Source organism: Streptomyces lycii, assembly GCF_009735685.1.
Classification (GTDB): Bacteria; Actinomycetota; Actinomycetes; order Streptomycetales; family Streptomycetaceae; genus Streptomyces; species Streptomyces lycii.
In genome coordinates, this window is sequence record NZ_WHPN01000036.1 from 1 (window position 1) to 47813 (window position 47813).

Below are 47813 nucleotides of genomic sequence, written 5' to 3' on the forward strand. Positions count from 1 at the left end.
GCAGGGGCGCGGCACCCGGCAGAGGCAGGGGCGCGGCTCCGGGCCGCGGCGGGGCGGGGGCGGATCCGTCAGCGGCCGGTTGCGAAGACCTGGGTCCACCAGGGGCCGCCGCTGTGCCGGACGCCGACACCCAGCTCCTCGAAGGAGCAGTTGAGGATGTTCGCCCGGTGGCCCTCACTGTTCATCCAGCTGTCCATGACGGCCCGCGCGTCCTGCTGGCCGACCGCTATGTTCTCGCCGACCGCGGACCAGGCGTAGCCCTCGCGCCCGACGCGGTCCGCGACGGTCGACCCGTCGGGGCCGGTGTGCGAGAGCTCGCCGTCGGAGGCCATGGTCTCGCTGTACTTCTGGGCGGCGCGGTCCAGTGCCGCGCTGGCTTTGAGCGCCGGGCAACCGGCCTGTGCGCGCTCCTCGTTGACCAGGCTCAGGATCTGCCCGGCCGTGGTCCGGTCCGCCGTGCCGCCGCCGGACCCGGACGACCGAAGCGTCGTCTTGCGGGGGGCCGACGGGGCGGGAGCCTCGCGTTCCGGCGTCGCGGGCGCCTTCGACCGTGTCACCGGGGTTTCCGGGGCGCGGCTCTTCTTCTCGCGCGGTGTCGCGGACGGGCTGCCGCCGGTCCGCGAGGGGGAGGGTGTGGGCGCCGTTTCCTCGGCCATGGGGGACGCCGAGGAAACGGCACCTTCCGCGGCGGTCCGGTGATCGGGATCCGCCGGTGACGTGCCCGTGTCGTCGAGGGCGAAGCCCGCTCCGACACCCGCCACAACAGTGAGCGCTCCGGCCGCCAACGCGATTTCGCGAAGCGGCACGGAGCGCCGTCTGCCGTGGCGTGGACTCATGGTGGGGGCCTCCGGGCAGGTCGGCCGGCGGCACACCGGGTGCCGGCCATTGCGGAACTGGGACGTGCCGGTCCGACCGCGGAGTTGGACCGACCTCGCCGACGATAGGCCGCCCGGTCGAGTTCGATCACCGAAGAGGCGGGTTCTTCATGAACCCATAAGGATCCGCTCAGACAGCGCTCGGAATCGGGCGCTGAGCAGAGTCGGAGAGTCACAGCGCGCTACCTGATCCCATCCGAATCCCCCTGCGGCGCCCCCTGGCCATGCCCCTGCCCCCGCCCCCGTGCGCGCCGCGCCGCGCGTTGGTGTCCGCCTGCGCCTCCACCGCCACCGGCACGCCCGCGCCCACGACCGCTCCCGCGTTCGCGTCTCCGCCCGTGTCCGCCCCCGCCGCCCTCTCTCCTCCAGCGCCGGGGCCGTTCGCCCGTCGCCCGTCGCCCGTCGCCCGTTCAGAGTTTGCGGTGCATGATGTGCAGCCCGACGTAGCCCTTCTCCGGGTGCAGAAAGCCCTCCGGCAGGGTGCCCAGCACCTCGAAGCCGAGGGACCTCCAGAGCGCCACCGCCCTGGTGTTGGTCTCCACCACCGCGTTGAACTGCATTGCCCGGTAGCCCTCCGCCCGGGCCCACCGCAGTACGTACTCGCCGAGCGCCCGGCCCACGCCCCGTCCGCCGTGCTCGGGGGCGACCATGAAGCTGGCGCTCGCGATGTGCGAGGCGCCGCCCATGTGATTCGGGTTCATCTTGGCCGTGCCGAGCACCGCACCGGTCTCGTCCACGGCCACGACCGTGTGACCGGGCGCCCGGAGCATCCACATCTCGCGGGCGCGGTCCTCGTCCAGGTCGCGCGGATACGTGTATGTCTCTCCCGCCGCGACGATCTTCTGCTGGAACGGCCAGATCGCGGCCCAGTCGGCCGCCGTGACTTCCCTGATCTCCATGCCGGCCAGCATCGCCGATGCCGGTCCCTGCTGACCAGTGGCTTTCGGTGCCGCGGGCGCCGCGGACGGCAGGGACGGACGCGGCCGGCCCGCTCGCCGGTACGGGCCACCGGTACGGGCCACCGGTACGGGCCACCGGTACGGGCCACCGGTACGGGCCGCGGCGTGCCCGGCGGGCACGCCGGACAGCCGCGGGCACCCCGGGCCGTGCCCGGCGGGCCGGTCAGCCGCCGCTGCGGGCCGGGAGCTCGGGCGCCGTGTTCTCCAGCGGCACCGCGTCGGAGCGGACCAGGCCGAGCTGGACGGCCTGCTTGGGCAGCATCGCGTCCAGCAGCCAGTCGGCCCCGGTGCGCACCCGGTTCCCCGGCATCGACATCAGGTGGTACCCGCGGCTGACGGCCTTGGCGGCGAGCCCCGACAGCGGCAGTTGCAGCGGGTTGGCCGCCGCGCTGGCGCCGCCGAGATCCACGACGAAGCCCAGGTCGCGGTGGCGGTACGGAGCCCGCTCGCCACGGCCGTAGGAGGCCGCGATGTTGCGGGCGGCGGTCTTGCCCTGGCGCCAGGCGTGCTGGGCGGTCATCGGCGTGACCTCGCCCGGGTGGTTGAGGTCCGGGACGGCGGCGGCGTCCCCGCAGGCGAAGACCTCCGGGTGCCCCGGCACGTTCAGATACTCGTCGACACAGAGGCGCCCCTTGTCCACCGGCAGCCCCAGGTCCCCGACGAGCGGGTCCGGCCGCACCCCGACGCACCAGATCAGCGAGCGGGTCGCGACGAAGTCTCCGCTGGTGAGGTGCACGCCCTCCTTGGTCGCCTCGTCCACGGACGTGCCCATGCGGACATCGACGCCCCGGTCGGTGAGCACCCGTTCCGTGGTCCGGGCCATGTGCTCGGGCAGTCCGGGCAGCACCCGCGGGGCCACGTCGAGCAGCAGCCAGCGCGGCGGCTCCCGGTCCCGCAGCGAACCGTGCTTGCGGGCGAGCGCGTCGGTGAACAGCTTGCCGTGCGCGGCGACCTCACTGCCGGTGTAACCGGCGCCGACGACCACGAAGGTGCAGCGGGCCTCGCGTTCGGCCGGGTCGTCGCTCGCGTCGGCCAGTTCGATCTGACGGGTCATGTGGTCGCGCAGGTAGAGCGCCTCGGGCATGCCGCGGAAGCCGTGGGCGTGCTCGGTGACGCCGGGGATCGGCAGCAGCTTGTTGACGCTGCCCGCGGCGAGGACCAGACGGTCGTAGGACAGCTCGCGGTGGTTGCCCTCGGGGTCGGTCAGGCCGATCCTGCGGCCGTCCAGGTCGACGTGCTCCGCCTGGCCGAGCACCAGCCGCACGCCGGGCAGGGTGCCGGTGAGCGACACCGAGATCCGGCGGGGCTCGAGGGTCCCGGTCGCGACCTCCGGGAGCAGCGGCACGTACAGGAAGTAGTCGTGCGGGTTCACGAGCACGATCTCCGCGGCGCCCTTGGCGATCCGGGACAGCGTGCGGGCGGTCTGGTAACCGGCGAACCCGGCTCCGACGATCACGATGCGCGGTCGGCTCATGGTTCCCGTTCGCTCCTTGGTCGGTGGCTCGGTCGCAGTCAGCCGGGTGCCCCGGACCGCCGGGCCGAATCATGTTCCGGCCCGGCGCCCGCCCCGGCCGCGCCGGTGTGTTCCCCGGCGGTCAGCGGTTCCGGGGGCCGCGTTCCCGTCTCCTCCGCCGCAGGACCACCGCGAGGTCGAGAGCCGACAGCAGCGCCAGTGCCGCGCAGAGCGCCGCGACCACGGCAAGCGAACCCGCACTGGGCGCGCCGGCGGGATCCGCCGAGGCGGACCAGACGGCGAACAGCACCGCGCCGGCCACGAACACCGGCGTGTAGACGACGGCCAGCAGCAGCCGCAGCCCGAGCGCGCTGCGCGCGGTGACGGGTTCGTCCCCGGTCCGCTCCCAGCGGCGCCCCACGACACCGGAACGGGACCTCGGGACCGGGCCGCCGGGCTCCTCACCGTCCGCGGGGCGGTCGTGCCGGGAGCCGTCCGCGGGGCGGTCGCTCCCGAAGCGGTCGTCCGCGGGCCGGTCCCGGGGATCCCGGGGGTCCCGCGGCTCCTTCGGGTCCATCGGGTCCATCTGTCTCCTCCTCGTCCCCGCCGGCCCCCGCTTCCCCTGGTCTCCCGCCTTGCCCGGTGCGCCCGCCGGCTCTCCGGGGGCCTCACCTGTCGCCGGGCACGGTCGCCGGGCACGGTCGCCGGGCACGCCCGCCGGTCAGGCCCCGGGGCCGCCCGCGGCCCGTGACTCCGGGAGCAGCCCGCCGATGTCCCGCGGCAGGACGGTGCTGAGCTTGTGCATGAGTTCCGGGCTGACGGCGGCATCCAGCACCTCCAGTACGGCCGCCGCCTCCCGCAGCGCGGTCTCCTCCGTGGTGCCGGTGCGCCAGGCGATCCGGCCCGCGAAGGTCGTCAGGTCGAACCGCTCACCGTGGTCCCGGCTGTGCGCCCGCAGCTCGGGGGAGGCCTCGTGGGCGGCGGTCACCCGTTCCACGGATTCCGCCGCGCCCTCCGGCAGCTGCGCCGCCAGGTGGTCGGCGAGTCCGTCCGGCAGGCGTTCGGCGAGCGTCTCCAGCGTGCCGCGCAGAGCCCGTTCGGCCGACTGCCGGTCCGGCAACTGGGCCTGGGCCTGCACCTGGCCGGTGAGATGTTCGTAGCGCATGGTGAGCACCGCCTCCGTGGTCGTTTGCGTCGGCTCGCTTCCCGGGTGACCCCGCCGGGCCGTTCCGTAACGTGGTGGGGCGGTTCAGCCCACGTAGCGCCGCGCCGTCGAACGCCGCTGGGCCCGCTCCAGCAGCCGGAGCCGGGCCTCGACCTCCCGCGGTACGACGCTGCGCTCCCGCAGCACCCACGGCAGCCCGGCCAGCGCCAGCCGGAAGGCGCGCAGCGACGCCCGGTCCCGGGGCACCGTGCGGGCCAGGTACGCGGTGCGGCGGAGCGCGGCCGGCCAGGGGCGGCGCAGCCAGCCGAACCAGAGGGTGTTGCGGAGCCCGTTGGTGCGCCGCCCGGTCGCGTCGCGCGCGACGGACGGGGCGTGGTGGACGGCCGCGCCCTCGGCGTACACCAGCCACCAGCCGCGGACGGCGAGGTCCGTGGCGAGCAGTTCCTCCTCACCGCCCAGCCAGAGCCTCGGCGAGAAGCCGCCGACGGCCCGGAAGGCGTCGGTCCGCAGGGTGGTCGCGGCGGCCAGGAACGAGCCCAGCGCCGGGCCCGGCAGCCAGTCCGGGCCGCGGACGGGCGAGTCGCGCAGCTCCCCGACGATCGGGTCCTCGGTGCCGGCGGGCTCGACGACGATCCGGGCCGTCACACCGGCGAGCCCGGGGTGGCGGTCGAGCAGATCCGCGCAGGCCGCCAGGGAGCCCGGCGCCCACCAGGAGTCGTCGTCACAGAAGGCCACGTACGGGGTGCGGACCTGCCGTACGGCCAGGTTGCGTCCCACGGCACCGAGGTTGCGGCCCGGCCGCAGCAGCCGGGTGCGGGGGTGGCGGGCGGCGACGGCCCCGGCCGTACCGTCGGAGGAACCGTTGTCGACGACGACGACCTCGGGGTCCTCGGGCAGTTCGGCGAGCCGGTCGAGGGTGTGCAGCAGTTCCTCCCGCCGGTTCCGGGTGATCACGACAACGGTCGTCCGGCCGTCGTGCCCGGCCCGGTGCGCCGCGGCCTCCGCGGCGGGGCCGGTGCTCGCCCCGGCTCCCGTCCTCCCGGCCGGTCCGCCCGCCGCCGCGGGCCCGGGCGACCGCCGAGGCTGTCCCCGCCGCCCTCCCCGTTCCTGCTTCTTCTCCTGCTGTTCCTGCTGACGCCCGTGCTCCTGCTGCTCCTGCTGCCGCTCGTGCTCGTGCGGCTGCCGTTCCTGCTCGTGCGGCTGCCGTTCCTGCCCGTGCTCCTGCTGTCGCGTCCGCTCCCGCTCCCGTGCGGCGTCCGTCGGGCGCCCGTTCACGCCGTCCCCCGCGCTTCCAGCCGCCGGACGGCTCCCTCGACATGCGCCGGCAGCGGTTCGCGGCAGCGCAGCGCGGCGGGCAGCCGGGCGACGGCGCCGCCCAGCGCCTGCCGAGCGGTGGCGTCGGTGCGGGCGGCGGCGGCCAGTGCGGCCGTCCGCCGCAGGGCGGTCGGCAGCGGGCGGCGCAGCCATGCCGTCAGCAGTTCGTTGCGCAGCACGCGGGCCGCGCGCCGGGTGCGCGGCCCGGGGGCGGGGTGGTGGTGCGCGACGACTTCCGGGCAGTAGGCCACGCCCCAGCCGCGCGCGGCCAGATCGTAGGCGAGCAGGGTCTCCTCGCCGCCGAAGAAGAGCACCGGGTGGTAGCCGCCGGCGTCGAGATACGCCCGCCGCCGGGCCACGGCCGCGCAGCCGAGATAACCGAGGACGTCCGGACCGGGCAGGTCGCGGGCGCGTCCCACGGGGGAGTCCGCGAGGGCGGCGTTGAGGGGATCAGACCGGTTCCGCGGGCCGACGAGGGTGCGGGCGGCGAGCAGCCCGAGCCGCGGGTGGTCCTCCAGGATCCGCACCGCGTGCGCGAGGGCGCCCGGCTGCCACCAGGAGTCGTCGTCGCTGAAGGCGATGTACGGGGTGTCCATGGCGCGGACCCCCTCGTTGCGGGCGAGGGCGCCGCGGTTGGCCGGCAGCGCGAGGAGCCGGACCTCCGGGAAGCGTTCGGCGACCATGCTCCGGGTGTGATCGCTGGAGGCGTTGTCCACGACCAGGACGGGCGGCCGTTCCGGCAGCTCCAGCAGGTGGCGCAGGGTCACCGCCAGCGACTCGGCGCGGTCGCGGGTCGCGATGACCACGCCCACGGAGCCGGGCACGGGTGCCTCGCGCGGCGGCCCGGCCGTCTTCGCCTCGTCTCCCGTCGCGGACGTCATGGGTGACGGCCTCCCCTCTGCCGGGCCGGTCGCGTGTGCGCGGCCGGCGGTTTCGCGTCTGCCTGCTCCTGCTGGCTGCTCCTGCCGACTGCTGTCAGGTGTCAGGTGTCAGCTGGCCCTCTGCTGTCTGCCCCACTCCGGTAGCCCGTGGTCGTTGCGTCAAACCGGCCGAGCCTCACCCCGCGAGGTGTGAGACGCCGATCCCTGCGCACTCGGTCACCATGAACACCTCCCACCACAGCCCACCGGACCCCGATCCGGCCCCCCGCCGCGCCTCCGGCCCGGGGCCGGGTGGCGGCGTACCGCCCGGGGAGACTCCACCCGGAGAGAGCAGCATGTCCGAGGCCGGGCCGCGGGAGACCCACAACCCCACGAAGGGCTGGGCGAAGGGTCCGCTGATCGCGATCTGGCTGGTCGTGGCGCTGTTCGCGGTGTTCCTGCTGGCCATGGCCGTGTCGCTGTGGACCTCCTGAGGGCCGTGTCGGACTTCCTGAGGGCCGTGCCGCCGCGGACCTGAGCGCGCCGCGACGCACCGGTACGCCATGCCGGAGTGCTCTCACGGCTCCGGTATGCGGGCGTGCGCTCGCTCGGGTACGCCGTGCCGCATGCCGGCGCGCCCGTGCGCTTGGCCTCTCCACGTGCGCTTGGCCTCTCGCGCGCCCGGCTCCCGGTCGGACGCCGCGCCACGCGCCCGCCCGGTTCCCGGGCCGCGCGCTCCGTCCAGCCCCTCGCCCGGAGCCCTCGCGCCCCGAGCCGGACCTGTCACGCAACGCCCCGAGCCGGACCGTCACGCCCCGAGCCGGCCGACGTGTGCGCCCCGCACCTACGCGCCCGCACCCGTGCCGGTGCCCGCCCCCGCACCTGTGCCCGTGCCCGTGCCCGCTCTAGCCGCGGCTTCCCACCCCCGTTCTCAGTTCCTCCACCCGGCCCCCGGGCAGCCGGGCGGCCAGCGGGGCAGTGGACATCCCCGCGCCCTCCCGGAGCCCGCTGACGAAGGCGCCCAGCGCCTCCTCCGCGGAGTACCGGGGCCGCCAGCCCAGCTCCCGTTCCGCCCGCCCGGTGTCCATCAGCGGCAGCCGCAGCACCGCGTCGAACAGCTGGGGCGCGGCGGGCACCAGGCGCAGGTGCCAGGCGGCGGCGACCGCCGCGCGCACCGGCCGCAGCGGCAGCCGCACCACCCGCGCGTCCCACATCCGGGCGAGCAGCCGGGGATCGACGGGCGGGCCCGCCGCGAGGTTGTACGCGCCCCGGGCGCCCGGGGTCGTCACGGCCAGCCGGTAGGCCTCCGCCGCGTCGTCCGTGTGCAGCACCTGGAACCGGAGTCCGGGCAGGTCGGGGACGACGGGCAGCCGCTCGGGGCGGGGCAGGCGCTGCGGGAGCAGCGGACCGGCGAAGAGCCGGCGCTGTTCGGTGGCGGCCTCGCGCTTGAACAGGAAGCCCGGGCGCATCCGGACCACCCGGATCCCGGGACGGGCCCGCTCGAAGCCGTCGAGGGCCCGTTCGAGGTACGACTTCTCGCGGCAGTAGGCGGCCTCCGCCCAGCCGTGGGTCGGCCAGGACTCGTCGACGGGGCGGTCCTTGGGCCCGGGCGAGTAGGCGCCGACGGAGGACGCGTACACGAGCACCGGCACCTCCGCCGCGGCCACCGCGTCGAACACCCGCAGGCCGCCGAGGACATTCGTGCGCCAGGTGGTCCCGGGGTCGTGCGTGGGCTGGAACAGCCAGGCGAGGTGGATCACGGCGTCCGCGCCCCGGAAGTGCCGGGTCAGGTCCCCGAGCGAGGCCTCCGTGCCGATGTCCGTGGCGGCCCAGGTGGTCCGCTCCGGCTGCCAGCGGGGAATCCTGCGGGCCAGGCCGAGGACGGAGCCGACTGCCGGGTCCTCGCTGAGGGCCTGTACGACGCTGGTGCCGACGTTGCCCGTCGCCCCGACGACCACGACCCTCAGCCCGCCCTCGCCGCTCCTGGTTGCGCTGCTCATCCGCGTTGCTCCTTCCGGCCGTCTCGTCGCGCCGTTCACAGGCACGGGCACGGCCCCGGCCGCGCGCGGCCGTGCTGCCGTCCCGGTGCCGTCTCAGTCGCCCGCGGCGAGGAGCCGGCGGGCCGCCCCGACGATGGCTTCCGCGTCGATCCCGGCGATGGCGAGCTGCCGCTCCGCGCCGGCGGAGGCCGGCAGGTTCCGCACCGCGAGCCGTGCGACGCGGGGTGCCCGGCGGCCGTCGGTGAAGGCCTCGAGGACGGCGTCGCCGAGCCCGCCCTCGGGCCGGTGGTCCTCCACGGTGACGAAGCGGCCCGTGGCGTCGGCGGCCGTGTGCAGCGTCTCGGCGTCGACGGGCTTGACCGAGTACAGGTCGATCACCCGGGCCGCGATGTCCTCCTCGGCGAGCCGGTCGGCCGCGGCCAGCGCCTCGTGCAGGGTGACGCCGGCACCGATCAGCGTGACCTGGTCCGCGTCGGAGGAGCGCAGCACGGTGCTGCCGCCGACCTGGAAGCGCTCCTCGGGCCCGTAGATCACCGGTGTGGCGCCGCGGGACGTGCGCAGGTAGTTGACGCCCGGCCGGTCGGTCATCGCGGACATCAGGCGCGCCGTCTGGTTGGCGTCGCAGGGGTAGAGCACCGTGCTGTCGTGTACGGCGCGGAACATCGCCAGGTCCTCCAGGCCCATCTGGGAGGGCCCGTCCTCGCCGATCGCGACGCCCGCGTGCGAGCCCGCGAAGTTGAGCGAGGCGCGGCTGACGGCGGCCATCCTGACGAAGTCGTGGGCGCGGGTGAGGAAGGCCGCGAAGGTGGAGACGAACGGGGTCCAGCCCCGGGCCTGCATGCCGACGCCCGCCGCGACGAGCTGCTGTTCGGCGATGTAGCACTCGAAGAACCGGTCCGGGTGGTCCTTGGCGAAGGCGCGGGACCGGGTGGAGTCGCTCACCTCGCCGTCGAGCGCCACGACGTCGCCGCGCGCGGCGCCCAGGGCGGTCAGCGCCGCCCCGTAGGCGTCTCGGGTGGCCACGCTGTCGCCGGTCTCGTAGTGCGGCAGCACCAGGTCCTCGTGCGCGCGGTGCGGTGCCCGCACGTCGGGCGGCGGCGCCACGTCGACCGCGAGGTCTCGCCGGCCGCCGAGTTCGGCGATGGCCTCGGCCGCGTCGGGCAGCGGCTTGCCGTGCGCGCCTTCCCGGTCCTCGACGGCCTGGACGCCCCGGCCCTTCCTGGTCCTGGCGATGATCGCCGTGGGCCGCAGGGCGGTGGAGCGTGCCTCGGCGTACGCCTCGTCGACGGCCGCGACGTCGTGCCCGTCGACCTCCACCGTGTGCCAGCCGAAGGACCGGATGCGGTGGGCGTAGGCGTCCAGGTCCCACTCGTGGCGGGTCGGGCCGCGCTGGCCGAGACGGTTGACGTCGATCACCGCGGTGAGGTTGTCCAGCCGCTCGTGCCCGGCGTGCTCGAACGCCTCCCACATGGAGCCCTCGGCCATCTCGCTGTCGCCGCAGAGCACCCACACCCGGTACGGCAGCCGGTCCAGGTGCTTGCCGGCCAGCGCGATCCCCACGCCTACGGGCAGCCCCTGCCCCAGCGAGCCGGTGGCGACGTCCACCCACGGCAGCTGGGGTGTCGGGTGCCCCTCCAGCCTGCTGCCCTCGGCGCGGAAGGTCAGGAGTTCCTCGTCGGTGACCGCTCCCCCGGCCTTGTAGAGGGCGTAGAGCAGCGGTGACGCGTGCCCCTTGGAGAACACGAGGTGGTCGTTGCCGGGGCGCGCGGGCTCGCCGAAGTCGTAGTGCAGGTGCCGGGCCAGCAGGACGGCCATCAGGTCGGCCGCCGACATCGACGACGTGGGGTGCCCGGAGCCGGCCGCGTCGGCGGCCCGTACGGCGTCGACCCGCAGCTGCTGCCCGAGCTCGCGCAGATTGTCGTAGTCCATGTCGCTTCCTCGTGAACGGTCGGGGCACGGTCTCCCGCCGGAGTACCCCGCATCCGCCGGGGCATCCTCGGCAATCCGGCATGCGTGGATCGCGTCTCACGTGGCACCGGAGAGAGCATGGACTACTCGAGGTCACTGTCGTCCTTCGTCCGTACGGAGAGCAGCGCCGTGGCGCGTGCCGCGCGCAACGCCTGGTCCGGCCCGGGGCGGGAGCGGGACCTCGTCATCCAGGCCCTGAAGGCGGCGGCGGCCGCGATCCTCGCCTGGATCGTGTCGTCCTGGCTGCTGGCCGACTCCCTGGCGCTGATGGCGCCGTGGGTGGCCGTGGTGCTGGTGCAGGCCACCGTCTACCGCTCGGTCGCGCAGGGCGTGCAGCAGCTGCTGGCGATCGCGTTCGGCACCGTGCTGGCGACCGGCGCCCTGGCGCTCCTCGGTCATCCGGTGGCGGCGATGGCCGTCGTGCTGCCGCTCACGGTGCTGGTGGGGAACTGGCCCCGGCTGGGCCACCAGGGCATCTACAGTGCCACTTCGGCCCTGTTCACCGTGTCCGCGGGGGAAGCGTCGGCGGGGGACGCGGGGGAAAGGCTGCTGGCCGCGCTGCTCGGCGCGGCGATCGGCATCGGGATCAACGCCCTGGTGCGCCCGCCCTCCTATCTGCGCGACTCCCGCAAGGCGGTGGGCGGGGTCGTCGACGAGGTGGGCGACATCCTGGACGAGATCGCGGACGGGATGGAGGAGCCCTGGGAGTACGAGCGGGCGGTCCGCTGGTACGACCGGGCGCACCGGCTGCCGGGGATGATCCGCGACGTCCGGACCTCGCTGGCGTGGAGCCGGGAGAGCACCCGGCTCAACCCGGAGCGGCGGTGGAAGTCCGAGATCTCCCGGCTGACCCCGGCCTACGAGGAGGCGCTGGAGACCCTCGCCCACGTCGCCGACCACGTGGGCGCGCTCACCCGCAACCTGCTGGACGCGGCCGACCGGCGCACCTCCGATCCGCAGCCCGGCTCCGAGGTCACCGGCCCGTACGCGGGTTTCCTCCGCCGCGTCGCCACCGCGGTACGCGCCTACGGCCGGTCCGTCGACGGCCCCGAGTCGGCCCGGGAGGAACTGAGGGACACCCTGAGGTCCGCCGGTTCGCTGCACGACACGCTCCGCCGGGAACTCCCCCGCTGGGCCACCGGGAGTCCGGAGGCCGTGGCGGTGTTCGGCTCGCTGCTGATGGAGGCCCGCCGGCTGTCGGAGCGGCTGGTGCGGGACGGGGCCGGGGACGACGGCGGCTCCGGGGACGGCGGGGAGTCCGGCGACTGGGGCGGCTCGGACGGCTCCGGGGGCTCGGGAAGCTCGGGAGAGCCGGGCGGCCCCGGCGACCCGGGTGGCGCCGGGGAGTCCGGTGACTCCGGGGAGGCAGACGGTCCGGGTGGCTCCGGCGGTGCGCGTGACGCCGGCGCTCCGGCCGGTTCCGGTGGTTCCGGTGTTTCGGGCGGCTCTGTCAACTCTCTTGACACGGTGCAAAGTTCAGGCCAAGGATCTTGAGGCTACGCTGTCTGCCGAGCAGGAACCCCGCTGTTCGCCGGGTTTGCCGCCCGCCGCATGATTACTGACGCCCCAAGAGGGTGGCGTAGGGTGGCGAAGACCACAACTGCCCCTTGTCTCATGTGCGTTGACGACTAGCCTGCGGTGTCCGCGCACGGCTGGTCGAGAGGATTCCCATGCCTGCACCCCCTGCTTACGCCGCACGTCAGGAAACCGGCCCTCCCCCGGTGCGCAACGGGAAGAGACACGGCAGCCCGCCCGCCCACGAGGCGGCCGCCGACTCGGCCCTGCGCTCCCGCACCGTACGGCTCGCGGCGCTCCCCGCCCTGCTGGTCACCGTGCTGTCCGTGGGCGCCCTGGTGTTCGTGCTCCGTTCGCAGGACGACGGCGGCGACGGCGTCTCCTGGGGCGTCACCATCGGCATGGCCGTGCTCGGCTGCGGCATCGTCACCGCGGCCGCCGCGATGGGCGACGCGCAGGCCCGCGCCACGCTCCGGCGGTACGCGGCGCTGCGCCGTGCCGGTGTCCGCGGCCGGTCCGACCTGCAGGAGCTGCTGCGCAGGCTCGGCGACGGCGAGCGCATCCAGCTGCACCCGCACGCGCCGGTCCCGGATCCCGAGGGCGACGCGCTGGACCTGCTGTCGCACGAGTTCACCCGCGCCCAGCGGGCGGCCGAGGACGCGGTGGTGCAGGCCGCGCAGGTGATCCGGGGCGAGACCGACAGCGACGACAAGGTCGAGGTCTTCGTCAACCTCGCCCGGCGTCTGCAGTCCCTGGTGCACCGCGAGATCGAGCTGCTGGACGAACTGGAGAACGAGGTCGAGGACCCGGACCTGCTCAAGGGCCTGTTCCAGGTCGACCACCTCGCGACCCGCATCCGGCGGCACGCGGAGAACCTCGCCGTGCTCGGTGGCGCCGTCTCCCGCCGCCAGTGGAGCCGCCCGGTCACCCTGACCGAGGTGCTCCGCTCCTCGATCGCCGAGGTCGAGCACTACTCCCGGGTCAAGCTGGTGCCGCCGATCGACGGCACCCTGCGCGGCCACGCGGTCGCCGACGTCATCCACCTCCTCGCGGAGCTGGTCGAGAACGCCACGATCTTCTCCGCCCCGCAGACCCAGGTGCTGCTGCGCGCCCAGCACGTGGCGGCCGGGCTCGCCGTCGAGGTCGAGGACCGCGGCCTCGGCATGCCGCGCGGCGAGCAGGAGCGGATGAACGCGCTGCTCGCCGACCCGGAGCGGATCGACGTGGGCGAGCTGCTGCGGGACGGCCGCATCGGGCTGTTCGTGGTGTCCTCGCTGGCGCGCCGGCACGGCATCGCCGTGCAGCTCCAGAGCAACATCTACGGCGGTGTGCAGGCCGTGCTCGTGCTGCCGCAGGCCCTGCTCGGCAGCGACGAGACGGCCGAGCGGGCCGTACCGCACACCGCGGCCGCGCCGGCCGCCGCCGTCCCCCCGCCCCGCACGGAGCAGGTCTCGGTCCCCGCGCCGCGCCGGGAACAGGCTCCCCTGGCCGCACCGCAGCACGTCCGCGGCCCCGGCCCGATGCCCGCACCCGCCACCGCGCCGGCGGCGGCCGCCCCCGCTTCCCCTCCCCCCGCGGCGCCTCAGCACACCCGGGCCGCGGACACCGACCAGATGGCGGTACGCGCCATGGAAACGAACACGCCTCCCGCGCCCTCCGGGGCCGCGAACCGTTCCGGCGACGCCACGGGGGACCGGCCCGAACTGCCGCGTCGGCGCCGTCAGGAACACCTCGCACCGGAACTCCGCGACGCACCGCCGTCCGCGGCGTCCTCCGGCTCCGCGGGGAACGAGGCGGAGCACAACCCCGAGCTGATGGCCGCGTTCCGCCGCGGTTTCAGCCTCGCGGACCGTCCCGAAACACCCGACGAGAACCGCACGGACACCCCTTCCTGAACCCCCGCAGGCTCCTATCCGAGGAGAAGAACGCTTTCATGGTGAGCGACATGCGCACCGGCCAGAACTCCGACCTCTCCTGGCTTCTGACCGGCCTCGTCCAGCGCGTGCCCCATACCCGCAGCGCGCTGCTGCTGTCCTCCGACGGCCTCGTCAAGGCCGCCGACGGCCTCGACACCGACAGCGCGGACCACCTCGCCGCGCTGGCGTCGGGCCTCTACTCCCTCGCCCGGAGCGCCGGCATGCGCTTCGACGACGGCGGGGACGTCCGGCAGGTGGTGGTGGAACTCGACTCCTCCTTGCTGTTCGTCTCCACCGCCGGTTCCGGCGCCTGTCTCGCGGTGCTGGCGGGCCGTGAGGCCGACGCGGCCGTGCTGGGCTACGAGATGGCCATGCTCGTCAAGAGCGTGCGCCCGTACCTGGTGACGCCCGCCCGGCAGTCCGCCGCCCCGCAGACCGACGGCGGAGTGCACCAAACCGGTCTGGGGCGCTGAGGATGCCCGGAGCGCGGGACGGAATGTGGCTGGACGACGAGGCGGGCCGGCTGGTCCGCCCGTACACGGTCAGCAACGGGCGCACCCGTCCCTCGGCGCACTTCGATCTGCTCACGATGGTGATGGCCACCGGCAGCCAACCCGAGAACTATCTCGGCCCCGACCACGCCCAGGTTTTGGAGTTGTGCGACGACCCCATGTCGGTGGCCGAGCTGTCCGCCCATGTACGGCTCCCCGCGGTCGTCACCAAGGTCCTCCTCTCGGACCTGGTCGACTGCGGGGCCGTGACCACGAAGGCTCCCCGTACGGTGGCGGCCGTTCCGAACGACATGAATATTTTGGAGGCGGTGCTGCATGGTCTCCGCAAGCGGCTCTGATCCCTTCCCGACCGCTCTGAAGATCCTGGTCGCGGGGGGCTTCGGGGCGGGCAAGACCACCTTTGTCGGCGCGGTCAGCGAGATCGAGCCGCTCAGCACGGAGGAACTGCTCACCCAGGTGAGCGCGCGGACCGACAGCCTCGCCGGGGTCGAGAACAAGTCGACGACCACCGTGGCGATGGACTTCGGCCGGATCACCCTGGACGAACGGCATGTGCTGTACCTGTTCGGCACCCCCGGCCAGGAACGGTTCTGGTTCATGTGGGACGAGCTGTCGAACGGCGCGCTGGGCGCGGTCGTGCTCGCCGACACCCGGCGGCTCGACCAGTGCTTCGCCGCGGTGGACTTCTTCGAGCGCCGCGGCATCGGATTCGTCGTGGCCGTCAACGAGTTCGACGGCTCGCACCGCTACACCCCGGACGAGGTGCGGGCGGCCATCGATCTGCGGTCCGACGTCCCGGTGGTGCTCTGTGACGCCCGGCAGTGCAACTCCGGTACCCAGGTCCTCGTCGCGCTCGTCCAGCACCTGCTCACCACCGTCGCCGGCTCCCCGGCGAAGGCCGACCTGCTGCGCTGAGAACCCCCGTGCCCGCCCCCGATCCCCCGCTACGCAGCCGAACGGAGCACTTGTGTCCACACCCTCCCCGTACACGTCCTACGACCCGACCGGCCACCTCCTGCTGACTCCCCAGGACGGCGAGGCCCCGAAGCGGGCCACCCGGCTGGCCGAACTCGGCATCGGGGACGCCCCGGTGCCCGAGTTCGACGAGTTCGCCCGCGAACTCGCCCGGATCACCGGCGCGCCGTACGCCATGGTCAACTTCATCGACGAGCACCGCCAGTACTTCGCCGGGCTCTACACCCCCGGGGACCAGCACGCGGGGGTCGACATCAGCCCCGCGCAGCAGGCGTCGCAGCCGGGCCGCGTGATGGCCCGGGACCACGGCTACTGCCCGCACGTGGTGGTCCGCCGCAAGGCGCTGGTGCTGGAGGACGTCTGCGACTACCCGCGGTTCGCGGGCAACCCGGTCGTCGACGAGATCGGCATCCGCTCCTACCTGGGCGCCCCGCTGATCGACCGTACGGGCATGGCGCTCGGCACGATCTGCGTGGTCGCGCAGGAGCCGCGCCCGTGGGGGCGGCAGGGCCTGGAGACCATCAAGTCGATGGCCGCCGAGATGGTCGACCAGATCCACCGGCGGGAGTCCGGCCACGGCATCTGACGGGCCGACGGGGGACGGTCCGCGGACAGCGGCACAGAGGGCCACGGCAGCGTCTGCCGTGGCCCTCCGCCGTCTCCGCGTCCGCCTCCGCCCGCGCCGCGTCCGGTGCGTCCGGCCCGCGGGGGCGGGAGCCCTTCCCGGGGCCCGTGCGCGCCCTCTCGGGGGCTCCGTACGCCGCCACGGGCCGTCCGTGTCCCGGCACGGCGCCGCCGTGCGCCCGCACGGGGCCGCGGCCGGTCAGTGCACCGGCTGGGGCTCGACGGTGCGCACCACCTCGGACAGCTTCTCCGACCAGGAGCCCTTCGCGCCGCCGAGCGCCACCTCTCCCAGCCGCAGCAGTTGGATGTCGGAGGTGCCGGCCGGGGCGAAGATGTGGAACGCGTCGCGCACGTAGCGCTCCAGCGGGCGGTCGGTGAACAGCCCGCTGGCCGCGTGGATCTCCATCGCGCTGCGGGCCGAGTCGAGGGCGTACTCGACGTTCAGCAGCTTCGCGTTCATCAGCTCCGCGTCGCAGGGCAGGCCGCGGTCGAGCAGGTGGACGGCGTGGTAGGCGGCCAGCCGCGCGGTCATCAGCCGGGACTGCATCTGGCCGACCTTGAGCTTGATGTTGTTGAGTTCGGCCAGGGGCTTGCCGTACCGCTCCCGCTCCGTGCAGAAGGCCGTGGTCTCCTCCATGATCGCCTGGTGGATGCCGAGCGAGACGGCGGCGAGGTTCGACCGGCCGTAGAGCACGCTGGAGGAGTAGGCGACGGACAGGCCGTCACCCTCCTCGCCGAGCCGGTTGGCGGCGGGTACCCGGCAGTCGTCGAAGATCAGCTCGCCGAAGCTGAAGCCGTGCAGGCCCATGGCGGGCTGCTGCTCGCCGAGCGAGAAGCCGGGTGCGTCGGACTCGACCAGAAAGGCCGTCAGCCCCTTGGAGCCGGGGCCCGTGCGGACCACGACGCCGTGCAGGTCGCCGACGTGGCTGTTGCCGACGAACACCTTGCGCCCGTTGAGGACGTAGTGGTCGCCGTCGCGGACGGCGGTGCCCTCCATGCCGAGCACGTGCCCGCCGGACTGCGGCTCCGTCACGGCGATGGTCGGCAGGCACTCGCCGGCGGCGATCCTGGGCAGCCAGGTCTTGCGCTGGGCGTCGTCACCGAAGTGGACGATCTTGGCGACGCCGAGCTGGGACGCCTGCACCATGGCGCCCATGGCGCCGCTGACGCGGGCGAGTTCCTCGATGATGATGGTTTTGGCCAGGTGCCCGGCACCCATGCCGCCGTAGCCGGGATCGATGGTGGCACCGATCCATCCCTGCCGGGCGATCAGGCGGGAGATCTCGTGGGAGACGGTGCGCGACGCCTCCATGCCGGGTATCCGGGGACGTACCTCTTTCTCGGCGAACTCACGGACCCGTCGGCGCAGTTCATGATGCCGACGGTCGGTGAAGCAGGAATCCACGGCAAAGCCCCTCATCCGCGTCTTCCCCGCGCGGGAGGACGCGGGGACATTGTGGCCCACGGCGACCGCCCCGTCACAGTTCGCCGTGGGCAACATCTTTCGACAGGAAACCACCTCAAGCCAAGATCGTTGTTGATCTTTGGCTGAAACTCCCGCTGTTGTGTTCTGCGCCAAGCTGTGCGATGGCGTTTCAGCGACCGCTGTCCCTTAGGGCGGTTTTGTTCGTTTCGATATTGATTGCGTGAACATGTTTGGTCCACGGAGCCCCGGACGACCAGGTACTTTCCCGGCCCTCCGGGGCTTGCCGAGACGCTGCGGGTCAGACTACGGCCCCATTGTCACCGGACTGCCGCTCCACCGACTTCTTTCCGCCTGCGGACGGCTTCGTGGCCGAATCTTTTCGCTTCACCGGAATGGCACGTTCCGAACAGCGTTCTTCCAGCTCAACGGCCATGGGGGTGGCGGTGAACACCGACGAGTACGTCCCCACGACGATGCCGATCAGCAGCGCCAGGGCGAAGTCCGTGAGCGAGTCCCCGCCGAGCAGGGCCAGGGCGGCGAGGATGAACACGGCTCCCGTACCGGTGTTGACAGTGCGCGGCACGGTCTGGAGCACGGCGGTGTTGGCCACCCGGGCGAACGGGGTGCCGCGGTGCCGGGCCCACAGCTCGCGCACCCGGTCGAAGACCACGACCGAGTCGTTCACCGAGTAGCCGATGACGGTGAGCAGCGCCGCCAGGAACACCCCGTCCACCGGCTTGCCGAGCCAGGCGAAGACGCCGGTGAGGATCAGCACGTCATGGGCCATGGCCGCCACCGCGCCGATCCCGAACGTCCAGCGGAAGCGGACCGCCAGATAGCCGAGCTGGGCCAGGAGCGCCACCCCGAGGGCGATCAGGGCGTTGCGGCGCAGCTCGTCCCCGAGGCTCGGGCCGATCAGCTCGTCGCGCAGTTTCTCCGCGCCGCCGCCGGGCCCGGCGAGCGCTTCCCGCACCCGGGCCTCCTCGGCGTTGGTGAGCTCCTCGGTCCGTACGGAGATGTCGCCCTCGCCGGAGGACTGCACCACCGCGCGCGGGAAGCCCGCGTCGGAGACCGCCTCGCGGGCCCGTTCCGCGTCCACCGGCCGGTTCGTCGCGTACTCCACGAGCCGCCCGCCGGTGAACTCGACACCGAAGTCCAGGCCGCGCACCACGATGCCGCTCGTGGCGAGGACCACGGCCGCGGCCGAGACGGCGAGCCAGCGCCTGCCGTGCCGCATCAGATCGGGACTCCGGCGGGTGATCCAGGTACGGACCCGGCCCACCGCGGCGATCCCGGTGACCGCCGGGCGCCGTCGCACCCACGTCCGGTCACCCGCGAACCCGGTGAGCGCCCGGGCCACCACGAGCGCGCTGACCATGGACGCCAGCACACCGATGGACAGGGTGACACCGAAGCCCCGGACCGGTCCCGAGGCCAGGAAGAACAACAGGACCGCGGCCAGCAGTGTGGTGACGTTGGAGTCCGCGATGGCGCTGAACGCGTTGCGGTACCCGGACGTGAGCGCGGTCCGCAGGCTCTTGGTACGGCGCGCCGCGTACTCCTCCCGCGCCCGCTCGAAGACGAGCACGTTGGCGTCCACCGCCATGCCGATGGCCAGCACGAAGCCGGCCAGGCCGGGGAGGGTGAGGGTCGCGCCGACGGCCACCAGCGCGGCGTAGGAGATGAGGCCGTAGGCGGCCAGGGCGATCGCCGCGAGCCCGCCGAAGAGCCGGTAGACGAACAGGATGAACAGCGAGGTCAGCGCCACGCCGATGACCGCGGCCCAAGCGCTTGCCTCGATGGCGGCGGCACCGAGCGTCGGGCCGACCGTGCGCTGCTCCACGGTCTCCACCGGCACCGGCAGCGCCCCGCCGCTGATCAGCAGCGACAGTTCCTCGGCCTCCTGCTGTCCGAAGCTGCCGGTGATCTGGGTGGAGCCGCCCGCGATGCCCGCCTCGCACCGCACCGACGGGTCGACCTGCGGTGAGGAGATCACCTTGTCGTCGAGGACGATCGCGACCCGCCGGGCCGGGTCGCCGGGTGCGGCGCAGGCCGCCTCACCGGTCAGCCGCTGCCACTCCTTGCCGCCCGCCCCCTTCAGGTCGAGGGAGACGAACCAGCCGCCTCCCGTCTCGGAGTCGAAGCGGGCCTCGGCGCCCTCGACGCCCTCGCCCGTCATCCGGGTGGGGCCGAGCCGCAGCGGACGGCCGTCCTCGTCGTTGAGGGTCCGCCCCTCGTCCTTCTCCGCGCCGTCCTCGCCGTCCTCGCCGTCCTTCCGCTCGGTGGCTGGTTCCCCGGCCCCCAGGACCGGGTGGAAGGAGAGCTGCGCGGTGCGGCCGAGCACCTTCTCGGCCTCGCGCGGGTCCTGCACACCGGGCAGTTCGACGATGATCCGGTTGTCCCCGGAGCGGGTGATGCCGGGTTCGGTGACGCCGAGGGCGTCGATCCTGCGCCGGAGCACCTCCAGTGTCCGGTCGGTGGCCTCGGCATCCGCCTCGGCCTGTGGCGAGTCCCGGGTCTCCAGGACGATCTGGGTGCCGCCCCGCAGGTCCAGCCCCAGCCGGGGGGACTGGGTGAGGGCGAGGAAGAGCGCGACGACGGCCAGGGCGACGACCGCCCGGACGACGTTGCCGCGGCCGGGCCGCGAACGGCCCCGTCCGGAGGGTTTGGGACGGGGCCGGCCGGACGGCCGGGCGCGGGTGCGGTCTGGTTCTCGGTCTGGCACGGAATTGCCTCCAGCGGGCTCGCCGCGGGCCCGTCCGGGGCACGGCGGCGGAAAGTGACGGTGGTCATCGCCGGAATGGGGCGCGCAGAGGAGGTCCGCCGGCCGCGGGCGCACCGCGGCACGGCGCGACGGCGACGCGCGGTGCGCGTGACGCGGTGCGTGTGCCGCCTGCCGCGGTGCACATGAGCCGTACCGCGGTGCGGTGCGCGCGGGTCCGCGGACGCGTGACCCGGCCGGCACGGCCGTACGGCGGCACGGCAGGCGCGCAACGCCGCCGGCACCGAACGACCGCACGCACCGGACGCCCGCAGACGCCCGCAGGCACGGCCCGCAGGCACCCGGACGCCACCGGCTCGCCGGCATCACGGACGCCGAACGCGCCGCGGACACAGCACGTATCGCGGACACAGCAGGCACCACAGGCACCGGCACCGCGGCACCGCAGCCGTGGCCGGCCCGGCCGCCACCGCGGGCAGCCGCGGCCAGGGCGGCACGCACGCGGCCGGCCGTTGGCGGCACCCGCTCGCGGTCGCCGCCGCGGTCCGGGTCGCTGAAGCCGTAAGCCGTACGAAGCCGTACGGGTACGGCGGCGGGCACGGACGGCGGGGACGGCCGAGGCGGCGAGCCGCCCGGTGCGGTGACCACGGAGCGTCCACCGGAGCCGAGCGGAACCCGCGCCGCGGAGCGCGGCGGCGGCGACGCCTGGCGAGCAGGCCTCGCGGTATCGCCCCGCGGTATCGGCTCGCGCTCTCGACCCGCGCAGCGGAACCGCCTCGCGAAGCGGAACCGCCTCGCGACCGCGCCCGGGCTCGGCAGCCGGACAAGCGGGCCGCACGAGCGAGCCCGTCCGGCGGTCGCCGGCATTCCGGCCGCCCGCACGGGCCCGGCGGACCGGTCCGCCGGTGACCGCGCTAGCGGAGCGCCATCTGCCGGTGTGCGGTACGGGACCTCTGGAGCGCCCCGTCGTCCGGCGGCGCACGGCCGCGCGTCGTCGCCCGGTGCGCGGTCGCCGCCGAGCCGTACGGCGCCGACGCGGCGCCCGGGCCGGGATCCGTACCGGCCCGGGGCCGGGGCGGCGGCAGGAGGAGCGGAGGCCCGTGATGCGGGGTCAGGTGTTCGCCGGCGGAGAGCGTGGCCGCCCTGCTCTGCTGGCCGAGCACGCCGGTCAGCGCGGGCCGGTCGGTGCCTGCGTGGTGCGCGGACGCGGCCCGGTCCGCAGGTCCGGCGGCGCTCGCGGCGCCGGTGAACAGCGGGCCGCCGAGCAGCACGGCCAGCACCGTCAGCAGTGCGGAGAGGCCACGGGGCCGGGGGCGGCGGGACACGGGCCGGGAGCCGGCGGGGCGCACGTCCATGCCGGTCCTCCCCTCCCCCGCCGTCCGGCGGTGCTCGTGTCCGTCACCGGTCCCGGGAACGGTTCCGGCGCTGGCGACGGGTCCGTCCGGTGGTGCCGGGGCCGCGCTCGTCGTGACGAGTATGCCTGCTCGGGCGCCGCGTTTCGATCGGCCCGGCCCGGATCGCGTGAGGGCGGGTTCCGGCCGGTCCGCCACGGGGTTGCGCCGCCGCGACGGCAGCCGCGTTCCGGCCCGTGTGCCGACGCGTCACGAAACAGCGGATACGGTGATCCGGTGGCGATGAACGGGGACGAGACGGTTCCGGGGGCCGCGCTGCTCTTGGCGGCCGCGCCCGCCGGCAAGGGACGGCTGGTGGACGCCGCTGCGGCGCTGCCCGCGCTGGCCGCGGTGCGGCCGGGGATACTCGCGGGCACGGCCGCCGCGAGCGTGGTGGAGCTGGTGGAGCCCGCCGACCCGCAGGTGGTGCTGACCCGGCTCCGGGTGGCTGCGGCCGTTCCGGGCCCGCTGTTGGTGCATCTGATCGGGCAGCTCACCCTGGACCGCAAGCAGCAGCTGCCGCACGTGGCCCTCGCCCGCACCACTCCGGCGACCGCCCGGTACACCGCGCTGCCCTGGCACTGGCTGTCCGCGGAACTCCAGCACCGGCGGCCGGGCACCACCACGGTCCTCGCCGACCTGGTGGCCGACCCCGCCGCCTGGGCACGGCTCCCCGCCCTCGGCGTGGCCGGGGCCGATCTGTACGGCGTGGTGACGCCGCCGCCGGGCCGCCGGGACGACCTCGCGGAACCGCTGTACAGCCGGGCGGTCGCCGACCTCCTCCGCCCCGCCGCTCGGCGCCCGCCGGTGGCGGACCTGCACGCGCTCGCGGTGTCCCGGGCTCAGCTCTCTCCCGAGGTGCGCTTCCTGACCCTGCCGGGGACACCGGCCGGGGGAACGACACCGGCGCCGGCACAAGTCCCCGCTCAGCCCGGCGCGCAGGCACCGGCACCGGCACAGTCCACCGCGCAGGCACCGGCGCAGGCGCAGCCCGCCGCGCGTTCTCCGGAACAGGCCCCGGCACGGTCGGCGCGGGAGCCCGCCGCGCAGCCGCCGGGTCGGGCCGCGGACACCGGCGCGTCGGCGTCCACGCCGGAACCGCGGCAGGCCACTCCTCCGATCCCGGCTCCCCCGGCGCGGCCGCACGACACGGCCGGGTCCGTACCGGAACGCACCGCGGGGACCGCCGCCGCTCCCGTACCGCGGCAGGCCACTCCCCCGAGGCCCGCGTACCCCCCGGCGGAGACGCAGCAGCAGCCGCCGGACCCGCACCCTGCGATACTCGCCGCCGCCCACGCCGGGCGGCACGGAGAGGCGGCGGCGATGGCCGCGGCCTGGGAGCAGTACGCGCTGCGCAACCACGGCCCGTCGTCCGTGGAAGCGGGGCACTGGCTCGAGGTCCGGGCCGACCTGGCCCGCCTCGCCGGTGACTTCGCCCGCTCGTGCGAGCTGTGGATGGCCGCCGCCTCCGCACGGCTAGGCCGCGGCGAGCCCGCCGACGCGGCGGACGTGGTGGCGGCCGTCGACCGGGCCCACCACTGCTGGGAGCAGCTCGGCGAGCCCGGCGTCTCCGGCGGGCTCGCACAGCAGTTGCTGCCGCTGCGCCGCCGGGTCCCCGGACCGCGGCCGGGCGCGGTCGAGGCGCTCGAACGGCGGATCGGTTCTCGGAGCGCTGCCCGGGCAGGCTGAGAACACCGCAGGCGAAGGAATTCAGGAGGCCGTCCCCCATGCCGCACGCCTATGAGCCCCCTACCGGCCGTGACGAGACGAAGGAGGAGCAGGCGGACCGCAAATGGGGCGAGCTGCTCCAGGAGGTCCGGGTCGCCCAGACCGGCATCCAGATCCTGCTGGCCTTCCTGCTGACGTCCGCGTTCTCCCCGCGCTTCCCCGAGCTGGACGACTTCGGCCACGACCTGTACGTGGTGACGATCATGTTCGGCGCCGGGGCGACGGGCGCGCTGATCGCGCCCGTCACCCTGCACCGCATGGTGACGGGGCACCGGCTCAAGCCGGAGACGGTGCTGTGGGCCTCCCGGATCACGATGGTCGGCCTGGTGCTCCTGCTGTGCACCGTCGGGGCGGCGCTGACGCTGATCCTGCGCTTCGTGATCCACGACTCGTTGGCGGTCTGGCTGGCGGCCGCCGTGCTGCTCTGGTTCGTGAGCTGCTGGTTCCTGCCCGCGGCGTGGCTGCGCCACCGCAACCGGCAGTTGCAGTCGGCGGCGCGGGGGACGGACGGCGGCAACGGCGGCAACTGACCCCGGCCCGGCCCGGATCGCGTACCGGACCGGAGCGCGTACCGCACCAGGGCCGGTACCGGAGCGGATCCCGGGGGCACGGAGAGACCACTGGGCACGGCGGATCCCGGGGCACAGGCCGGATCCCGGGGCACGGGCCTGCTCCCGAGGCACTGGCCCGATCACTGCGCACGGACCGGATCCCGGGCTGAACCGCGATCGGCACCGCGAACCCGGCACCGGCACCGCTCGGCAGCCGCCACCGCCCCGCCCACGAGCCGGAGGCACGCGCCCGGAGCCCGCGCACGCCCCGGGAGCCGCCCACCTGCCGGGAGGGCCGCCGTGTCCTCGTCCCCGGAGGTCCTGGAAGCCTCCGAAAGCCCCGGAAGCGTCCCGGAAAGCCCCGGAGGCCCTGGAAGCCCCCGCGCGCCCGGCGCCCCGCGCGCCCGGCGCCGACGGCGGGGCTCCGGCCGGGGTCAGGCCGCGACGCCCGGCCTGAACAGTGTCTTGATCATGCCGTCGGCCTTGTCCTGGAACGTCTTGTAGGCCTCCGGCGCATCCTCCAGCGGCACGGTGTGGGTGGCGAACCCGTCGACCCCCAGCGGATCCTGGTCGGTGAGCAGCGGCAGGATGTCGGGCACCCACCGGTGGACGTTCGCCTGGCCCATCCGCAGCTGGATCTGCTTGTCGAACAGGGTGAGCATCGGCATCGGGTCGGTCATGCCGCCGTAGACGCCGCTGAGCGAGATCGTGCCGCCGCGCCGGACGACGTCGATGGCGGTGTAGAGCGCGGCGAGCCGGTCCACCCCGGCGCGTTCCATCAGCTTCTCCGCGACGGGTCCGGGCAGCAGCCCCACCATCTGGTGGGCGAGCCGTCCCGCGGGCGCTCCGTGGGCCTCCATGCCCACGGCGTCGACGACGGAGTCGGCGCCGCGGCCGTCGGTCAGGTCGCGGATGGTGTCGCCGATCTTCTTGCCGTGCTCCCTCAGGTCGAGCGCCCTCACCCCGTTCCGGCGGGCCCGCTCCAGCCGCTCGGGGACCAGGTCCACGCCGATGACCTGGCCCGCGCCCCGGTGCAGCGCGATCCGGCAGGCCATGTCGCCGATGGGCCCGAGGCCCAGCACCACCAGGGTGCCGCCGTCGGGCACGGCCGCGTAGTCGACGGCCTGCCACGCGGTGGGCAGGACGTCGGAGAGGAACACGAACCGCTCGTCGGGCGGCCCGTCGGGCACCTTGACGGGCAGGGTGTTGCCGAACGGCACCCGCAGGAACTCGGCCTGGCCGCCCGGCATCTGGCCGTAGAGCTTGGTGTAGCCGAACAGCGTCGCGCCCATGCCGCGGTCCCGGTTCTGGGTGGTCTCGCACTGCGAGTGCAGGCCCTGGCCGCACATCCAGCAGGTGCCGCAGGAGACGTTGAAGGGGATCACGACCCGGTCGCCGGGTTTGAGCGCGGTGACGTCGGAGCCGGTCTCCTCGACGACGCCCATCGGCTCGTGGCCGAGGATGTCCCCCGGCTCCAGGAACGGGCCCAGCACCTCGTACAGATGGAGGTCCGATCCGCACAGGCCGCTGGAGGTGATCCGTACGATCACGTCGGCCGGTTCCTGGATGGTCGGGTCGGGGACCGTCTCCACCCGCACATCGCGCTTGCCGTGCCAGGTCAGTGCCCTCATGCCTGGGCCTTCCTTTCGTTCCGGTCGTGCCGGCCGGGCCGTTCCGACCGGCCGTTCCCGTGCTCCGGCGGCCGGCTGTCGAGCCGTTCGCGCTGGGGGACGACGGTGTAGCGGGGGTCCTCGGCGGACGCGATGCCCGCGTGGAAGATCCCGAAGCGGGTGCAGGCCGACCCGGCGAGCAGCGCCAGTCCGCTCGCGACGGCGGCGGCCCGGTGGCGGCCGAGGAGGGCCGCGCCGAGGGCCCCGCCCGCCGTGAGCCGTTCCGCGGCCCGCAACAGCCGTCCGCCCCGCCCCTGTTCATAGGTCTCGGCGACGATGCCGGTGCGGCGTTTCATCAGCCGTACGGCGACGGCTTCCCCGGCGGCGGCGAGCAGCGCGGCGTTGCGGGCCGGCCCGTTCTCCCGGGCGGGTGCGAGGGTCAGCGCCATGCCGGCCGCGGCGGCCGTCGCCGACGCGGTGAAGACGTACGGGAGTTCGCGGTGGGCGTCGTGCCAGGCCGGTACGGCGGTGTCCGCGGCGAGCACGGCCGTGTACGCGGCGACCGCGGGACCGAGCATGGCGGCGACACCGGTGGCGGCCCGGCCGGCGCGGGGCAGCAGCCCGGTCAGCGCGCTGCCGGCGGCGGCGCCCGCGGCGGGCCCGTAGCCGGCGAGGAGCCAGGAGCCGACGCTCATCGGCGAGGTCGGCTTGATCACCCGCAGCATGTTGGCGAACCGCTCGGGGCGGCCGAGGTCGTGGATCAGTGCGGCGGTGGACAGCGAGATCGCGGCGAGGGAGGAGACCTTCATCGCCTTGGCGGTCGCGTGCCGTCCGGTGAGTCCGGCGCCCGCCGCGAGGACGGAACCCGCGCCCGCGAGCCCTCCGGTGAAGAAGTACCCGGCGATGTCGCGCGCCTGCCAGGCCGGGGCCTTGACGACGGGCCTGCCGTAGTACGACCGGAACTCGGCGCGGGGCACCATCAGCTGCTCGCCGCGCCCCTTGCCCTTCCGGCGGCGGCCGGTGCCCGGGGGCTTTCCGGGCTGGAGCGCGGCGGGGACGGCCTCCCGGCCGGGGCGTTCCCCGCGCGGGCCGTCCCGGGTGACGTCGGATCCGGTCATCGGCGTGTTCCTCTCCGGTGCGCCGCCGCCCGGGCGGCGGTGGCGGCGGTCCGGGCGGCGGCCCGGGCCGTCGTGCGCCCCCGCACGGTGGTCGCCCCGCGTCCGGCCGGGGAGCCGAGGAAGGCGGCCGTGACCCCGCCCAGCAGCGCCAGCGCGGCCGCCCCGGCGTGCTTCCACATGGCCGGCAGGTCGCGGGTGGTGACGACCGGGTCGGGCGGCAGTCCGTACACCTCGGGCTCGTCCAGCAGCAGGAAGAACGCGCCGTCGCCGCCCACGCCGTCGTCCGGCTCGTGCCCGTAGAGCCGCGCGTCGGTGACGCCCGCCTCGTGCAGCTGCTCGACGCGCCGCGCGGCGGTCTCGCGCAGTTCGTCGAGCGGGCCGAACTGGATGGACTCCGTGGGGCACGCCTTGGCGCAGGCCGGTTCTTGCCCGGCGCCGAGCCGGTCGTAGCACATCGTGCACTTGAACGCGCGGCCGTCGTCCGGCCGCTGCTCGATGACACCGTACGGGCAGGCCGGCACGCAGTAGCCGCAGCCGTTGCAGATGTCCTCCTGGACGACGACGGTGCCGAACTCGGTGCGGAACAGCGAACCGGTCGGGCAGACGTCGAGGCAGGCGGCGTGCGTGCAGTGCTTGCACACGTCGGACGCCATCAGCCAGCGCAGTTCGGTGCGCCCCTCGGGCCGCGGCACCTCCGCGCCGGGGGTGACCGGGTCGGCGGGTGGCGGGGGGTCCGGGGCGCGCACGGGGACGCTCTGTTCGACGAAGGCGACGTGCCGCCAGGTGGACGCGCCCAGGCCCTCGCTGTTGTCGTAGCTCATCCCGGTCAGCGACAGGCCGTCCTCGGGGATGGCGTTCCACTCCTTGCAGGCGACCTCGCACGCCTTGCAGCCGATGCAGACGGAGGTGTCGGTGAAGAATCCGGCCCGCTCGGGGTGCGCGGTGTGGCCGGCGTCGCCCGCCGGGTCGGGCTCGGGGCCGGACAGCAGGTCGCGGATGTCGACGGTGGTCATGACAGGGCCTCCGTGCCGGTGGTCTCGGTGATGCCCGCGCGGGCGCGGTAGTCGGCGACCAGCCGGGGCAGGTCGGGTCCACGGGGGCGGCGGCCGGGCCGGATGTCGGCGGTCAGCGCCTTGTCCTCCTGGATGTGCGTGCTGGGGTCCTGGGCGATGGCGACCAGCTCGTTGGCGGCGTCGCCGGGCGCGACACCGTTCGGCCCCCAGTGGAAGGGCAGCCCGATCTGGTGGACGGTGCGGCCGTGCACGGTCAGCGGCCTGATCCGCTCGGTGACCATCACCCGTGCCTCGATGGCGTTGCGGGCGGTGACGAGGGTGGCCCAGCCGCCGTGCTCCAGCCCGCGTTCGGCGGCCAGCGCGGGCGAGACCTCGCAGAAGAACTCCGGCTGGAGCTCGGAGAGATAGGGCGACCAGCGGCTCATCCCGCCGGCGGTGAAGTGCTCGGTGAGCCGGTGCGTGGTGACGACGTACGGGAAGACGTCCGCGCCGGGCTCGTCGCCGCTCGGGTGGTAGCGGTTGCCCTCGCGGGGCTGGAGCTGCCGCACCGGTGACCGGCTGTGGTCTCCGTACAGGGCGTTGTGGAAGGGCGAGTCCTGCGGCTCGTAGTGGGTGGGCATGGGCCCGTCGGTGAGTCCCGCGGGGGCGTACAGCCAGCCCTTGCCGTCGGCCTGCATGATGAACGGGTCGTCACCGCGCAGCGCGGCGGGGCCGGTGGCGTCCTCCGGCGGTACGTACGCGGGGTCGCGGTCGGGGATGAAGTCGGGGACGTCGTGCCCGGTCCACCGCCCGGCGCCGGCGTCCCACCAGACGTACGCCTTCCGCTCGCTCCACGGCGTGCCGTCGGGGGCGGCGGAGGCCCGGTTGTAGAGGACGCGCCGGTTGGCGGGCCAGGCCCAGGCCCACTCGGAGGCCACCCAGTCCTGCTCGGTGTGCGGCTTGCGGCGGGCCGCCTGGTTGACCCCGCCGGCGTACACGCCGCAGTAGATCCAGCAGCCGCAGGAGGTCGAGCCGTCGTCCTTCAGTTCGGTGTACGCGCCGAGCAGCCCGCCGTCCGGTCCCCGGCCGTTGATTTCCTGGAGTACGGCCGCGGCGGACGGCTCCGCGCGGGTGCCCTCGACGGGGTAGTCCCAGGTGAGGTCGAGCAGCGGCCGGTCCATCGGGTCCGCGGAACCGGCCAGCTTCTCCCGGATGCGGCGGCCCAGGTGGTACGTGAACCACAGGTCGCTGCGGGCGTCGCCGCCCGGTTCGACGGCCGCGTCGTGCCACTGGAGCCAGCGGTTGGTGTTGGTGAAGGTGCCGGACTTCTCGGTGTGCGCGGCGGCCGGGAAGAAGAAGACCTCGGTGCCGATGTCCTCGGTGCGCAGCTCACCGGTCTCGATCTCCGGGCCGTCCCGCCACCAGGTGGCGGACTCGATCAGGGAGAAGTCGCGGACGACGAGCCAGTCGAGCTGGGCCATGCCGAGCCGCTGGAGCCGGGTGTTGGCGGAGCCGACGGCCGGGTTCTCCCCCATCAGGAAGTAGCCCTTGCAGACGCCGTCGAGCTGGGCCATGACGGTGTCGTAGGTGCTGTGCGAGCCGGTGAGCCGTGGGATGTGGCCGAAGCAGAAGTCGTTCTCCGCGGTGGCCGCGTCACCGTAGTACGCCTTGAGCAGGCTGACCATGTACTTCCGCATGTCGCCCCAGAAGCCCTTGCCGGTGCGGCTCGCCAGGACGAAGGCGTCCAGGTCCTCGTGGGCGTGCGCGTGCGGCATCGGCAGATAGCCGGGCAGCAGGTTGAACAGCGTCGGGATGTCACTGGAGCCCTGGATGCTGGCGTGGCCGCGGAGCGCCTGGATGCCTCCGCCGGGGCGGCCGATGTTGCCCAGCAGCAGCTGGAGGACGCTCGCGGCGCGGATGTACTGGGCGCCGACGGTGTGCTGGGTCCAGCCGACGGCGTACACGAAGGCGCTGGTGCGGTCCCGGCCGGAGTTCTCGGTGAGCGCGTCGCAGACGGCGAGGAAGTCCTCGCGGGAGATGCCGCACACCTGCTCGACCAGTTCGGGGGTGTAGCGGGCGTAGTGCCGCTTGAGGAGCTGGTAGACGCAGCGCGGATGCCGCAGGGTCGGGTCGTGGTCGGGGTCGGACTCGGCGACGGCGCCGCCGGATCCGTGGGTCTCGGAGCCCCCGGCCTGCTGGACCTTGTGGTCGGCCTGCTGGGCGCTTTGGCCGCGCACGCGCTCCCAGTACTGGGCGTCCCGCTCGCCGGAGGCGGCCTGGACGTAGCCGCTCCGGTACTGCCAGCTGCGCGGGTCGTAGGAGCGCTCCTCCGGGTCGAAGCCGGAGAAGACGCCGTCGAGGTCCTCGGTGTCCGCGAAGTCCTCGGTGACGACCGTGGCCGCGTTGGTGTAGGCGAGGACGTACTCCCGGAAGTCCTTCTCCTCGGTGAGCACGTGATTGATGATGCCGCCGAGGAAGGCGATGTCGGTGCCGGCCCGGATCGGGACGTACCGGTCGGCGAGGGCGCTGGTGCGGGTGTAGCGCGGATCGACGTGGATGACGCGGGCACCGCGCGCCTTCGCCTCCATCACCCACTGGAAGCCGACGGGATGGGCCTCCGCGTAGTTCGAGCCCTCGATGACGATGCAGTCGGAGTGCTGGAGGTCCTGCATGAACGTGGTCGCGCCGCCGCGCCCGAAGGAGGTGCCGAGTCCCGCGACGGTCGAGCTGTGGCAGACCCGGGCCTGGTTCTCCACCTGCACCACGCCGAGGCCGGTCAGCAGCTTCTTGATGAGGTAGTTCTCCTCGTTGTCCAGCGTCGCCCCGCCGAGGCTCGCGATGCCCGGGGTGCGGGCGGTGCGCACCCCGTCGCTCTCCCACTCCCAGGTCTCCCGGCGGGTTCGGATCACCCGTTCGGCGACCATGTCCATGGCCGTGTCGAGGTCCAGCGGCTGCCAGTCCCGGGCGTGCGGCGGCCGGTACAGCACCTGGTGGTGGCGGGCGTCGCCGGTGGTGAGCTGGAGCGTCGCCGAACCCTTGGGGCAGAGCCGGCCACGGCTGACGGGCGAGTCGGGGTCGCCCTCGATCTGCACGACCTTCCCGTCCTTGACGTAGACGTCCTGGCCGCAGCCCACGGCACAGTACGGGCAGACGGACTTCACGACCCGGTCGGCGGTCTCGGTCCGGGCCCGCAGCCGCTCCGTGTCCCGGGACACGGCGGCCGCGCCGCGGCCGAGCGGATCCGCGCCCGTGAGTTGCCGGTACACGGGCCAGTTCAGGACCCGGCTGCGCACGCCCATCGCTCATCCTCCGCCGTCCGCCGGTCGCGACCGACGTCGGGTGCCCCGCCGCGCGGCCGTTACTCACGGGACATACGAAGATCCGCCGAAGGCATCCCTTCGGCGGATCGTCAACGGGGCGGGCGCGGAATATCAGTCGATGCCGCGGAGGATGTGGGATTCGGCCGGATCGTCCTCGTAGCCGGCCAGCCGGATCGGCGCGGACCGGGACCACACGTCCAGGTTCCGGGCTTCCTTCTGGCGGTCGGCCCGCTCGCTCGGCTCCGGCCGGAGCTGATTGGCCTTGGTCTTGTCGGATGTCACCGCGCACTCCTTCGTGTCGGGTGCACCGGACGCCGCACGCCGGGGGCTCTGCCGGACCGGACGGGGGCGCCCGGTAGGGCTGGGAAGGTCACGTCGGACGCGGTGGCGTCGGTATTACGACCGGGCTGCGGCCAAGGTGGCTGGCCTGTCCCGGGACGGCCCTTGGACATCGGTGTTTGGCTTCCCGATGGGGCTCTCCGTCAGAGTTCACCCTACATACATCCACCGGCGGACGCGCGCCGTTATCCGTACCGGCGGTACGCGACCGGACCGTCCAAGCCGCTCCGGCCCCGGCGGGACCGGCCCGGCCGCCGCCCGGACGGGCCGGCGGGGCTGGGCCGTCCGGGTGACGGGGCGCCGCTCCGCCGCCCGCCGGACCGGCGGCCGCGGGGGCGTGTCACCAGCCGGCGGGCGCGTAGTCCTTCAGGAAGCAGCCGTACAGGTCCTCGCCGGCCTCGCCGCGGACGATGGGGTCGTAGACCCGGGCGGCGCCGTCGACCAGGTCGAGCGGGGCGTGGAAGCCCGCCTCGGCGAGCCGCATCTTGTCCGGGTGCGGCCGCTCGTCGGTGATCCACCCGGTGTCGACGCTCGTCATCAGGATGCCGTCGCTCTCCAGCATCTCCTGGGCGCTGGTGCGGGTGAGCATGTTGAGCGCGGCCTTGGCCATGTTGGTGTGCGGATGGCCCGCGCCCTTGTAGCCGCGGCTGAAGACACCCTCCATCGCGGAGACGTTCACGACGTACTTCCGGCGCGCCGCGGCCGCGGCCATCGCCGGGCGCAACCTGCTGACCAGTACGAACGGAGCGGTCACATTGCACAGCTGGACCTCGAGCAGCTCGACCGGGTCGACCTCGCTCACCGTCTGGATCCAGCTGTTGGTGTCCGCGAGGTCGGGCACCAGGCCGCCCGCGTCGATGGCGTTGCCCGCCTCGATCCGGGCCGGCGCGGCGGAGCCGCTGGTCAGCGCCAGCGCGGCGACCGTGTCCGGGGTGAGGCCGCCGGGCCGGTCACCGGCCGACGGGAGCGCGTGCTGGGCCCCGCTGCCGAAGGCGCCGAGGACGACGGATTCCGGCAGCTCCCCGGCCGGGAGCGGCGCGGACTCGCCGGCCACCAGCTCGGCGTACGCCTGCGGGGAGCGGCGTACGGTCTGCGCGGCGTTGTTGATCAGGATGTCGAGGGGGCCCGCGGCGCTCACCGAGTCCGTGAGCGCGACGACCTGCGCCGGGTCCCGGAGGTCGATCCCGACGATCTTGAGCCGGTGCAGCCAGTCCGCGCTGTCCGGCATGGCCTGGAAGCGGCGGATCGCGTCCTTGGGGAACCGGGTGGTGATGGTGGTGTGCGCCCCGTCCCGCAGCAGGCGCAGCGCGATGTACATGCCGATCTTCGCCCGGCCGCCGGTGAGCAGCGCGCGGCGGCCGGTGAGGTCGGTGCGCGCGTCACGGCGGGCGCGGTTCTCGCCGGCGCACGGCGGGCACAGCTGGTGGTAGAAGGCGTCCACCTCGCGGTAGCGGGTCTTGCAGATGTAGCAGGACCGGGGCCGCTCCAGCACCCCGACGATCTCCGTACTGCTGGTCGCGGCGAGCGGGATGCCCGCGGTCTCGTCGTCGATGCGGTCGGCGGAGCCGGTGGCGGTGGCCTCGGTGACGGCCTTGTCGTTGGCGGTCTTCGCGGCCCGGCGCTCCTGGCGGCGGCGCTGCTTGACGGTGCGGTAGATGCCCGCGGTGGCCCGGCGCACGGTTATCGCGTCGGGGTGGTCCAGCGGGAGGTCGTCCAGCTCCGCGAGCACGCTGAGGCATTCGGCGAGCCGCTGCGGGTCGATGCCCGGGTGGTCGTCCCCGGGTTCCGGCCGGCCGGTCCCGGGCTGCTCGGTCCGGCCGTCGTCAGTCACCGTCATCGCCGCTGCCGCTTTCCTTCATGTCCGTCGTGCGCCGGTATCGGCACACACCCCGGCGGAACTGTACGTAGAGCCGGGCGGCTGCGCCAAATGCGGCCTTCCGCGGAGCCGCGCTGCCACGGGGGACGCGGGCGTACGGGGTGACACGGGTCACGCGGATCACGCGGACCACACTCTTGATGTGGGTCACGCGGACCACACACATGACGCGGGCCACACACATGACGCGGGCCACGCGGGTCACATGGCCGCGGGCCGCCCGGTGCGCCGCCCCGCCCGGCGGCCCGGGCTCCGCCGTCCCGCGCCGCGCCCGCCCGCCGCCCGCATGCGCGCGGTTCCGTACGGGCACATGACGGGTAAACGGCGGAAGGGGACCCCGTATGAGCGTGAAGGGCGTCGACGTCTCGTCCTGGCAGCCGGAGGACTACCGGACCGAGGGGATGGACTTCGCTTTCATCAAGATCACCGAGGGGACGTCCTACATCAACCCGAAATGGGTCGCCCAGCGTGCCACGGCGCGTGACGCGGGTCTCGTGACCGGCTTCTACCACTTCGTACGCTCGGGCAGCATGTCCGCGCAGGCCGACTACTTCCTGGGCGAGATCAATCTGGCCGCGGGAGACATGCTGGTCCTGGACTGGGAGGACCCGGACGTCTCCAACGCCGACAAGGACTCCTGGCTCCGGTACACCCAGGGCAAGGCGCCGGGCCACAAGGTCCTTCTCTACTGCAACCGGGACTACTGGCTCAACCGGGACACCACCTCCTTCGCCGGCGACGGCCTGTGGATCGCGAACCACAACAACGATCCGGGGAATCCGGGAATCCAGGCGGAGTGGAAGTTCCACCAGTACACGACGAGTCCGATCGACACCAATGTCGGCCGGTTCGACGACCGGGCGGCTCTGCGCTCCTGGGCCGGTGGCTGAACCCACCGGGCACCCCTGACGAAAGCGTCACCGCCAGTGGTCAACACCGGTGGAAATCCCGCCTGTTGGGACTCTTTTCAGCCCGCGCACACGCCCTAGGATGATGCTGCCGCAGCCGCTCCGGGGTGCGCGCGGGAAAGACTGTGAGGGGTCCGATGAGTCAGAGCAGCGAGCCGGTTTCCGGGGTCGACATCACTGTGCCGAGCGTTGCCCGGATGTACGACTACTACCTCGGCGGCAAGGACAACTACGCCGTCGACCGGGAGGCTTCGGACGAGTTGCTCAAGGTCGTGCCGAGCACGAAGGAGCTGGCGGTGAACAACCGCCGGTTCCTGGTCCGGGTCGTCCGGCGGCTGGCCGAGGAGCACGGCATACGCCAGTTCCTGGACCACGGATCCGGCCTGCCCACGCAGGACAACGTGCACCAGGTGGCGCAGAGCGTCGACAAGGACGCCCGGGTCGTCTATGTCGACAACGACCCGATCGTCCTGGCACACGGCAGGGCCCTGCTCCAGGAGAACGACAACACCGCCGTCATCACGGCGGACATGCGCGACACCGACGCCGTATTCGCCCACCCGGACGTGGTCCGGCTGATCGACCTGAACGAGCCGGTCGCCGCGCTCTTCGTCTCCGTGATGCACTGCATTCCCGACCGCGACGATCCGGCGGGCATCATCCGGCGGGTGCGGGAACGGCTCGCCCCGGGCAGCTTCTTCGTCATCTGCCAGCTGGTCAGCGAGGACGAGGCGACGCGCAACTTCGTCACCGACTTCATGGACCAGAGCACCCACGGCAACTGGGGCCGGGTCCGCGAGCCCCGGGAGCTGGACGCCTACTTCGAGGGCCTGGAGATCCTGGAGCCCGGCCTGGTGGAGGTCTCGACCTGGCACCCGGACAACGAGGTCGCACCCAAGCAGCTCACCCGGGAATGGATCGAGTACGGCGGCGTCGCACGGATGCCCTGACCTCCCCTTCCGCGCCGGCACGCCGATCTTGGCGGGGCCGGCCGGTGCCACCGCGCCGCGCCCGTGCGGCCGTTCCGCCCCGACGCCCGCCGGCAGGCGGCCGGCGCCCGCGGCCGCCCACCGGACGCCGACGACCAGGGCCCGCTCCGCACCATGGAGCGGGCCCTTCCGCGTGGGCCGGTTCCAGACAGGCCGAACCGGGCGGCACCACCGCTGCGAGCGCGGCGGACATGCCGCTAATGTTATGAAATTCAATTATTCCATCGATCGACATGCATGCAAGAGCGGTCGCGTTCAATCGCAAGAAATCAATTTTGATCGCCCAGGCTCGCATCCGGCCGTCCCAATCGCACCGCCGGCCTCAAACCACGGGCGCACCGAGGGTTACGGAACAAGCCGCGCGGGGCAGGTTCGAGGCGCCGACAGCCGGCGACGACAGCCGGGTGCGCAGCCCCGCATGCGCTCCGTACGAGTTCATTCATGCCCACAGCAGATCGAATACGACCGGAACAGCAGGCGCGGACCTCCGGAGGTCTCCCATGACCGACAAGCTCGTCATCGGACCGCCGCATTCCCCGGAAACGGCATTCGACGAGTCTCAAGTGCCCGTGTACTACTCGGCGAAAACCCGGGACATCCTGCACAAGTACGGTCCCGGTCCGCGTGTCCATTTCCATCTCGGCCTGTTCGACTCCACCCCGAACACCACCGTCCCGCAGCACGTCGTACGCCGCCGCATCGTCGAATCGCAGGAAACCGTCCTGGAGCACGCCGCCGCCCTGTGGGGTGTGCCCGCCGCGCCGCCCGCCGAAGTCCTCGACATCGGCTGCGGCCTGGGCGGCGGCTCGATCTACTGGGCACAGGAGTACGGCAGCGCCGTCACCGGTCTGACGATCACCGCCGAACACATCCCGGTCATGGCCCGCCTGGTGCGGCAGGCCTCGGTGTCCGGGCTGGTGACGCCGGTGCTGGGCGATGCCCACGACCTGCGCGAGGAGCGGGCGTACGACGCGGCCGTGGCGGTCGAGAGCGCCGTGCACATGGACCGCGTACGGCTCTTCGCCGTGGTGTCCAGGGCTCTGCGGCCCGGCGGCTGGTTCGGGTTGCAGGAGCACTTCCTGTGCCGGCCGCAGGTGGCGGACTTCGTGAACGGCTACTACAAGACCCGGCTGGGGACCGTACCGGAGTACGTCGCCGCCGCCCGCGACGCCGGACTCGAACTCGAACAGAACGAGGACGTCACCGACGGGGTCTCGGAGTTCTGGGTGCAGAGCATGGCGTGGACGACCGCGGAACTGGAGCGGAGCCGGATGACGGGCACCCCGTCGCCGGTCGGCCCCGAACGGCTCCGGGAGTCGGCGCTCGCGCACGGGCGGCTCTTCCGCATCTGGCGGGATCACGCCGTGGAGACGCGGCTTCTGCTGTTCCGCAAGAGGAAGCGGTGACCCGTGGCCGAGCCGATCGCCCCGGCGGCCACGCTCCCCGGCCACCGTCCGCCGCCCTTCTACTGCCCCGTCCCGTCGGCCGTCCACCCGCAGGTCCGGCGGATCGAAGAGCGCGCGCTGGACTGGCTGGAAGCCCGCGGCGTGTACGCCGACGACGTCGAGAGGGCGTGGAACGCCGCCACGCACGCGGCCGAGTTCAGCTGCCGCCTGGCGCCGTACGGCGACGAGGACCGGCTCGTGCTGTTCGCGCAGTGGAGCTACTGGCTGTTCGCCCTCGACGACGACCGGCTGGACGTCGAACCGGCGGCCGGCCGCTGTCCGGAGATCGTCGACCTCGGGCTCCGGCTCGTCCGCTGCCTGGAGGCGCCCGGCTGCGGCCTGCTCGGGACCGGTCCGACGGCCGCGGCGCTGGACGATCTCGTGGCGAGGACCGTGCCCGTCGCCGGCGAGGTGCGCTACCGACGGCTGGTGGACGGGGTGCGGGACCTGGTGCTCGGCGTCGCCTGGCAGAGCGGGAACGCCGGGCGCCGCGTCCTGCCGACGCCCGCGGAATACATCCCGGGGCGGATCTCCGACGTCGGAACGCGCTTCGACGCGGCCTTCACGGAGATCGCCAATGACATCGAGGTGCCCGGGGTGAGCCTGTACTCCGCGCCCGTACGGGCGCTGACCGAACTCACCGGATTCATCGCGGCCTGCGACAACGACCTGCTCTCCTACGCCAAGGAGAACGGCCCCGGGGCGCAGGGCCAGAACATGGTGACCGTACTGGCGCACCACCACCGCTGCCCGCCGGAGGAGGCGGTGACCCGCGCGGTCGCCCTGCGGGACCGGGCCATGACGCTCTTCCTCCGGCTGCGCGAGCAGGTCCTGCGGACTGCCGGTCCGGACCTGCGGGGCTATCTCGGCGGCCTGGGCCACTGGATCGCCGGGAACATCCGCTGGTCCGACACCGCGCCGCGCTACGCCAGCCCGCGCCGTCTCCACCGCCTCCCCGTGCCGGGGGCCACCCTCGGCGTCACATGGCGCGACACACCCACGGACTCCCGCGGCGGCGCCCCCGGCATCCCGACCGTCGACTGGTGGTGGGACCAGCTGGACTGCTGAACCGCCGTCACCCGCCCGACAGCCAGCGCGCCAGGCGCTGCCGCCAGGTCGTACGCACCCGCCGGGGCCGCGCGCCCGCGAGGGAGCCGTCGCCGGGTACCGTCCCGGGTCCGGTCCCGGATGCCGTCCCGGGTCCGGTCCCGGAGCGGACCGCGGTATCCGCCGTGGAGGGCCGGGGCGGAGCGGGCGGCGGCGGGACGACGATCGGCTCGGGCGGCCTCGGCCGGCGCGGGGTGAACGCCACGGGCAGCTCCACCAGATGCCTGGTCATCAGCGCGGACACCCAGGTCAGATCGGCCTCGGAGACGGCCAGCCGCACATCGGGCAGCCGCGCGAGCAGCGCCTCCACGCCGGTGTCCGCGATGGCGCGGCCGATGTCCTGGCCGGGGCACTCGTGCGGTCCGCCGCTGAAGGCCAGGTGGGACCGGTTGCCGTGGACCGGCACATTCGGGTCCGGCCGCACCGCGCGGTCCGCGTTCCCGGCCGCCAGTCCGAGGATCAGCAGGTCGCCGGCCTTGATGGACTGCCCGGCGAGTTCCGTGTCGCTGGTCGCCCAGCGGCCGACGGCCGTCATCATCGGCGGTTCGTCCCACAACACCTGTTCCATGGCGTCGGGAAGCGTCATGTGGCCGCCGGCCAGGTCCGCGCGGAAGCGGCGGTCGGTGAGCACCATCCGGAGCAGATTGACGATCAGATTGGCCGTCGTCTCGTACGCGGCGATGAGCACGATGCGCAAGTGCTGCACCACCTCGTCCTCGGTCAGCTCCGCGCGGTGCTCGATGAGCCACGAGGCGAAGTCCGGACCGGGCTCCGCCGACTTGCGCCGCACGAGCCGGCGCAGCGCCTCCATGACGTACTCGTTGCTCGCGACCGCGGTCTCGGTGCCCTTGAGCAGGTCCCGGGCCGCCTCGACGAGCTTGGGCCCGTAGGACTCGGGCATGCCGAGCAGCTGGGTCATGACGAGCATCGGGAGATGTTCGGCGAACTGGTCGACCAGGTCGGCCCGGCCGTCCGTGCAGAACTGGTCGACCAGGAGGTCGGCGAAGCGGGTGACGTGCCGGCGGATCCCGCGCCGGTCGAACCGGTTCATGCTGTCGGTGACCGCGCCGCGCAGCCGCTCGTGTTCCGGGCCGTCGACCAGGGTGCACATCGGCTGCCAGGCCACGATCGGCGCCAGCGGATGGTCCGGCGTGACCCTGCCCTCCTGCATGGCGCGCCAGTGCCGGGAGTCCCGGGTGAAGCGCGACGGGGTACGGGCGACGTCGAGGTTCTCCCGGTAGCCCAGGACGAGCCAGGCGGGCACGTCGCCGTGGACCAGGACGGGGGCCACGGCGCCGTGCCGGGCGCGCAGTCGCTCGTAGAGGCCCATCGGGTCCGACTCGGCCTCCGGCCCGAAGAGCCGGGCCGGGCCGCCCCCGCCCGGGGCGTGGGCGGGGCAGCCGGGGGGCGGGGCGAGCGCGGGGTCCGCGTGGTCGGGGGAAGGGAGGGTCACTGTGGCTCCGGGATGGCGTTCGCTGGGGCGGTGGTGAGGGTGTGCAGGTAGCGCATGAGGGTGAGCAGGGCGTCGCGGCACGAGCCCCGGTCGCGGGCGTCGCAGTCGACCATCGGCACGCTCTCGGGCAGGTCGAGCGCCGTCCGCAGGTCCTCCATGGGGTGAACGGGGGCCTCCGGGAAGGCGTTGACGACCACGACGAACGGCACGCCGCGGTCCTCCAGCCTGCCGACCACGTCGAAGCTGACCTCGAGGCGGCGGGTGTCGATGAGCACGAGCGCGCCGAGGGCGCCCTCGAACAGGCCGTTCCACAGGAACCAGAAGCGCTCCTGGCCCGGGGTGCCGAACAGGTACAGCACCAGCTGCTCGTTGATGCTGATCCGGCCGAAGTCCATCGCGACGGTGGTCTCGGTCTTCCGTTCCACCCCGGCGATGTCGTCGACCCCGACACCCGCCTGGGTCATCGTCTCCTCGGTGGTCAGCGGGCGGATCTCGCTCACCGAGCCGACCAGGGTGGTCTTGCCGACGCCGAAGCCGCCGACGATGACGACCTTGACGGCCGAGGTGGTCGACGCGGGCAGGGCGTCCTCGCTGCGGGGACCCGGGACCCGGTCGCCGGGCCGGTCGCCCGGCATCCCGGTGCCGGGCAGCTGGTCAGAGATTCTGTAGTCCATGCATCACCGCCTTGAGGAGTTCCGCGTCGGGCAACGCGGCGGCCGGGATCGGGGCGCGTGCCTCCATCCGGCCGTCGGCCAGCAGATCGGTCAGCAGCACGGCCACCGTGCTGACCGGAAGCACCAGATAGGCGGAGATCTCCGCCACGGAGAGCGGGTAGTGGCACATCCGCAGCAGCGCGGTCTGTTCGGGGGGCATTCCGGGCTGCGGCACGTCCCGGGACACGATCAGGGTGACGAGGTCCAGACGGACGCTCTCGGTCCCGGCCCGGCTGCGGCCCCCGGTGACGACGTACAGCCGTTCCGGGGCGCCCTCGTCCCAGCCTTCTTCCTCCGCGCCGCTCATGTGACCTGCTCGTCGACGCGCGGCGGGCTGCTCAGATGCTCGCCGATCCGGGCGACCAGGTCGCGCATGCGCTGGCCCATCAGTCCGGCGTCGACGCCGTCGTCGGCGAGGACCGCCAGATACGCCCCGGAGCCGGCCGCCATCAGGTAGAAGAACCCGCCGCTGACCTCGATGACGACGAGCCTCATCCGGCCGCTGCCGTGCGGGAATTCGGCGGCGATCGCGCCGGACAGGCTCTGCAGGCCGGCGCAGGCCGCCGCGAGCCGGTCCGCGGTGTCACCGTCCGTGCCGTGTTGGGCCATGCACAGGCCGTCCGAGGACAGCACCACCACGTGCCGGGTCTGCGGGACGCTCGACGCCAGGTCCCTGAGCATCCAGTCCATCTTGAGCCGCTGCTGTGTCACGTGCCTACTCATCCCTGTCCAACGCTTCTTCGGTGTGCGGTCGGGTCGCGCCGGTTATCGGTTTCTCGCCGTTGACCCCGCTCTGGAAGGCGGCCAGCCACAGCCCGGGTTTGACCTGCTCGGCGGCCGCGGGCGGGCGGGGCGGGGCCACGGAGGCGGTGGGGGACGGCGCGGTCCCCGGCACGGGTGCCACACCGGAGTTGCGGCGCCGGCGCTGCGGCAGCCCGTTGCTGCCGCGGGTGACGGGTCCGGAGGCGTCCATGGACAGGGGCGATCCGTTCTGCCTCGCCAAGGGCATCGGCGCGGGACGCTTCCGCGGCTTGGCGGGCGGCAGGGTCGCGCCCTTGGCGACCGTGCCGCCGGGGGTGGGCGTGGCCGTGATCAGGTCCTGCGGGACGATCAGGACGGAGCGCACGCCGCCGTACGCGGAAGGGCGCAGGGAGACCTGGAAGTCGTGCGCCTGGGAGAGCCGGCCGACCACGGCCAGGCCGAGGCGCGGGGTCTCCCCGAGGTCGTTGAGGTCGATGCCGGCGGAGGCCTGTGCCAGCACCCGTTCGGCGCGGCGGCGGGCCTCCTCGGTGAGGCCCACTCCGGCGTCCTCGATCTCCAGCGCCACGCCGGACTGCACCTCGACGGCGGTGAGATGCACCCGGGTCTGCGGCGGGGAGTAGCGGGTGGCGTTGTCGAGCAGCTCGGCGAGCGCGTGGATGAGCGGTTCGACGGCGGGCCCGACGATGGCGACCTCGGCCACCGAGTGCAGGTCGACGCGCTGGTAGTCGAGGATCCGGGACATGGCGCCGCGCGCGACGTTGAACAGCGGGACGTTCTGCTGCCACTGGCGTCCCGGGCGGGATCCGCCGAGGACGGCGATGCTGTCGGCGAGCCGGCCGATCAGCGCCGTGCCGTGGTCGAGGTGCAGCAGGTCGCCGAAGACCTCCGGGGTGTTGCCGTGCCGGTCCTCCATCTCCCGCAGGTCCTGCCCCTGCTGGTGGACGATGGCCTGGACGCGGCGGGCGATGTTGACGAAGGCGCGCTGGGCGGAGTCGCGGAGGTCCTCCTCCGCGCGCACGGCCTCCATCACGGACCGCAGCACGGCCTGGTGGGCGGTGCGGAACTGGGGGTCGATGCCCGGCTGGTAGCCGACGGCGGCGAGCACCTCCTCGACGGTGGCGCCCCGCTGGAGTCGCTCCACGGCGGCGGGCAGCAGGTCGTCGGCCAGGCGTACGGTCTCGGTCTCCTGCTCCACGAGGCGCTGCCGCAGAGCGGCCTCCTGTCCGGCGTGGCGCTGCCGGAGTGTGGCGATCACCCGGCCGCGGCGGACGACTTCGGCCGACGCCAGGCCCACGGCGAGGGTGGCGACCGCGCCGCACCAGGCGGCCGGAGCGCGGGCCCCGTCGGGGACGCCGATGACGGCCAGCACCGCGCACAGTGCCGTCACCGCGGGGGGAATCAGCCAGAGAGACACGGAGCCGGGTTGCCGGCCTCCCGGTGACGAGCCAGCACGAACCATCAATATCCTCAACCCTTGCGATAAGAATCAGGGGCAGCCGGCGCGGTTTGTCGAATACACGGTGTCCTGCACGTGTTCTGCGGCGTCGCGGCGGCCGACGGCGAACTGCGGCTATTGCCGCAACTCGCTGCGGGACATGGAGCATAGCCGTTTCACCGGGCACCCGGGATGAAGATGCACTTTTCCCAGAAATGCACTGGCGTACGATTTAAAGAAAGCGGAAAAGCGGTCGCGTTCATTCATACGAATCGTTTTTTCGATCCGTTCTCCGCCAGTGCCCCGCTCCGCCGGAGAAAATCAGCAGGACACTGCTAACCGCCCCTCGGTACGCTGCGCGGATGGAGATCCGGGCCGCCGCCGAGAACGACCTGCCGCTGCTGCGGGACATCGAACGGGCCGCGGGGCGCTGCTTCGCGGACATCGGGATGCGCGCCGTCGCCGAGGACGAGCCGCCGTCCCTCGCGGCGCTCCGCGCCCACCGGGAGGCCGGGCAGGTCTGGGTGGCGGCCGGTGCCGGCGGCGTGCCGGTGGCGTATCTGCTGGCCGAGGACGTCGACGGCTGCGCGCACATCGACCAGGTGTCGGTGCATCCGGACCACGCAGGGCGGCGGCTGGGCCGGGCGCTGATCGAGCACGCCGCGGGGCGGGCGCGGGAACGCGGTTCGGCGGCGCAGACCCTGACGACCTTCGCCGAGGTGCCGTGGAACGCGCCCTACTACGAGCGCTGCGGCTTCCGCAGGCTGCGCGGGGACGAACTGACGCCGGGACTGCGGCGGATCCGTGCCGCGGAGGCCGCGCACGGCCTGGACCGGTGGCCGCGGGTGTGCATGCGGCGGGAGTTGTAGGCCGCGCCGGCAGCGGTGACGTCCGGCGCCCCCGGCGGCGTGCCGGGGGCGTGCCGCTGCCGGCGCGGCCCCCTGCGGGTCAGGCCCCGCCGTCCTCCTGGCCGCCCTCCAGGTCCCCCTCGGTCTCCAGGTACGCCTGGCGCAGCCCGGCCAGCACCTCCGGGTCCGGCTCGGCCCACATGCCGCGGCTCTCGGCCTCCAGCAGGCGTTCGGCCATGCCGTGCAGGGCCCAGGGGTTGGCCTGCTGGAGGAAGTCCCGGTTCTCCGGGTCGAGGACGTAGGTCCGGGCGAGCTTGTCGTACATCCAGTCGGCGACGACACCCGTGGTCGCGTCGTAGCCGAAGAGGTAGTCGACGGTGGCGGCGAGTTCGAAGGCGCCCTTGTAGCCGTGCCGGCGCATGGCCTCGATCCAGCGGGGGTTGACCACGCGGGCGCGGAAGACGCGGGAGGTCTCCTCGGTGAGGCTGCGGGTGCGGACCGTCTCCGGGCGGGTGCTGTCGCCGATGTACGCGGCCGGTGCGGTGCCCTTCAGCGCGCGGACCGTGGCGACCATGCCGCCGTGGTACTGGTAGTAGTCGTCGGAGTCGGCGATGTCGTGTTCACGGGTGTCGGTGTTCTTCGCGGCGACCGCGATGCGCCGGTACGCCGTCTCCATCTCCTCGCGCGCCGGGCGGCCCTCGAGTTCGCGGCCGTAGGCGTAGCCGCCCCACACGGAGTAGACCTCGGCGAGGTCGGCGTCGGTGCGCCAGTCGCGGCTGTCGATGAGCTGGAGCAGTCCGGCGCCGTACGTGCCGGGGCGGGAACCGAAGATGCGGGTGGTGGCGCGGCGTTCGTCACCGTGTTCGGCGAGGTCGGCCCGGGCGTGTGCCCGGACGTAGTTGTCGGCGTCGCTCTCGTCCAGCGCGGCGGCGAGCCGTACGGCGTCGTCGAGTACGCCGATGACGTGCGGGAAGGCGTCGCGGAAGAAGCCGCTGATGCGCAGCGTGACGTCGATGCGGGGGCGGCCCAGCTCGGCGAGCGGGACGGCCTCCAGGCCGGTGACCCGGCGTGAGGCGTCGTCCCACACCGGGCGGACGCCGAGCAGCGCCAGGGCCTCGGCGACGTCGTCGCCGGAGGTGCGCATCGCGCTGGTGCCCCAGAGGGAGAGGCCCACGGACTCGGGCCAGCGGCCGTTGTCGGTGCGGTAGCGCTCCAGCAGCGAGGCGGCGAGGGCCTGGCCGGTCTCCCAGGCGAGCCTGCTGGGCACGGCCTTGGGGTCGACGGAGTAGAAGTTCCGCCCGGTCGGCAGCACGTTGACCAGGCCGCGCAGCGGGGAACCGGAGGGGCCCGCGGGGACGAAGCCGCCGTTCAGGGCGTGCACGGTGTGCTCGATCTCGTCGCCGGTGGCGGCCAGCCGGGGCACGACCTCCCGGGCGGCGAACTCCAGGATCGCGGTGGCGTCCGCGCGCCGTTCCGCCGGCAGCACGGCGCACACGTCCGCAGCCCGCGCCGGGTCCCAGCCCGCGTCGTCCATGGCCTGGACGAGGGCCCGGGCCTGCTCCTCGGCCTCGTCGGCGCCGGTGCGGGTGGCGGCGGACTCGTCGAGACCGAGGGCCTCGCGCAGTCCGGGCAGCGCGGTGGTGCCGCCCCAGATCTGCCGGGCCCGCAGGACGGCGAGGACGAGGTTGACGCGGGCCGCACCCTCCGGGGCGGCTCCGAGGACGTGCAGTCCGTCGCGGATCTGGGCGTCCTTGACCTCGCACAGCCAGCCGTCGACGTGCAGCAGGAAGTCGTCGAACCCGTCGTCGTCGGGCCGGTCCTCCAGCCCGAGGTCGTGGTCGAGCCGGGCGGCCCGGATGAGGGTCCAGATCTGGGCGCGGATGGCGGGGAGCTTGGCCGGGTCCATCGCGGAGATGGCGGCGTACTCGTCGAGGAGCTGTTCGAGCCGGGCGATGTCGCCGTAGGACTCGGCGCGGGCCATGGGCGGTACGAGGTGGTCGACGAGCGTGGCGTGCACCCGGCGCTTGGCCTGGGTGCCCTCGCCGGGGTCGTTCACCAGGAACGGGTAGACCAGCGGCAGGTCGCCGAGGGCGGCGTCTGGGCCGCAGGCGGCGGACAGTCCCGCGTTCTTCCCGGGCAGCCACTCCAGGTTGCCGTGCTTGCCGAGGTGGACCATGGCGTCCGCGCCGAAGCCGCCGTCCTCGGCGGAGGCGGCGATCCAGCGGTACGCCGCCAGGTAGTGGTGCGAGGGCGGCAGGTCGGGGTCGTGGTAGATCGCGATCGGGTTCTCGCCGAAGCCGCGCGGGGGCTGGATGAGCAGCAGCAGGTTGCCGCGGCGCAGCGCGGCGAGGACGATCTCGCCCTCGGGGTCGCGGCTGCGGTCGACGAACATCTCGCCGGGCGGCGGGCCCCAGTGCTCCTCCACCGCGTCGCGCAGCTCCTTCGGCAGTTCCGCGTACCAGCGGCGGTAGTCGGCGGCGCGGATGCGCACCGGGTTGCGGGCGAGCTGCTCCTCGGTGAGCCAGTCCTGGTCGTGGCCGCCGGCCTCGATAAGGGCGTAGATCAGCTCGTCGCCGTCGCCGGAGACGAGACCCGGGAGTGCCTCGGGGCCGTCCTCCGGCCCCAGGTCGTAGCCCTCGGCGCGCAGCCTGCGGAGCAGGGCGACGGCGCTGGCGGGGGTGTCGAGGCCGACGGCGTTGCCGATCCGGGAGTGCTTGGTGGGGTACGCGGACAGCACCAGCGCGAGCCGCTTCTCCGCGGCCGGGACGTGCCGCAGCCGGGCGTGCCGCACGGCGATCCCGGCGACGCGGGCGGCGCGTTCGGGGTCGGCGACGTAGACGGGCAGCCCGTCCTCGTCGGCCTCCTTGAAGGAGAACGGCACGGTGATCAGCCGGCCGTCGAACTCGGGCACGGCGATCTGGGTGGCGGCGTCGAGCGGCGACAGCCCCTCGTCGTTCTCCTCCCAGGCGCTGCGCGGCCCGGTGAGGCAGAGCGCCTGGAGCACCGGCACGTCGAGCGAGGCGAGGGCGCCGGCGTCCCAGGACTCGTCGTCGCCTCCGGCGGACGCGGCGGCGGGCTTGGTGCCGCCCGCGGCGAGGACGGTGGTGACGACGGCGTCGGCCGCGCCGAGGGCGTCGACCAGCTCGGGCTCGGGGGCGCGCAGGGAGGCGACATACAGCGGCAGGACGCGGCCGCCCGCCCGCTCGACGGCGCGGCAGAGCGCCTCGACGAAGGCGGTGTTGCCGCTCATGTGGTGGGCGCGGTAGTAGAGCACCGCGATCAGCGGCCCGGCGGGGTCGGTCTCCGGTGACGCTTCCCGCTCCAGCGGCCCCCAGGTCGGCGCGGGCTCCGGCGGGGCGAAGCCGTGGCCGGTGAGCAGCACGGTGTCGGAGAGGAACCGGGCGAGCTGCGCCAGGTTCGCGGGGCCGCCGTGCGCGAGGTAGGCGTGGGCCTCGGCGGCGATGCCGACGGGGACGGTGGAGGCCTCCATCAGCTGGGCGTCCGGGGCCTGTTCGCCGGTGAGGACGACGACGGGGCGGTCCCCGGCCAGCAGCAGGTCGAGCCCGTCCTGCCAGGCCCGGATGCCGCCGAGCAGCCGTACGACGACGAGGTCGGCGCCCTCCAGCAGGGCGGGCAGTTCGCCGGGGCCGAGCCGGGTGGGGTTGGCGAGCCGGTACGGGACGGGGCCGGCGGCCGCGCGGGCGCTCAGCAGGTCGGTGTCGGACGTCGACAGCAGCAGGATCACCGGGAATCGCCTCGCGGGGTCGTGGCGGAGCGGGCGGCCGACCGGGCCGACCGGGGAACGGGGGCGCCGGGCACGGCGCGGAGCGGGGCACGCTCTTGCGGGCCGGGCGCGGCACGGACCTGCGGAGCAAGCAGGGCACGGACGTACGGACCGAGAGCGGCACGGACGTACGGACCGAGCGCGGCACGGACGTGCGGGTCAGGAGCACCGGGAAGGGTCCGGGCCCCGGTTCGGGCGGGCGGGCCGGGGGTGCCGCGCACCGCGGGTGCGGCGGTGCGGGCGGGCGGCGCGGGGCGCGTCCGGGTGCCGCCGGTGGCGGCGGGAGCGCTCCGGGACGGAGTGCGCATGCGGCAGCAGGCCTTCCTCGGGGTCCTCGCCCCGGGCGGTCGAGGACGGCGGGAGTTCCTGACTCACACGGCTGAAGGAGCCGTGCTCACAGTGGCGGGACCGTGCCGGATTCACACCGGCTTCCTCCCCTGGCGCCGTCCATGGCGTCGGCGGACCCGGACCGGGCCCGCCGCTGAGCATAGTAAGCGCTCAGGGCCGGTCCGGGGCACCCGCGGCCGGTCCGGACGCGGGGTCGACGGCCCGGCGCGGATCTGTATGCTCGCCGCCATGCCCTCCGCCCCCGCATCCCGCCCAAGCGGGTCCGAACCGCCGGATTTCGGACCCGGCGACCGCTGTCCCGGCGCATTGCGACTGCACATGGCCGACGACGGTGCGCTGGCCCGGATACGCCTTCCGGGCGGACTACTGTCGAGCCGTCAGGCAGCGGATCTCGCGGACATCGCCGAGGAGTTGGGCGATGGAAACCTCGATCTGACTTCGCGGGGCAATGTGCAGTTGCGAGGGCTTGCGGCGGACTGCGGGCCGGAACTCGCGGACCGCTTGCGGGCGGCGGCACTGCTGCCTTCCGACACCCATGAACGAGTCCGTAATGTGGTGGCTTCACCCCTCTCGGGCCTCGACGGCCACGGGTACGCCGACACCGCCGCCTGGGCGCGGGCCCTGGACCGCGCGCTGTGCGCGAACCCGGACGCGGCAGCTCTTTCCGGGCGTTTTCTCTTCGCGCTGGACGACGGGCGCGGCGATGTCGCGGCCCTGGACGCCGATGTGACAATCGTCGCAGCTCCGGGCGGTGCGGCGGAGCTGCGCACCGGCGCGGGCGGCCCCCGGCTCGCGGTCTCGGCCGCCGACGC

General features: G+C 73.9%; 38 protein-coding genes, 1 pseudogene and 1 riboswitch. Of the genes and pseudogenes, 15 read left to right on the forward strand and 24 right to left on the reverse strand.

Annotated features, from left to right (window positions below; genetic code table 11):
- Positions 1-68 precede the first annotated feature (68 nt).
- From GCU69_RS01825 to GCU69_RS01855, 7 genes are all read right to left on the reverse strand, one after another.
- On the reverse strand, positions 69-656 hold the full coding sequence (locus GCU69_RS01825; protein ID WP_235978147.1) for a CAP domain-containing protein: 588 nt from the start codon (positions 654-656) through the stop codon (positions 69-71).
- 629 nt (positions 657-1285) lie between these two features.
- Positions 1286-1774 carry a GNAT family N-acetyltransferase gene (locus GCU69_RS01830; protein WP_098754385.1) on the reverse strand — a complete coding sequence of 163 codons (489 nt, stop codon included), beginning with the start codon at positions 1772-1774 and terminating at the stop codon, positions 1286-1288.
- 223 nt (positions 1775-1997) lie between these two features.
- Positions 1998-3308, reverse strand: coding sequence for an NAD(P)/FAD-dependent oxidoreductase (locus tag GCU69_RS01835; RefSeq protein WP_098754381.1), 1311 nt, complete (start codon positions 3306-3308; stop codon positions 1998-2000).
- A 121-nt stretch (positions 3309-3429) separates the two neighbouring features.
- On the reverse strand, positions 3430-3873 hold the full coding sequence (locus GCU69_RS34495) for a DUF6343 family protein (RefSeq protein ID WP_306474084.1): 444 nt from the start codon (positions 3871-3873) through the stop codon (positions 3430-3432).
- 135 nt (positions 3874-4008) lie between these two features.
- Positions 4009-4452 carry a DUF2267 domain-containing protein gene (locus tag GCU69_RS01845; RefSeq protein ID WP_098754383.1) on the reverse strand — a complete coding sequence of 148 codons (444 nt, stop codon included), beginning with the start codon at positions 4450-4452 and terminating at the stop codon, positions 4009-4011.
- An 84-nt stretch (positions 4453-4536) separates the two neighbouring features.
- Complete coding sequence (locus GCU69_RS01850; RefSeq protein ID WP_098754382.1) at positions 4537-5406, reverse strand: glycosyltransferase family 2 protein; 870 nt, start codon at positions 5404-5406, stop codon at positions 4537-4539.
- A gap of 317 nt (positions 5407-5723) precedes the next feature.
- Positions 5724-6647: a glycosyltransferase family 2 protein gene (locus GCU69_RS01855; protein WP_098754380.1), complete on the reverse strand. Its 924-nt coding sequence runs from the start codon at positions 6645-6647 to the stop codon at positions 5724-5726.
- Between the two features lie 221 nt (positions 6648-6868).
- Between GCU69_RS01855 and GCU69_RS01860 the strand changes: the two genes are divergently transcribed.
- Positions 6869-7120 carry a DUF6480 family protein gene (locus tag GCU69_RS01860; protein WP_098754379.1) on the forward strand — a complete coding sequence of 84 codons (252 nt, stop codon included), beginning with the start codon at positions 6869-6871 and terminating at the stop codon, positions 7118-7120.
- Between the two features lie 411 nt (positions 7121-7531).
- Here the strand turns inward: GCU69_RS01860 and GCU69_RS01865 are convergent, their stop codons facing one another.
- Positions 7532-8626, reverse strand: coding sequence for an NAD-dependent epimerase/dehydratase family protein (locus tag GCU69_RS01865; protein WP_098754378.1), 1095 nt, complete (start codon positions 8624-8626; stop codon positions 7532-7534).
- Positions 8627-8719: 93 nt separating this feature from the next.
- The gene (locus tag GCU69_RS01870; protein WP_156204945.1) at positions 8720-10555 is read right to left on the reverse strand and encodes a transketolase; all 1836 of its coding nucleotides are present in this window, start codon (positions 10553-10555) and stop codon (positions 8720-8722) included.
- Between the two features lie 117 nt (positions 10556-10672).
- Between GCU69_RS01870 and GCU69_RS01875 the strand changes: the two genes are divergently transcribed.
- The 6 genes from GCU69_RS01875 (at position 10673) to GCU69_RS01900 (ending at position 16098) form a co-directional block, all read left to right on the forward strand.
- Positions 10673-12088, forward strand: coding sequence for an FUSC family protein (locus GCU69_RS01875; protein ID WP_156204946.1), 1416 nt, complete (start codon positions 10673-10675; stop codon positions 12086-12088).
- A gap of 227 nt (positions 12089-12315) precedes the next feature.
- Positions 12316-14004, forward strand: coding sequence for a sensor histidine kinase (locus GCU69_RS01880; RefSeq protein WP_235978148.1), 1689 nt, complete (start codon positions 12316-12318; stop codon positions 14002-14004).
- Between the two features lie 38 nt (positions 14005-14042).
- Positions 14043-14498, forward strand: coding sequence for a roadblock/LC7 domain-containing protein (locus GCU69_RS01885; RefSeq protein WP_098754374.1), 456 nt, complete (start codon positions 14043-14045; stop codon positions 14496-14498).
- A gap of 2 nt (positions 14499-14500) precedes the next feature.
- Positions 14501-14875 (forward strand): DUF742 domain-containing protein, encoded by a 375-nt coding sequence (locus GCU69_RS01890; RefSeq protein WP_098754373.1) that lies wholly within the window; start codon positions 14501-14503, stop codon positions 14873-14875.
- Entirely contained in the window at positions 14853-15452 is a 600-nt protein-coding gene (locus GCU69_RS01895; protein ID WP_156204947.1) for a GTP-binding protein, read from the forward strand. The genes GCU69_RS01890 and GCU69_RS01895 overlap by 23 nt, the downstream gene beginning before the upstream one ends.
- Before the next feature lie 52 nt (positions 15453-15504).
- Positions 15505-16098, forward strand: coding sequence for a GAF domain-containing protein (locus tag GCU69_RS01900; RefSeq protein WP_098754486.1), 594 nt, complete (start codon positions 15505-15507; stop codon positions 16096-16098).
- Between the two features lie 237 nt (positions 16099-16335).
- Here the strand turns inward: GCU69_RS01900 and GCU69_RS01905 are convergent, their stop codons facing one another.
- The 3 genes from GCU69_RS01905 to GCU69_RS01915 all read right to left on the reverse strand — a co-directional run bounded on the left by GCU69_RS01905 (position 16336) and on the right by GCU69_RS01915 (position 21639).
- Positions 16336-17556: an acyl-CoA dehydrogenase family protein gene (locus GCU69_RS01905; RefSeq protein ID WP_098754485.1), complete on the reverse strand. Its 1221-nt coding sequence runs from the start codon at positions 17554-17556 to the stop codon at positions 16336-16338.
- Positions 17557-17860: 304 nt separating this feature from the next.
- Entirely contained in the window at positions 17861-20167 is a 2307-nt protein-coding gene (secD, locus tag GCU69_RS01910; protein ID WP_235978150.1) for a protein translocase subunit SecD, read from the reverse strand.
- 1031 nt (positions 20168-21198) lie between these two features.
- Complete coding sequence (locus GCU69_RS01915) at positions 21199-21639, reverse strand: hypothetical protein (protein ID WP_156204948.1); 441 nt, start codon at positions 21637-21639, stop codon at positions 21199-21201.
- Between the two features lie 279 nt (positions 21640-21918).
- On the opposite strand from GCU69_RS01915, the gene GCU69_RS01920 reads away from it, so the two are divergent.
- Both GCU69_RS01920 and GCU69_RS01925 read left to right on the forward strand, forming a co-directional pair.
- Positions 21919-23364, forward strand: coding sequence for a hypothetical protein (locus GCU69_RS01920; protein ID WP_156204955.1), 1446 nt, complete (start codon positions 21919-21921; stop codon positions 23362-23364).
- A gap of 38 nt (positions 23365-23402) precedes the next feature.
- Positions 23403-23933, forward strand: coding sequence for a DUF6328 family protein (locus GCU69_RS01925; protein ID WP_098754483.1), 531 nt, complete (start codon positions 23403-23405; stop codon positions 23931-23933).
- A 455-nt stretch (positions 23934-24388) separates the two neighbouring features.
- Here the strand turns inward: GCU69_RS01925 and GCU69_RS01935 are convergent, their stop codons facing one another.
- The 6 genes from GCU69_RS01935 to GCU69_RS01955 all read right to left on the reverse strand — a co-directional run bounded on the left by GCU69_RS01935 (position 24389) and on the right by GCU69_RS01955 (position 33170).
- Positions 24389-25585 (reverse strand): zinc-dependent alcohol dehydrogenase, encoded by a 1197-nt coding sequence (locus GCU69_RS01935; RefSeq protein ID WP_098754482.1) that lies wholly within the window; start codon positions 25583-25585, stop codon positions 24389-24391.
- On the reverse strand, positions 25582-26682 hold the full coding sequence (gene nrfD / locus GCU69_RS01940; protein WP_156204949.1) for an NrfD/PsrC family molybdoenzyme membrane anchor subunit: 1101 nt from the start codon (positions 26680-26682) through the stop codon (positions 25582-25584). The genes GCU69_RS01935 and nrfD overlap by 4 nt, the downstream gene beginning before the upstream one ends.
- A complete protein-coding gene (locus GCU69_RS01945) occupies positions 26679-27695 on the reverse strand; it encodes a 4Fe-4S dicluster domain-containing protein (RefSeq protein WP_156204950.1) in 1017 nt (338 codons plus the stop codon). The genes nrfD and GCU69_RS01945 overlap by 4 nt, the downstream gene beginning before the upstream one ends.
- On the reverse strand, positions 27692-30973 hold the full coding sequence (gene fdh, locus GCU69_RS01950; protein ID WP_156204951.1) for a formate dehydrogenase: 3282 nt from the start codon (positions 30971-30973) through the stop codon (positions 27692-27694). Before fdh ends, GCU69_RS01945 begins: the two co-directional genes overlap by 4 nt.
- A gap of 132 nt (positions 30974-31105) precedes the next feature.
- Positions 31106-31276 carry a hypothetical protein gene (locus GCU69_RS32420; RefSeq protein ID WP_170315757.1) on the reverse strand — a complete coding sequence of 57 codons (171 nt, stop codon included), beginning with the start codon at positions 31274-31276 and terminating at the stop codon, positions 31106-31108.
- A 397-nt stretch (positions 31277-31673) separates the two neighbouring features.
- A complete protein-coding gene (locus GCU69_RS01955) occupies positions 31674-33170 on the reverse strand; it encodes an SDR family NAD(P)-dependent oxidoreductase (RefSeq protein WP_098753257.1) in 1497 nt (498 codons plus the stop codon).
- A gap of 380 nt (positions 33171-33550) precedes the next feature.
- On the opposite strand from GCU69_RS01955, the gene GCU69_RS01960 reads away from it, so the two are divergent.
- From GCU69_RS01960 to GCU69_RS01975, 4 genes are all read left to right on the forward strand, one after another.
- On the forward strand, positions 33551-34099 hold the full coding sequence (locus GCU69_RS01960; protein WP_156204952.1) for a glycoside hydrolase family 25 protein: 549 nt from the start codon (positions 33551-33553) through the stop codon (positions 34097-34099).
- A 155-nt stretch (positions 34100-34254) separates the two neighbouring features.
- Positions 34255-35067, forward strand: coding sequence for an SAM-dependent methyltransferase (locus tag GCU69_RS01965; protein WP_098753255.1), 813 nt, complete (start codon positions 34255-34257; stop codon positions 35065-35067).
- A gap of 539 nt (positions 35068-35606) precedes the next feature.
- Positions 35607-36512 (forward strand): SAM-dependent methyltransferase, encoded by a 906-nt coding sequence (locus GCU69_RS01970; protein WP_156204953.1) that lies wholly within the window; start codon positions 35607-35609, stop codon positions 36510-36512.
- A gap of 3 nt (positions 36513-36515) precedes the next feature.
- Positions 36516-37619 (forward strand): terpene synthase family protein, encoded by a 1104-nt coding sequence (locus tag GCU69_RS01975; protein ID WP_098753253.1) that lies wholly within the window; start codon positions 36516-36518, stop codon positions 37617-37619.
- Between the two features lie 7 nt (positions 37620-37626).
- Here GCU69_RS01975 and GCU69_RS01980 read toward each other — a convergent pair whose 3' ends face one another.
- From GCU69_RS01980 to GCU69_RS02000, 5 genes are read right to left on the reverse strand one after another with little or no spacing between them, the layout of a single operon-like run.
- Entirely contained in the window at positions 37627-39111 is a 1485-nt protein-coding gene (locus GCU69_RS01980) for a cytochrome P450 (protein ID WP_235978149.1), read from the reverse strand.
- Positions 39108-39746 carry a GTP-binding protein gene (locus tag GCU69_RS01985; protein WP_098751278.1) on the reverse strand — a complete coding sequence of 213 codons (639 nt, stop codon included), beginning with the start codon at positions 39744-39746 and terminating at the stop codon, positions 39108-39110. The genes GCU69_RS01980 and GCU69_RS01985 overlap by 4 nt, the downstream gene beginning before the upstream one ends.
- 19 nt (positions 39747-39765) lie before the next feature.
- The gene (locus tag GCU69_RS01990) at positions 39766-40131 is read right to left on the reverse strand and encodes a DUF742 domain-containing protein (protein WP_098751277.1); all 366 of its coding nucleotides are present in this window, start codon (positions 40129-40131) and stop codon (positions 39766-39768) included.
- On the reverse strand, positions 40128-40514 hold the full coding sequence (locus tag GCU69_RS01995; protein WP_098751279.1) for a roadblock/LC7 domain-containing protein: 387 nt from the start codon (positions 40512-40514) through the stop codon (positions 40128-40130). The genes GCU69_RS01990 and GCU69_RS01995 overlap by 4 nt, the downstream gene beginning before the upstream one ends.
- A 25-nt stretch (positions 40515-40539) precedes the next feature.
- Positions 40540-42045: a sensor histidine kinase gene (locus GCU69_RS02000; protein ID WP_098751276.1), complete on the reverse strand. Its 1506-nt coding sequence runs from the start codon at positions 42043-42045 to the stop codon at positions 40540-40542.
- A 338-nt stretch (positions 42046-42383) separates the two neighbouring features.
- Here GCU69_RS02000 and GCU69_RS02005 point away from each other — a divergent pair, with 338 nt between their 5' ends.
- A complete protein-coding gene (locus GCU69_RS02005) occupies positions 42384-42890 on the forward strand; it encodes a GNAT family N-acetyltransferase (RefSeq protein WP_098751275.1) in 507 nt (168 codons plus the stop codon).
- A gap of 79 nt (positions 42891-42969) precedes the next feature.
- On the opposite strand, the gene cobN is transcribed toward GCU69_RS02005, so the two are convergent.
- Positions 42970-46614 (reverse strand): cobaltochelatase subunit CobN, encoded by a 3645-nt coding sequence (cobN, locus tag GCU69_RS02010; RefSeq protein WP_098751274.1) that lies wholly within the window; start codon positions 46612-46614, stop codon positions 42970-42972.
- Positions 46615-47008: 394 nt separating this feature from the next.
- Positions 47009-47118, reverse strand: a riboswitch (cobalamin riboswitch).
- A gap of 99 nt (positions 47119-47217) precedes the next feature.
- Here cobN and GCU69_RS02015 point away from each other — a divergent pair.
- Positions 47218-47813, forward strand: a pseudogene (locus tag GCU69_RS02015) (hypothetical protein); the annotation flags it as partial.

Bases quoted from the DNA above. Each gene is read 5' to 3' on its own strand.
- GCU69_RS01855 (WP_098754380.1), bottom strand. From the start codon at position 6,647: ATGACGTCCGCGACGGGAGACGAGGCGAAGACGGCCGGGCCGCCGCGC.
- GCU69_RS01985 (WP_098751278.1), bottom strand. From the start codon at position 39,746: ATGCCGGGCGACCGGCCCGGCGACCGGGTCCCGGGTCCCCGCAGCGAG.
- GCU69_RS01970 (WP_156204953.1), top strand. From the start codon at position 35,607: ATGACCGACAAGCTCGTCATCGGACCGCCGCATTCCCCGGAAACGGCA.
- GCU69_RS01955 (WP_098753257.1), bottom strand. From the start codon at position 33,170: ATGACGGTGACTGACGACGGCCGGACCGAGCAGCCCGGGACCGGCCGG.
- GCU69_RS01825 (WP_235978147.1), bottom strand. From the start codon at position 656: ATGGCCGAGGAAACGGCGCCCACACCCTCCCCCTCGCGGACCGGCGGC.
- nrfD (WP_156204949.1), bottom strand. From the start codon at position 26,682: ATGACCGGATCCGACGTCACCCGGGACGGCCCGCGCGGGGAACGCCCC.
- GCU69_RS01995 (WP_098751279.1), bottom strand. From the start codon at position 40,514: ATGGACTGGATGCTCAGGGACCTGGCGTCGAGCGTCCCGCAGACCCGG.
- GCU69_RS01990 (WP_098751277.1), bottom strand. From the start codon at position 40,131: ATGAGCGGCGCGGAGGAAGAAGGCTGGGACGAGGGCGCCCCGGAACGG.
- GCU69_RS01935 (WP_098754482.1), bottom strand. From the start codon at position 25,585: ATGAGGGCACTGACCTGGCACGGCAAGCGCGATGTGCGGGTGGAGACG.
- GCU69_RS01890 (WP_098754373.1), top strand. From the start codon at position 14,501: ATGCCCGGAGCGCGGGACGGAATGTGGCTGGACGACGAGGCGGGCCGG.
- GCU69_RS01965 (WP_098753255.1), top strand. From the start codon at position 34,255: ATGAGTCAGAGCAGCGAGCCGGTTTCCGGGGTCGACATCACTGTGCCG.
- fdh (WP_156204951.1), bottom strand. From the start codon at position 30,973: ATGGGCGTGCGCAGCCGGGTCCTGAACTGGCCCGTGTACCGGCAACTC.
- GCU69_RS01905 (WP_098754485.1), bottom strand. From the start codon at position 17,556: ATGAGGGGCTTTGCCGTGGATTCCTGCTTCACCGACCGTCGGCATCAT.
- GCU69_RS01865 (WP_098754378.1), bottom strand. From the start codon at position 8,626: ATGAGCAGCGCAACCAGGAGCGGCGAGGGCGGGCTGAGGGTCGTGGTC.
- GCU69_RS01885 (WP_098754374.1), top strand. From the start codon at position 14,043: ATGGTGAGCGACATGCGCACCGGCCAGAACTCCGACCTCTCCTGGCTT.
- GCU69_RS01945 (WP_156204950.1), bottom strand. From the start codon at position 27,695: ATGACCACCGTCGACATCCGCGACCTGCTGTCCGGCCCCGAGCCCGAC.
- GCU69_RS01870 (WP_156204945.1), bottom strand. From the start codon at position 10,555: ATGGACTACGACAATCTGCGCGAGCTCGGGCAGCAGCTGCGGGTCGAC.
- GCU69_RS01875 (WP_156204946.1), top strand. From the start codon at position 10,673: ATGGACTACTCGAGGTCACTGTCGTCCTTCGTCCGTACGGAGAGCAGC.
- GCU69_RS01960 (WP_156204952.1), top strand. From the start codon at position 33,551: ATGAGCGTGAAGGGCGTCGACGTCTCGTCCTGGCAGCCGGAGGACTAC.
- GCU69_RS02005 (WP_098751275.1), top strand. From the start codon at position 42,384: ATGGAGATCCGGGCCGCCGCCGAGAACGACCTGCCGCTGCTGCGGGAC.
- GCU69_RS01835 (WP_098754381.1), bottom strand. From the start codon at position 3,308: ATGAGCCGACCGCGCATCGTGATCGTCGGAGCCGGGTTCGCCGGTTAC.
- GCU69_RS01860 (WP_098754379.1), top strand. From the start codon at position 6,869: ATGAACACCTCCCACCACAGCCCACCGGACCCCGATCCGGCCCCCCGC.
- GCU69_RS01845 (WP_098754383.1), bottom strand. From the start codon at position 4,452: ATGCGCTACGAACATCTCACCGGCCAGGTGCAGGCCCAGGCCCAGTTG.
- GCU69_RS01915 (WP_156204948.1), bottom strand. From the start codon at position 21,639: ATGGACGTGCGCCCCGCCGGCTCCCGGCCCGTGTCCCGCCGCCCCCGG.
- GCU69_RS01830 (WP_098754385.1), bottom strand. From the start codon at position 1,774: ATGGAGATCAGGGAAGTCACGGCGGCCGACTGGGCCGCGATCTGGCCG.
- GCU69_RS02000 (WP_098751276.1), bottom strand. From the start codon at position 42,045: ATGGTTCGTGCTGGCTCGTCACCGGGAGGCCGGCAACCCGGCTCCGTG.
- GCU69_RS01895 (WP_156204947.1), top strand. From the start codon at position 14,853: ATGGTCTCCGCAAGCGGCTCTGATCCCTTCCCGACCGCTCTGAAGATC.
- GCU69_RS01925 (WP_098754483.1), top strand. From the start codon at position 23,403: ATGCCGCACGCCTATGAGCCCCCTACCGGCCGTGACGAGACGAAGGAG.
- GCU69_RS34495 (WP_306474084.1), bottom strand. From the start codon at position 3,873: ATGGACCCGATGGACCCGAAGGAGCCGCGGGACCCCCGGGATCCCCGG.
- GCU69_RS01920 (WP_156204955.1), top strand. From the start codon at position 21,919: ATGAACGGGGACGAGACGGTTCCGGGGGCCGCGCTGCTCTTGGCGGCC.